The sequence below is a fragment of the Arthrobacter sp. zg.Y820 genome (genome assembly GCF_030125555.1).
Classification (GTDB): Bacteria; Actinomycetota; Actinomycetes; order Actinomycetales; family Micrococcaceae; genus Arthrobacter_B.
This window is the reverse complement of the sequence record NZ_JASKLX010000012.1, coordinates 1-57,671: the sequence shown is the minus strand read 5'-3', so window position 1 is coordinate 57,671 and position 57,671 is coordinate 1. Positions and strand designations below refer to the sequence as shown.

44 protein-coding genes and 1 tRNA gene (1 of these 45 running past the window's edge) are annotated in these 57,671 nt (G+C 68.2%); 19 read left to right on the top strand and 26 right to left on the bottom strand.

Translation table 11 applies throughout. From position 1 onward, the window contains the following. The 7 genes from QNN99_RS14145 to QNN99_RS14115 form a co-directional block, all read right to left on the bottom strand. Positions 1-653, bottom strand: the 5' portion of a protein-coding gene (locus QNN99_RS14145; RefSeq protein ID WP_229967203.1) for a LuxR C-terminal-related transcriptional regulator. It extends 2,044 nt beyond the left edge of the window; the window shows 653 of its 2,697 coding nt (coding positions 1-653); it begins with the start codon at positions 651-653; its stop codon lies beyond the left edge, outside the window. A gap of 32 nt (positions 654-685) precedes the next feature. Beyond that, positions 686-3,301 carry a helix-turn-helix transcriptional regulator gene (locus QNN99_RS14140; RefSeq protein WP_229967201.1) on the bottom strand — a complete coding sequence of 872 codons (2,616 nt, stop codon included), beginning with the start codon at positions 3,299-3,301 and terminating at the stop codon, positions 686-688. A gap of 523 nt (positions 3,302-3,824) precedes the next feature. Further along, positions 3,825-4,412 carry an aminoacyl-tRNA hydrolase gene (gene pth, locus QNN99_RS14135; protein WP_229967199.1) on the bottom strand — a complete coding sequence of 196 codons (588 nt, stop codon included), beginning with the start codon at positions 4,410-4,412 and terminating at the stop codon, positions 3,825-3,827. A 65-nt stretch (positions 4,413-4,477) separates the two neighbouring features. Continuing rightward, positions 4,478-5,086, bottom strand: coding sequence for a 50S ribosomal protein L25/general stress protein Ctc (locus QNN99_RS14130; RefSeq protein ID WP_229967197.1), 609 nt, complete (start codon positions 5,084-5,086; stop codon positions 4,478-4,480). Positions 5,087-5,366: 280 nt separating this feature from the next. Then, entirely contained in the window at positions 5,367-6,350 is a 984-nt protein-coding gene (locus QNN99_RS14125; RefSeq protein ID WP_210230341.1) for a ribose-phosphate diphosphokinase, read from the bottom strand. Then, positions 6,350-7,858: a bifunctional UDP-N-acetylglucosamine diphosphorylase/glucosamine-1-phosphate N-acetyltransferase GlmU gene (glmU, locus tag QNN99_RS14120; RefSeq protein WP_284016009.1), complete on the bottom strand. Its 1,509-nt coding sequence runs from the start codon at positions 7,856-7,858 to the stop codon at positions 6,350-6,352. The genes QNN99_RS14125 and glmU overlap by 1 nt, the downstream gene beginning before the upstream one ends. A 72-nt stretch (positions 7,859-7,930) precedes the next feature. Next, positions 7,931-8,002 (bottom strand) — tRNA-Gln (locus tag QNN99_RS14115). Positions 8,003-8,200: 198 nt separating this feature from the next. Here QNN99_RS14115 and QNN99_RS17425 point away from each other — a divergent pair. Continuing rightward, the gene (locus QNN99_RS17425; RefSeq protein ID WP_331461786.1) at positions 8,201-9,319 is read left to right on the top strand and encodes an NUDIX domain-containing protein; all 1,119 of its coding nucleotides are present in this window, start codon (positions 8,201-8,203) and stop codon (positions 9,317-9,319) included. Positions 9,320-10,140: 821 nt separating this feature from the next. Here the strand turns inward: QNN99_RS17425 and QNN99_RS14100 are convergent. From QNN99_RS14100 to rsmA, 3 genes are read right to left on the bottom strand one after another with little or no spacing between them, the layout of a single operon-like run. Continuing rightward, entirely contained in the window at positions 10,141-12,012 is a 1,872-nt protein-coding gene (locus tag QNN99_RS14100; protein WP_229967195.1) for an ABC-F family ATP-binding cassette domain-containing protein, read from the bottom strand. 58 nt (positions 12,013-12,070) lie between these two features. Beyond that, a complete protein-coding gene (locus tag QNN99_RS14095) occupies positions 12,071-13,051 on the bottom strand; it encodes a 4-(cytidine 5'-diphospho)-2-C-methyl-D-erythritol kinase (RefSeq protein ID WP_229967193.1) in 981 nt (326 codons plus the stop codon). A gap of 53 nt (positions 13,052-13,104) precedes the next feature. Beyond that, positions 13,105-14,058 (bottom strand): 16S rRNA (adenine(1518)-N(6)/adenine(1519)-N(6))-dimethyltransferase RsmA, encoded by a 954-nt coding sequence (gene rsmA / locus QNN99_RS14090; protein WP_229967191.1) that lies wholly within the window; start codon positions 14,056-14,058, stop codon positions 13,105-13,107. Positions 14,059-14,325: 267 nt separating this feature from the next. Here rsmA and QNN99_RS14085 point away from each other — a divergent pair, with 267 nt between their 5' ends. Continuing rightward, entirely contained in the window at positions 14,326-15,579 is a 1,254-nt protein-coding gene (locus QNN99_RS14085) for a helix-turn-helix domain-containing protein (protein ID WP_229967189.1), read from the top strand. Between the two features lie 96 nt (positions 15,580-15,675). On the opposite strand, the gene QNN99_RS14080 is transcribed toward QNN99_RS14085, so the two are convergent. Beyond that, positions 15,676-16,797: a resuscitation-promoting factor gene (locus tag QNN99_RS14080; protein ID WP_229967187.1), complete on the bottom strand. Its 1,122-nt coding sequence runs from the start codon at positions 16,795-16,797 to the stop codon at positions 15,676-15,678. A 411-nt stretch (positions 16,798-17,208) separates the two neighbouring features. Then, entirely contained in the window at positions 17,209-18,120 is a 912-nt protein-coding gene (locus QNN99_RS14075; protein WP_229967185.1) for a TatD family hydrolase, read from the bottom strand. Between the two features lie 135 nt (positions 18,121-18,255). Between QNN99_RS14075 and QNN99_RS14070 the strand changes: the two genes are divergently transcribed. The 3 genes from QNN99_RS14070 to QNN99_RS14060 all read left to right on the top strand — a co-directional run bounded on the left by QNN99_RS14070 (position 18,256) and on the right by QNN99_RS14060 (position 23,433). After that, on the top strand, positions 18,256-19,332 hold the full coding sequence (locus QNN99_RS14070) for an AAA family ATPase (RefSeq protein WP_229967183.1): 1,077 nt from the start codon (positions 18,256-18,258) through the stop codon (positions 19,330-19,332). 61 nt (positions 19,333-19,393) lie between these two features. Next, positions 19,394-20,845 carry a DUF58 domain-containing protein gene (locus tag QNN99_RS14065; RefSeq protein ID WP_229967181.1) on the top strand — a complete coding sequence of 484 codons (1,452 nt, stop codon included), beginning with the start codon at positions 19,394-19,396 and terminating at the stop codon, positions 20,843-20,845. Next, a complete protein-coding gene (locus QNN99_RS14060) occupies positions 20,842-23,433 on the top strand; it encodes a transglutaminase TgpA family protein (protein WP_229967179.1) in 2,592 nt (863 codons plus the stop codon). The genes QNN99_RS14065 and QNN99_RS14060 overlap by 4 nt, the downstream gene beginning before the upstream one ends. 212 nt (positions 23,434-23,645) lie before the next feature. On the opposite strand, the gene QNN99_RS14055 is transcribed toward QNN99_RS14060, so the two are convergent. Both QNN99_RS14055 and rsmI read right to left on the bottom strand, forming a co-directional pair. Continuing rightward, positions 23,646-25,127, bottom strand: a complete 1,482-nt coding sequence (locus QNN99_RS14055) for an NAD-dependent succinate-semialdehyde dehydrogenase (RefSeq protein ID WP_229967177.1) — start codon at positions 25,125-25,127, stop codon at positions 23,646-23,648. A gap of 191 nt (positions 25,128-25,318) precedes the next feature. Further along, positions 25,319-26,143, bottom strand: a complete 825-nt coding sequence (gene rsmI / locus QNN99_RS14050; protein WP_284016051.1) for a 16S rRNA (cytidine(1402)-2'-O)-methyltransferase — start codon at positions 26,141-26,143, stop codon at positions 25,319-25,321. A 172-nt stretch (positions 26,144-26,315) separates the two neighbouring features. Here rsmI and QNN99_RS14045 point away from each other — a divergent pair, with 172 nt between their 5' ends. Beyond that, entirely contained in the window at positions 26,316-27,962 is a 1,647-nt protein-coding gene (locus QNN99_RS14045) for a dolichyl-phosphate-mannose--protein mannosyltransferase (RefSeq protein ID WP_442860533.1), read from the top strand. Positions 27,963-28,004: 42 nt separating this feature from the next. After that, positions 28,005-29,828, top strand: a complete 1,824-nt coding sequence (locus QNN99_RS14040) for an AMP-dependent synthetase/ligase (protein WP_229967175.1) — start codon at positions 28,005-28,007, stop codon at positions 29,826-29,828. Positions 29,829-29,937: 109 nt separating this feature from the next. Here the strand turns inward: QNN99_RS14040 and QNN99_RS14035 are convergent, their stop codons facing one another. Next, positions 29,938-31,587: a TIGR01906 family membrane protein gene (locus QNN99_RS14035; RefSeq protein WP_229967173.1), complete on the bottom strand. Its 1,650-nt coding sequence runs from the start codon at positions 31,585-31,587 to the stop codon at positions 29,938-29,940. A gap of 210 nt (positions 31,588-31,797) precedes the next feature. Beyond that, a complete protein-coding gene (locus QNN99_RS14030) occupies positions 31,798-32,793 on the bottom strand; it encodes a stage II sporulation protein M (protein WP_229967171.1) in 996 nt (331 codons plus the stop codon). Between the two features lie 82 nt (positions 32,794-32,875). On the opposite strand from QNN99_RS14030, the gene QNN99_RS14025 reads away from it, so the two are divergent. Continuing rightward, positions 32,876-33,679, top strand: a complete 804-nt coding sequence (locus tag QNN99_RS14025; protein ID WP_229967169.1) for an RDD family protein — start codon at positions 32,876-32,878, stop codon at positions 33,677-33,679. Between the two features lie 31 nt (positions 33,680-33,710). On the opposite strand, the gene QNN99_RS14020 is transcribed toward QNN99_RS14025, so the two are convergent. The 4 genes from QNN99_RS14020 to QNN99_RS14005 all read right to left on the bottom strand — a co-directional run bounded on the left by QNN99_RS14020 (position 33,711) and on the right by QNN99_RS14005 (position 37,380). After that, complete coding sequence (locus QNN99_RS14020) at positions 33,711-34,964, bottom strand: L,D-transpeptidase (protein ID WP_229967167.1); 1,254 nt, start codon at positions 34,962-34,964, stop codon at positions 33,711-33,713. 188 nt (positions 34,965-35,152) lie between these two features. Next, positions 35,153-36,631, bottom strand: coding sequence for an adenosylhomocysteinase (ahcY, locus tag QNN99_RS14015; RefSeq protein WP_229967166.1), 1,479 nt, complete (start codon positions 36,629-36,631; stop codon positions 35,153-35,155). A 69-nt stretch (positions 36,632-36,700) separates the two neighbouring features. After that, positions 36,701-36,904, bottom strand: a complete 204-nt coding sequence (locus tag QNN99_RS14010; RefSeq protein WP_229967164.1) for a Trm112 family protein — start codon at positions 36,902-36,904, stop codon at positions 36,701-36,703. Positions 36,905-36,999: 95 nt separating this feature from the next. Next, positions 37,000-37,380 carry a DUF3499 domain-containing protein gene (locus tag QNN99_RS14005; protein WP_229967162.1) on the bottom strand — a complete coding sequence of 127 codons (381 nt, stop codon included), beginning with the start codon at positions 37,378-37,380 and terminating at the stop codon, positions 37,000-37,002. Between the two features lie 105 nt (positions 37,381-37,485). Between QNN99_RS14005 and QNN99_RS14000 the strand changes: the two genes are divergently transcribed. Further along, positions 37,486-38,055 carry a metallopeptidase family protein gene (locus QNN99_RS14000; protein WP_229967160.1) on the top strand — a complete coding sequence of 190 codons (570 nt, stop codon included), beginning with the start codon at positions 37,486-37,488 and terminating at the stop codon, positions 38,053-38,055. Between the two features lie 25 nt (positions 38,056-38,080). Here the strand turns inward: QNN99_RS14000 and QNN99_RS13995 are convergent, their stop codons facing one another. From QNN99_RS13995 to QNN99_RS13985, 3 genes are read right to left on the bottom strand one after another with little or no spacing between them, the layout of a single operon-like run. Further along, positions 38,081-39,790, bottom strand: coding sequence for a DUF5719 family protein (locus QNN99_RS13995; protein ID WP_229967158.1), 1,710 nt, complete (start codon positions 39,788-39,790; stop codon positions 38,081-38,083). Then, the gene (locus tag QNN99_RS13990) at positions 39,790-43,362 is read right to left on the bottom strand and encodes a glycosyltransferase family 2 protein (RefSeq protein WP_229967551.1); all 3,573 of its coding nucleotides are present in this window, start codon (positions 43,360-43,362) and stop codon (positions 39,790-39,792) included. The genes QNN99_RS13995 and QNN99_RS13990 overlap by 1 nt, the downstream gene beginning before the upstream one ends. Positions 43,363-43,379: 17 nt before the next feature. Continuing rightward, positions 43,380-43,913, bottom strand: coding sequence for a WhiB family transcriptional regulator (locus QNN99_RS13985; protein WP_229967156.1), 534 nt, complete (start codon positions 43,911-43,913; stop codon positions 43,380-43,382). Between the two features lie 332 nt (positions 43,914-44,245). Here QNN99_RS13985 and QNN99_RS13980 point away from each other — a divergent pair, with 332 nt between their 5' ends. Beyond that, complete coding sequence (locus tag QNN99_RS13980; protein WP_229967154.1) at positions 44,246-44,977, top strand: TIGR03089 family protein; 732 nt, start codon at positions 44,246-44,248, stop codon at positions 44,975-44,977. On the opposite strand, the gene QNN99_RS13975 is transcribed toward QNN99_RS13980, so the two are convergent. Further along, positions 44,955-45,551 carry a GtrA family protein gene (locus QNN99_RS13975; RefSeq protein WP_229967152.1) on the bottom strand — a complete coding sequence of 199 codons (597 nt, stop codon included), beginning with the start codon at positions 45,549-45,551 and terminating at the stop codon, positions 44,955-44,957. The genes QNN99_RS13980 and QNN99_RS13975 overlap by 23 nt on opposite strands. A 233-nt stretch (positions 45,552-45,784) precedes the next feature. On the opposite strand from QNN99_RS13975, the gene QNN99_RS13970 reads away from it, so the two are divergent. Genes QNN99_RS13970 through QNN99_RS13950 form a run of 5 tightly spaced genes read left to right on the top strand, consistent with a single transcriptional unit; the run spans position 45,785 to position 51,030 of the window. Beyond that, a complete protein-coding gene (locus QNN99_RS13970) occupies positions 45,785-46,909 on the top strand; it encodes a 5-(carboxyamino)imidazole ribonucleotide synthase (RefSeq protein ID WP_229967549.1) in 1,125 nt (374 codons plus the stop codon). Continuing rightward, positions 46,906-47,433, top strand: coding sequence for a 5-(carboxyamino)imidazole ribonucleotide mutase (gene purE, locus QNN99_RS13965; RefSeq protein ID WP_229967150.1), 528 nt, complete (start codon positions 46,906-46,908; stop codon positions 47,431-47,433). Before QNN99_RS13970 ends, purE begins: the two co-directional genes overlap by 4 nt. 7 nt (positions 47,434-47,440) lie before the next feature. After that, positions 47,441-49,087, top strand: a complete 1,647-nt coding sequence (locus tag QNN99_RS13960; RefSeq protein ID WP_229967148.1) for an LCP family protein — start codon at positions 47,441-47,443, stop codon at positions 49,085-49,087. Between the two features lie 43 nt (positions 49,088-49,130). Further along, positions 49,131-50,483: a mannose-6-phosphate isomerase, class I gene (gene manA / locus QNN99_RS13955; RefSeq protein WP_229967146.1), complete on the top strand. Its 1,353-nt coding sequence runs from the start codon at positions 49,131-49,133 to the stop codon at positions 50,481-50,483. Between the two features lie 10 nt (positions 50,484-50,493). Further along, positions 50,494-51,030, top strand: a complete 537-nt coding sequence (locus QNN99_RS13950; protein WP_442860536.1) for a GNAT family N-acetyltransferase — start codon at positions 50,494-50,496, stop codon at positions 51,028-51,030. A gap of 37 nt (positions 51,031-51,067) precedes the next feature. On the opposite strand, the gene QNN99_RS13945 is transcribed toward QNN99_RS13950, so the two are convergent. Continuing rightward, positions 51,068-52,096, bottom strand: coding sequence for a lipid II:glycine glycyltransferase FemX (locus QNN99_RS13945; RefSeq protein WP_229967142.1), 1,029 nt, complete (start codon positions 52,094-52,096; stop codon positions 51,068-51,070). A 77-nt stretch (positions 52,097-52,173) separates the two neighbouring features. On the opposite strand from QNN99_RS13945, the gene QNN99_RS13940 reads away from it, so the two are divergent. Beyond that, a complete protein-coding gene (locus QNN99_RS13940; protein ID WP_229967140.1) occupies positions 52,174-53,022 on the top strand; it encodes a TspO/MBR family protein in 849 nt (282 codons plus the stop codon). A 551-nt stretch (positions 53,023-53,573) separates the two neighbouring features. Here the strand turns inward: QNN99_RS13940 and glpX are convergent. Next, positions 53,574-54,614, bottom strand: a complete 1,041-nt coding sequence (gene glpX, locus QNN99_RS13935; RefSeq protein WP_227891445.1) for a class II fructose-bisphosphatase — start codon at positions 54,612-54,614, stop codon at positions 53,574-53,576. 164 nt (positions 54,615-54,778) lie between these two features. Here glpX and QNN99_RS13930 point away from each other — a divergent pair, with 164 nt between their 5' ends. From QNN99_RS13930 to QNN99_RS13920, 3 genes are all read left to right on the top strand, one after another. Next, on the top strand, positions 54,779-55,372 hold the full coding sequence (locus tag QNN99_RS13930) for a DUF4245 domain-containing protein (RefSeq protein ID WP_229967138.1): 594 nt from the start codon (positions 54,779-54,781) through the stop codon (positions 55,370-55,372). Between the two features lie 42 nt (positions 55,373-55,414). Continuing rightward, positions 55,415-56,071 carry a carbonic anhydrase gene (locus tag QNN99_RS13925; protein WP_229967137.1) on the top strand — a complete coding sequence of 219 codons (657 nt, stop codon included), beginning with the start codon at positions 55,415-55,417 and terminating at the stop codon, positions 56,069-56,071. Between the two features lie 125 nt (positions 56,072-56,196). Further along, positions 56,197-57,618: a class II fumarate hydratase gene (locus tag QNN99_RS13920; RefSeq protein WP_229967135.1), complete on the top strand. Its 1,422-nt coding sequence runs from the start codon at positions 56,197-56,199 to the stop codon at positions 57,616-57,618. Positions 57,619-57,671 lie beyond the last annotated feature (53 nt).

Here is a 57,671-nt window from a genome sequence, read left to right as displayed (position 1 = left end):
ACGGTTTCGGACAGCAACGCCAGGACCAGCATCGGATTTCCGCCGCTGACCCGTGCCAGATCAGTGCTGGTGCTGGTCAGCACCGGGCCCCCCAGGACCTGGACGCAAAGGTCCTTGACCTGGTCCTCGGTCAGCGGCAGCAGTTCATGCCGGGAAAGCGCGCCCTCCCACACCAGGCCGGCGAGGCCGGCGGGTATGTCGGCGATCCGCCGCGCCAGGAGGACAACACGGATCCGCGCCGACGCCACCAGCTGGGCGAGAAGGTCGGCGCCTGCCTCGTCAAGGGCGTCGGCATCGTCGATGATCAGCAGCGGCGCCGCTGCGGGATCGACGTCGTCGCCCGGAAACAGCCGCTGCAGCAGCGACCGCATCACGGCCAGCGGAGAATCGGTGTCCCGGGGGTCCAGGTCCGGGAGGAGCGGCGCCAGCGCACCGTAGGGGACGCGGGACAGCGAGGAGCTGGTGTGGATCCGGTGGACGCGGATCCGGCCTTCGGCTTCCGCCGCAACCGCGCCGGCCAGCGCGCTCTTGCCCAATCCGGCGTCGGCCACCACTACGGCACCTTGGCCGCCGGGTCGAAGGACGCTGGACAGCACGGCCTCCAGGACGGCCTCCCTGCCCACCAGCGGGCGCGCAGCAACCCCCTCTATCACGCAGTCCCCCCTGACTTCGGCATGATCACGGCTTACCCCAGAACCTCGGCGAGTTCCGAGCGGCCCGAAACGTGCAGCTTGTCGAAGATCTTACCCAGGTGCCAGTCGACGGTGCGCGGAGAGAGGTTCAGCGCTTCGCTTATTTCGGTCCGTGTCGCCGGGCTGGCTGCACGGCGGGCCAGATCCGCCTCAAACGGACTCAGTGCTGCCATCCGGGCGTGGACGGTATTGGCGTCGCGGAGTTTTCGGAAACTGGCGCGCTCATGACTCAGCGCGCTGCGGGCCAGCCCGCGTGACGTGGCGTCAGTCCTGCCGTCCAGCAGCACCAGTGCGGCGCGTGCGGCGTCGTTGCACAACAGTACGTTCCCCGTCCGGGACGCCAGCTCGGCGCTTTCCAGCAACAGCGCCGGATCGTTTCGATCGATACCCGCGCCGAAGCACCAGAGCGCCCTCGCCCAGCGGCCAGTGGCGGGGGCGGCGGCCTCCGCCAGTTCACGCGCAACGCTTTGATCGCCGTGCCGGGCGGCTGCAGCGAGGCAGAGCAGGGCAATCGCAACCATGCCCTGCTCGAGGCAGTGCCCGGCCAGGGAGCGCAGCTCGCCGCAGAGCCTGGGAATGTCCCCGGCCAGCAGGGCCTGGAGCCGAAGTGCATGCGTTAACAGCCGCACCGGTTGCTGCGGTTCAAACCTGTACTCTGCAGCAGCGGCGGCCTCCCGCCCGGCCTCCTCCGCGTTCCCCTGGAGAGCCAGGACATAGCCCACAGCAGCCTGCACGAGCGGAAGGACGTCATTGGAATCCTGCAGACGAATTTGACTGCTGACGGAGGTCACGGCGGAGAAGGCGCTGTCTTGCCTGCCCGCCAGCGCATGAGCCAATCCGATTGCGGCATCGCCGGCGCTGCCGCGAAAGGCCCGGCGGTTTCCGCCGTCCACCAGTTCGGTGACCAGCTCCTCGGCCAGCGAGTACTCACCACACGCGATCAGGGCCTGGAACATCCGGAGATGGGCGGAATCCATCGCACTTGCGGCAAGCGTGCTCCGGAACTCCTTCCGAAAAGCCGGCAGCAGCTGCAGCGCCTCTTCACCGTTGCCGGACATCGCGAGGAGCTGGGACTGCAGGGCGAGGCCCCGAAGTCGATGCGTCGGGCTAAGGGCAGCATCGGAGGCAACGGCGGAAAGCTGCCGATCCGGCACGTCAACGGTGCGTCCGGAATCAATGGCCAGGGAGCTGCGCCTCAGCAGCACCGCTGCCTCAGCCTGCCGATATGCGGCCTGGTCCTCGTAGGCGGTGAGGTCAGCGCCGATGCTGTCCAAGAGTTCAACCGGGTCACCGTGGTGAGGGAAGAGCCGCAGCAATCCCGCCTGATGCAGCCTCAGTTCCACCCAGGTTTCCAGCTGGCCCGGTTCCGGCACCCCGGCGATCCTGTCGAGTGCGCTCAGGGCCTCCGGATAATGCCCGGATTCTTCCAGTGCGTGGACTTCTTCCAGCAGCATTGCTTGGCTGCGCCGGGAAACCGGAACTGCCCGGATAAATTCCAGCGCGGATTCAGGATCGTCCGATGCAGTGGACAGCCGGGCCGCACGCGTGGCTGTCTCCGGGTCCAGGGTGCCTTGGCAGGTCAGCGACCAGCGGGCAAAACTGTCCAGCGCGGAAGGGCCCAGCAACGACGGATCCACCAGAGGCGAAACCTCTTCCCAGAGTTCCCGGCTGCGGCCCGGCCGCACGGCCCCGGCAACGGCGGCGGCAGTGCCGGCGCTGGCGAGCCGAATCACGCGGTCAGTGATGTCCACGACCCGGCCCTCTTCCAGGGAGTCCAGGGTTTCTGCGGGGAACAAGGTCTGCGCCACGGTCAACGGAATCTCATTGGACAAGGCCAGCAGCTCCACCAGGGAGCGCTCCGCCGGCGGGAGCCGTTTGAGCCGGGACGTGATCAATTCAGTGACTGTCCCAGAGAAGACGAGCGGCTTGGCGAGGCCCCAGACATCGCCCTGCAGGACGAGGCTTCCGCCATCAGCCTGATCCTGGGTCAGGAGCCTGATCATTTGCGGATTGCCGCCGGAGTGGCGGTGCATGGCCTGGGCCGCCACCGATGAGACCCGTCCCCCAAGGACTTTCTGCATCAGCTCCCGGGTCTGCTCCGCTGCGAGCGGAGGAACATCGATCCGGTGCAGCAGGCCTTCGGTCCACAGGGCCAGAAATTCCGGTGCCGACGCCGACAGCTTTTCAGCGGCCGCGAGGACGGTTACCGCGGAGCGGCGCACCAATTGGGAGAGGACCATGGCAGTTGAATCATCCAGGTGCTCGGCATTGTCGACCAGCAGCAGGATCCGCTTTCCCCCGGCCTGCCGCACGAAGCAGGATTCCAGTTCCTGCAGCAGCTTCAGGGGGCTGGAGGCCAGGCCTTCCGGCAGGTCGGAGATTAACCAGGCCAGGGCACCGAACGGAGTCCTGCCTGCGATCTGGCTTCCCCTGACCTTCACCACGTGAAAGGCCGAATTGGCGGCAGCGGCCCGCACCAGCGCGGTTTTTCCGATTCCGCCGGGGCCCACCACCACGGCACCGCCGCCCGCCTCGACGGCGCGCAAAACTTCGGCAAGGGAGTCGTCGCGGCCCACCAGCCAGCCGCGCTCCTCAGTGTCGGTCCCCATATGTATTTCCGCGCCCCCCGCGATTCAAATACGCCAGACGGCGGGCAACACACTGGCGCCCACAGCACGTTCGATGCTTGACGTCGGAGCTGAGAGTTCCTTTGTGGTGTTGCCGCCGCTCTCTGGTGAGCGTACGCCGGATGACGGCTTTCGTCTACTAGATACAAATGCATGAACAGGCCGGGTGGGAATGCCCAACCCGCGGCAGCAAAAAAACCGGGCGCCCGACGGGAGGAAAACAGTTCGGGGCCCGGTTGTTGTGCACCGGATAATTTGTCCGGTTATTGTGTAAAGGGACCGGCGCCGGGATGGGGGTGGCCCAGTCTCGGAGGCCTCCCGACGCCGGCCCCAGCTTTCAATGCCCGAAGGCATGGTTTAAGTCTAGGCCCGGGGAGGGAGTCCAACAATGGGGTTGGGTGCCTTTGCCGTGACGGGATCCGTACCCGTTTTTCTTCCCGGCACTACCTGTGACATGGGCGTTGGCTTCACGGCAGGCCGGCCGGAGATCGAAACAGGGGAAGTTTCAGGAGCCGACGGAATGGAATTTCTGCTGTGCGGCGGTCAGTCCGTCGGTCAGCAGCAGTTCCACGGCGTCCGCCGCGTCGCCGATCAGAAAGGGAAGTTCCTTGGCCTCGACGGAGGGAAAGTCCTTCAGTACGTAGTCGGCGGTGTCCATCCGGCCCGGGGGGCGGCCCACACCGACGCGGACCCGGAGATAGTCCTTGGTGCCCAGGGCCCGGCTCATGTCGCGGAGCCCGTTGTGGCCGCCTTCTCCGCCGCCGGATTTGAGCTTGACCGTGTTGAAGGGGATGTCGATTTCGTCGTGCACCGCCACCACGTGGTCGGCCGGAATGTCGAAGAATTTGCTCAGTGCCGACACGGGCCCGCCCGAGAGGTTCATGTAGGTCAGCGGCTTGGCCAGGATGACGCGCGGGCCGCCGATGCCGAGCCGGCCTTCCAGGATCTGTGCCCGGGACTTGTGGGTCTTGAAGTTCCCGCCCACCCGGGAGGCCAGGTCATCGAGGACCATCTGGCCGATATTGTGCCGGTTACGGCTGTAGCCGGGCCCGGGATTCCCGAGCCCGACTACAAGCCAGGTATTGCTGTTCACTGCAGGTACTGCTCCTTCAAAAGAACCGGACGGCTCCGTCACCGGGAGCAGACCCCGGAAGTGGATTAAGCTTCGGCGCCAACTTCAGCAGCTGCAATGGCAACCTGCTCGTCGGACGGAGCGCCGAGGTCCTGAACGGTGGACTCGGAGATGTTGATGACCATGGTTTCCGGATCGAGCAGGAGCTCGACACCGGCAGGCAGTTCCAGGTCGGAAGCGTAGATGTGCTCGCCGGCGACACGGCCTTCGATGCTGACCACGATGGTTTCCGGCAGGTTGGTGGCGTCTGCGGCAACCAGGACCGTGTTGGCTTCCTGGTTGTAGACGGAGGAGCCCGGTGCCAGTTCGCCTTCAACGTGGACGTTGACCTCAACCTCGACCTTTTCGCCCTTGCGGACGGTCAGCAGGTCGATGTGCTCGATGATCTGCTTGATCGGGTCGCGCTGGATGTCCTTGGCCAGGGCCAGGTGGGATTCGCCGTCCACGTCGATTTCCAGCAGGGCGTTGGCGGTGCGCACGGCCAGCGTGGTGGCCTTGGCGGGCAGCAGGATGTGCAGGACATCGGCGCCGTGGCCGTAAATGACTGCCGGGATCATGTTGTCGACGCGTGCCTTGCGGGCAGCACCCTTGCCGAATTCGGTGCGGACGGTTCCTGCGAGCTTCTGCTCAGACATTTCAAACTCCTGATATTGGATGTTCCGTGGTTGCCGGGACGAAGGCGCCGGTATGGGAACAGCGCCGCGCGCTTCGCTCCGATCCGAAGATCAGGCACGTGCGGTCAGAAGTTGCCAGCCACCGTCGATAACGGAGTAACGTCCGGAATTATCCGGACCTCTCCCTCGCCTAGGCATCGCAGACCATCCTACCAGCAGCACGCTGCCCGCTCGAACCGGAGTCCGAACGGGCAGCATCGCGGTGCGGTGGTGCAGGCCGCGGTGAGGCGGCCTTTGAAGGCTAGGCCTTGCCGTCGAAGAGGCTGGTGACGGAGCCGTCTTCGAAGACTTCCTTGATGGCCCGGGCAATCAGCGGGGCAATCGAGAGGACGGTCAGCTGGTCGAAGCGCTTGGCGGCGGGGATCGGCAGCGTGTTGGTGACCACTACCTCGCGGGCGCCGGACTCGGCAAGCGTGCGTGCGGCCGGGTCGGAGAAGACGGCGTGCGTGGCGGCGATGATGACGTCCTTGGCGCCGGCTTCCTTGAGTACGCGCACGGCGCCGGCGATGGTTCCGCCGGTATCGATCATGTCGTCAATCAGCACGCAGGTGCGGCCCGCGACCTGGCCCACGACCTGCTTGGACACGGCCTGGTTCGGCACGGTCAGGTCGCGGCTCTTGTGCACGAAGGCCAGCGGCGAGCCGCCCAGGCGCTCGGCCCACTGCTCGGCAACGCGGACGCGGCCGGTGTCCGGAGACACCACGGTGACGTTGGAAACGTCAACGCGGGTGCGGATGTAGTCGGCCAGCAGCGGAATGGCCATCAGGTGGTCAACGGGGCCGTCGAAGAAGCCCTGGATCTGCGAGGTGTGCAGGTCAACGCTCATGATGCGGTCCGCGCCGGCGGTCTTGTACAGGTCCGCGATCAGGCGGGCCGAGATGGGCTCGCGTCCGCGGCCCTTCTTGTCCTGCCGGGCGTACGGGTAGAACGGGGAGACCACGGTGATGCGCTTGGCGGAGGCCCGCTTCAGCGCGTCAACGGTGATCAGCTGTTCCATGAGCCAGTTGTTCATGGGTGCCGGGTGCGCCTGGATCACGAAGGCGTCGGTGCCGCGGACGCTCTCCCCGGGACGGACATAGATCTCGCCGTTGGCGAAGTCATAGGAAGCCAGCGGCAGCAGATCCGTGTCAAGACAGCGCGCGATCTCCTCGGCCAGTTCCGGGTGTGCCCGGCCAGTGGCAAGGACAAGCTTCTTTTCACCTTGTGCGGTGATCTCGCTGCTCATTAATGATCGCTTTCTCGCGTGGGGGAATCAGTTTCTGAGGAAGAGGTGCTGGTGGCGCCGGCCGCTGCTTCCGCGGCGGCGGTGCCGGGGCGGTTGGTCAGCACCCAGCCGTCGAGGTTGCGCTGCGGCGCTACGTTGATGGCCAGGGAGCCGGCCGGGACGTCCTTGCGGACCACCGTTCCAGCTCCACTGTACGCGCCGTCGCCCACTGTAACGGGGGCCACATACATGTTGTCGCTGCCCATCCGGACGTGCGATCCGATGGTCGTATGGTGCTTGTTCACGCCGTCGTAATTCACGAAAACCGACGCCGCACCAATGTTGGACTGCTCGCCGATGGTGGCGTCCCCCACATAGGAAAGGTGCGGAACCTTGGACCCGGCGCCGATGTTCGCGTTCTTGGTCTCCACGAACGTCCCGATCTTGCCCTTGGCACCCAGGACGGTGCCCGGGCGCAGGTAGGCGAAGGGGCCGACGTCGGCTCCGGCGCCGAGGCGGGCATCGGAACCGTGGGTGCGGACGACCTTTGCCCCCTCCCCCACGCTCACGTTGGTCAGCGTGGTGTCCGGGCCGACGACGGCGTCGCGCGCCACCGTGGTGGTGCCGTGCAGCTGGGTGCCGGGCAGGATGGTGACGTCCTCGTCGAGGGTCACCGAGCCGTCGATCCAGGTGGTGGCGGGATCCACGATGGTGACGCCGGCGCGCATCCAGCGCACCAGGTTCCGGCGGTTGTGCTCGGCGTTCAGGGCGGCCAGCTGGACGCGGTCGTTGGCGCCTTCCACCTGCCAGAAGTCGTCGGTGACCACGGCGGCGACCCGGCCGCCGTCGGCCCGGGCCAGGCCCAGCACGTCCGTGAGGTACATCTCGCCCTGCGAGTTGTCCGAGGTGACCTTTGCCAGCGCATCGCGCAGCACGGCGGCGTCGAAGGCGTAGATGCCGGAGTTGATTTCGGTGACGGCGCGCTGGGCGGCGTCGGCGTCCTTGTGTTCCACGATGGCGGTGACGGTGCCGTCGTCGGCCCGCAGTATCCGGCCGTAACCGGTGGGATCCGCCAGGTGGGCGGTGAGGACGGTGACCGCGTTGCCGTCGATGCGGTGGACGGTGACGAGCTCGCGCAGGGTGTCCGCTTCCAGCAGGGGAACATCGCCGTAGGTGACCACGACGGTGCCTTCCAGCGGAGTGAACCGATCCAGGGCCTCCAGGGCGACCTGGACGGCGCGGCCGGTGCCGGGGATGTCGTCCTGGTCCACGATCACTGCCTGCGGAGCGGCGGCGGCCACGTGTTCCGCCACCCGGTTCCGCTCGTGCCGCACGACGACGGCGAGGGCTCGGGGATTCAGGGCCTCGGCCGCGGCCAGCGCGTGGCCGACCATGGAGGTGCCGCCGACCGGGTGGAGGATCTTCGGCGTCCGGGACTTCATCCGGGTGCCGGCTCCGGCGGCCAAGACGATGACGGCGGCGGGACCGCCGCCGGCGCTTTCGATGGATTCGGCATCCTGAGTGGTCACGAAAAAGCGCTCCTGTTGTCGGACGGCCGCTGAAGGGGCGGCCGCCGGGGGTGTGGACCGGCACTGCTGCCGTTCCGCCCATAGGATTCGAACCTATACTCCACGGCTCCAAAGGCCGGGGTGCTGCCATTACACCAGGGCGGAAAATGTGCAGGTCGCCCCGCACACAAGAGTTTAGTTTGCCATGCCGGCGGACACCGGCGCGAGTTGGCGTCATTTGGGGCGCTCTGCGGGCGGTCCGGGGCGGGGCTCGTGCGGCTCCCGGTGGCCCGCCGGGGGCGTTCCCGGGAGTCCGCCGGGGGCGTTCCCGGGAGTCCCGGGGCCAGGCCTTAGACTGTGGAGGTGGTAAGAATTCCGGCGGGCGGAGCACGCCTGCGCATGACCGGCGTGCAACGGCGCGCACAGCTGCTCACCGTGGCGCGCAGCCTGTTTGCCCTGCGCGGGCTCGACGGCGCCACCATCGAGGACATTGCCGCGACCGCGGGTGTGTCCAAGCCCGTTGTCTACGAGCACTTCGGGTCCAAGGAAGCGCTCTACACCGAGGTGGTGGACGCCGAGTTCGACCGCCTCCTGACTGTCATCACCGAAGCGCTCGGCGCCGACGCCGGTCCCCGCGTCCTGATCGAGCGGGCGGCCTACGCCCTGCTGGACTACATCGAAAACCACACCGACGGGTTCCGCATCCTGGTGCGGGACGCACCGCCGTCGCAGCCCGAGGGCACCTTCGCCACGCTGCTCTCGCGGATCACCGGCGACGTGGAGCACATCCTGTCCAAGGAATTCGGCAACCGCGGCCTCAGCGCCGAAGTGGGCGGCATGTACGCCCAGATGCTGGTGGGCATGGTTGCCATGACCGGACAGTGGTGGCTCGACGCGCGCACCCCGGACAAGGCGACTGTCGCGGCACACCTGGTGAACCTGTCCTGGAACGGCCTGACCGGGCTGCAGAAGGATCCCGAGCTGCGCCACATGCAGCCGGCGGACCTGCCTTCCGGTTCCGGCGGCCTCCCCGTTGACGGCGGTCTCGCCGTCGAACCCCCGGTGGTGCTGACCCTTTCGGCCGTGCTGGTGCGCGATGACCGCGGCCGGGTGCTCCTGGTGCGCAAGCGCGGCACCTCGAAGTTCATGCAGCCCGGCGGCAAGCTGGAGCCCGGCGAGTCCTTCGCCGGGGCGGCTGTCCGCGAAGTCCGGGAGGAGCTGGGCCTGCAGCTGGCGGAGACGGACCTGTTGGATCTGGGCCGCTGGTACGGCCCGGCCGCGAATGAAGAGGACACCTTCATTGATGCCGGGCTCTTCGCGTGGACGATCTCCGCGGGAAGTGGCATCCACGCCGATCAGCTGGTGGCTGCTGCCGAAATCGAGGAGCTGCTCTGGGTGGATCCGGAGCAGGCCCTGGTCCGCGACGATCTCTCCCCGCTGCTGCGCGATCACATCCTGCCGCAGCTGCTCGCCGGCGCCTGATCCGTCCCAATTCCTCCCGAAAGGGACATCAGACTCACTCAAACCGCCCCGGGGCCGGATCTCTCGTGCAGATAATGCACTCAAACCACCCCGGGCCGGATCCTTCGTGCAGATAATGCACTCACATGGGCCGGTTTTGATGATTAGAAGCCCTCATCTGCACGAAGGAATTCTGCGGAGGCCCTGATCTGCACGAAAGATCTGCGCGGGGAACAAGAATCCCTGGCCCGCTCCGGTTTGGCAGGTAGAGAGTCCCCGAACGGCCGCCCCACATCCCGAGAGTGCAGGTATGGTGACTTCCGCCCCGGCCACCGCCCCGAGAGCGCAGGTATGGTGACTTCCGCTCCGTTTTGGTCGCCAGGCGTGCACACTCGAAACCCGCCGAGCCGCTGAAGTCGCCAGACGTGCACACTCGAGAGCCGCCGAGCCGCCAAAGTCAGCAGACCTGCACACTCGAAACCCGCCGAGCCGCCAAAGTTAGCAGACCTGCACACTCGGGAGCCGCCGAGCCCGAGACACCGACCCTGACCCCGGTTCTGCTGCCACTTTGGGATTCTGCTGCCAGTTTGGTAAATCCCTGCCAGTCCGCAGTGGCAGGGATTTACCAAACCGGTCGAATTTTCACAAAACGGAGGGAATCCGGAGCGGGCGGGCCCGGGAAGGGGCGGGCCCGGGAAGGGGCGGGCCCGGGAAGGGGCGGGCCCGGGAAGGGCCGGGACCCGGGAAGGGCGGGAAGGGCCGGTTCCGGACCAATACCGGACCCCCGCCCTCCCCTTTGAACCCAGAACCTGAACCCAGACCCGGAACCGGGCCGAGAACCCCTACTCCAGCTTTTCCGAGGCCTGCAGCCACTGCAGCTCCAGGTCCTCCTGCTCGGAGGCCAGGGTCTGCAGCTTCTTGTTCAGGTCCGCCAGCTGCTCGAAGTCTGCTCCGCCGGACTTCTCCGTGGCAGCGGTCATCTGGGTGTTGACCTTTTCGACCTGCGCCTTGAGCTTGGTCATCTGCCGGTCGATCCGGACCAGGTCCTTCTTGGCGATCCGCTTCTCGGCCTCGGAGGCACCCGAGGCGGTGGCCACCGCCGTCGCCACTCCGCCGCCGGAGCCCGGACGCGAGGAGCCGGCCGCAGCGGCACGGGCCGCCTGCGAGGAGCCGCGGGCGGCAGTCGACGCCGAGGAGTTCGCCGCCAGCGCCTGGCCGCGCAGCTCGAGGTACTGGTCGACGCCGTTGGGCAGTCCGCGCAGCTTGCCGTCGCCGAGCAGGGCCATCTGGTGGTCGGTGACGCGTTCGAGCAGGTACCGGTCGTGCGAGACCACCACGAGGGTGCCGGGCCAGCCGTCCAGGACGTCCTCGACGGCCGCCAGGGTGTCGGTGTCCAGGTCGTTGGTGGGCTCATCGAGCATCAACACGTTCGGCTCACCCACGAGCAGGCGCAGCAGCTGCAGCCGGCGGCGCTCACCGCCGGAGAGGTCCCGCACCGGGGTCCACTGGCGCTGCTGGGAGAAGCCCAGCTGCTCCACCAGCTGGCCGGCGGAAACGTCCTTGCCGCCGACGCTGAACACGCGCTTCTCGTTTTCGATGACCTCGATGACGCGCAGGTCGGCAACCTCGTCCAGTTCCTTGACCTCCTGCGTCAGCACGGCGGTCTGCACGGTCTTGCCGCGCTTCAGCCGGCCCGACGTGGGCTCGATTTCGCCGTTGAGCAGGCGCAGCAGGGTGGTCTTGCCGGCGCCGTTGACGCCCACCAGGCCCAGCCGCTCCCCCGGCGCCAGGCGCAGGGTGATGTTCTTGAACAGCTCGGTGTCGCCCAGGGTCAGGGACACTTCTTCGAGGTCCAGGACGTCCTTGCCGAGGCGGGCGGTGGCCATCTTGTTCAGCGACAGGGTGTCGCGCGGCTCCGGCACGTCGGCGATCAGGTTGTTCGCCGCCTCGATGCGGAACTTGGGCTTGGCGGTGCGGGCGGGGGCGCCGCGGCGCAGCCAGGCCAGTTCCTTCTTCACGAGCTGCTGGCGCTTGCCCTCCATGACGTTGGCCGTGCGGTCGCGCTCGGCGCGGGCCAGCACGTACGCTGCGTAGCCGCCGTCGAAGGGGTCGATCATCGCATCGTGGACTTCCCAGGTGCGCGTGCAGATTTCGTCCAGGAACCACCGGTCGTGGGTGACCACGAGCAGGCCGCCGGCGTCGGAGCGCCAGCGGTTCTTCAGGTGCTTCGCCAGCCAGGCCACGCCTTCCACGTCCAGGTGGTTGGTGGGCTCATCGAGCATGACGACGTCGTCGTCCCCGGTCAGCAGCTTGGCGAGGGCGACGCGGCGCTTCTGCCCGCCGGAAAGCGAGGAGACGGAGGCGTTCCAGTCCACTTCCTGGATCAGCCCGCTCATGACGTCGCGGATGCGCGCGTTCGAGGCCCACTCGTAGTCGGCGGCGTCGCCCACAATGGCCTGGCCGACGGTGAGGTCTCCGTCCAGCACGTCCGACTGGTCCAGATAGCCGACCGTGACGTCGCGGCGGCGGGTGACGCGGCCGTCGTCGGGCGTCTGCCGCTCGGCGAGCAGGCGCATCAGGGTGGACTTGCCGTCGCCGTTGCGGCCGACAACGCCAATGCGGTCCCCCTCTTCCAGGCCCAGGGAAACCCCGTCCAGGATCGTGCGGGTGCCAAAGGAAATGCTGAGGTTCTCAGCACCAAGCAGGTGTGCCAATCGGTACTACTTTCTTGTCGGGTCAGGGATTTACGGGTGTTGTGCAGGTTTGGAAAGGTCAGCCGACGACGGCGGGGGCCAGCCGGGCGCCGTGGACCGGCCCCTCGACGGCGAGGGCGCGGTGCCCTTCGGCACGCAGCGCCGCTTCAAGGTCCGTTGCCGCGTCCGCGTCTTCGGCCAGGAAGGCCACCGTGGGCCCGGAGCCGGACACCATGCCGGCCAGCGCGCCGAGCCGTTCGCCGGCGCGCAGGACGCCGTCCAGCTCGGGAGCCAGCCGGAGCGCCGCGGCCTGCAGGTCATTGGACACAACGGCTGCCAGCTCCCGGGCATTCCCGGAACGCATGGCTGCCAGGATCTGCGGATCGACGGCGTCCGGCTCTGCGGCGTGCACCTGCTGTTCGTCGCGGAGGGCGTCAAGGGCGCCGTAGACGGCCGGCGTGGAGAGGCCGGCGTCGGAGGCGACCAGCACCCAGTGCAGCGGCGTCTTCGAGATGGCCGGGGTGAGTTCGTCTCCCACTCCCAGGCCGACGGCGATGCCGCCGAGCAGCGAAAAGGGCACGTCAGCGCCCAGGCCGGCCGCGATGCCGGCCAGTTCCTGCCGCGACAGGTGAGTGTTCCAGAGGGCGTCGCAGGCCACCAGGGCCGCCGCGGCGTCGGCCGATCCGCCGCCCATCCCGCCGGCCACGGGAACCCGCTTGGTGATGTGCAGGTGCACGCCCGTGGGGTTGTCCGCGTACGCGGCCAGGGCCTGCGCGGCGCGTGCGGCAAGGTTGTCCGGGCCCAGCGGAATGTCACCGACGGGAACCTGCAGTGCGCCGTCGCTGTTCACCGTGACGGTGATGCCCGGGGTCTCGGTGACCGTGGCGGTGATCTCCTCGAACAGCGACACGGCCAGATAGACGCTGGCGACCCCGTGGTAGCCGCTGGGCCGGAGCGGGCCGACGCGCAGTGACACGTTGATCTTGCCCGGGGCGCGGACCCGCACGGAGGCAGGGGCCGCCGCCGGGGGTTGTGCGGATGAAAACTTCGCTGCGCTCATATCTTCCAACTTAGAGGAAGTGCCGCCCGCGCCGTTAATGCGGGGGCCTGCGCCTAGACCGATGCTGCGCCGTCCGCTTCGCTGCCGGATGCGCCGTCCGCGGCCGGCGATGCGGCAGGCGAGGCTGCAGGCTCGGCACCCTTGGCCTCGGCAATCCGCGCAAAGGCGTGGATGTCGATGACCTCGCCGCGGGCCTTCGGATCCACTCCGGCGGCCACCAGCGCATTCTCCGCCTGGGCGGGGCTGCCGGCCCAGCCGGACAGTGCTGCGCGCAGGGTCTTGCGGCGCTGGGCGAAGGCGGCGTCGATCACGGCGAAGACTTCTTCACGGGTTGCCGTTGTCTCCAGCGGTTCGTGGCGGGTGAACCCGACCAGCCCGGAGGCGATCTTGGGGGCCGGCCAGAAGACGTTCATCCCGATCACCCCGGCCTTGCGCATGGTGGTGTACCAGGCCGCCTTCACTGAGGGCACGCCGTAGACCTTGGAACCGGGCACCGCGGCCAGCCGGTCCGCGACTTCATCCTGGACCATGACCAGTCCGTGCTGCAGGGAGGGGAAACGCTCGAGCAGGTGCAGCACCACGGGCACTGCCACGTTGTACGGGAGGTTGGCCACCAGTGCGGTGGGCTCGACCGGCAGCTCGGTGATCCGCATCGCGTCGCCGAGGACCACATGGAGCTGGCCGGCTTTTTCCGGCCGCCAGGATTCGACGGTGGCCGGCAGCCGCCCGGCCAGGACGGGGTCGATTTCGACGGCGACGACGGACCGGGCCGCGTCCAGCAGCCCCAGCGTGAGCGAGCCTAGGCCGGGTCCGACTTCGAGCACCGTTTCCTCGGGGCCGATGCCTGCGGCGGCGACGATGCGGCGGATGGTGTTGCCGTCAATCACGAAGTTCTGCCCGAGGGTCTTGGTCGGGCGTACTCCCAGTTCATCGGCCAGGGCGCGGATATCGGTGGCACCCAGCAGCGGTTTGACCGGAGGACGGGAGGCGGAAGCGGATTCAGTCACTGAGTAATACTAGCCGAGCGCGCCATCCCGGCCCGGTCCGGTCGGGCCAGGTTCCCGCCGCCGCCGCGGGCCGCGCGCCGGGCGCAAACTCCTGTTCGTCGCGTTTCCTCCCGTCAACGGGCAAGCACCCTGCCATCCCCGTGACGTGGTCGGTAGCCTTTTGCACGGAGGCACAATTCACACAGAGGCACGATCCACACGGATGCACCGCTCAAATGTCCCGCGGCGTTCAGGTGTCCCGCGGCCCAAGATCGGCGGAAATGGCAAATGGGCGAAATGTTCGGAAAACGGCTTCAATTCGTGCGCACGGACCGCTGCCTGACCCAGTCGGAACTGGGCGGGAGCACCTTCCGGGCACGGGAGATATCACAGCTGGAAAAGGGCCGGCGGGAACCGCCCCGAGGCGCCGTCCGGATCCTGGCCGAACGGCTCACGGCGGTGCCGGGCTATCCGCGGCCGCAGAGCGGTGCCGACAGCCGAGCCTTTCTGGAGTTCTCCGCCGCGCAGGCCTGGGACGAACGGAATTACCGGGCTGCCCGGCGGTTTGCCCAGCTGGCGGCCGACGCCGCACTGGCCGAGGGCGACCCAATGGGCTGGTGGGAGCTCACTTTCCTGGCCGCCGTGTGCCTGCACCGGCTGCATCAGTACGCTGCGTGCGTGGAGGAGGCGCAGCTGCTGGCCCGGCATCCGCTGGCGGCCGAAGGGCAACCGCTGCGCCCGCAGGCCGAAACGCTGCTGGCGACGGCCTGCCAGGGTGCCGGGCGCCTGCCCGAAGCGGTGGACCACGCCCGGCGTGCGCTGGAGCTGGGGTGGTCGGTGCGGCTGGACGCCGGTCAGCACATAGAGGTGTACCAGGCGCTGATCGGAGCCCTTTCGGAGAGCGGCCTGCAGGACGAGGCCTGGGGGTACTGCCGAACACTGCTGATTCCCCTGCTGGAGGCCTCCGCGGACCGGCAGGCGGCCGGCAAGGGCTTCTGGGCCGTGGGCGACGTGGCCTTCCGCCGCGGTGACGCCGCCGCCGGCGTGCGCTATCACGGCCGGGCAGCGTCGCTCCTGACGCCGGCCGCGGACCTGGAGGTTTGGGCCGCGTTCACCCGCGGCTCGGCGGCCCTGCGGCTGGCGGAGGGGCTGCACGACGCCGCCACCCGGGAGTGCCTGATGCACGCCGAAACAGCACTGTCGGTGGTGGGCGGCACCGAGGAAGAGAAGCTGTCCAACCTGCACAGCCGCGGCCGCTGGCTGCAGCTGACCGGCAACCATGTGGGGGCAGTCCAGGTGCTGACCGACGTCTACGAGCACCGCGAGGCGCTCTCACCACAGGGGGCCGGCGAGGTGGCCCTGCACCTGGGCCTGAGCCTGGCGGCGCTGGGCAGCGACAGGGAGGCCGCGGAGTTTTTGGATCAGAGCGCGGCGGCGTTCTCGGCCGCCGGCGCGCTGGAACGCGCCGGTCACGCCGGACGGCTGGCAGTCAAGGCGCGAACCGGACTTCCGCTGGGCTTAACCGGCGGAACCGGGACCTGATTACAGGTCCCGGTTCCGGGTTGTGCAGCCGAACTGGATTCGGGCTGCGCGCTTTCCAGCGGCCTTGGCAGCCAGGCTCTGTCAGAGCAAGCTGCCTTAGAGCAAGCCAAGCTTCGCGGCGCAGGACGGCCAGTGGCCCCATCCGCCGTTGGCCCGAAGCTTCTCGGCCACGGCAATCTGCTGTGCGGGGGTAGCTCCGGCAGCAATCGGCGCGTACTGGCCGCCGCCGGCGCCGAGCCAGCTGGAGGCGCTGAACTGCAGCCCGCCGGAGTAACCGTTGCCCGTGTTGATGTGCCAGTCTCCGCCGGATTCGCACTGCGCCAGCGCGGCCCAGTTTCCACCGGCTGGTGCAGCGCCGCCCGGTGAAGCCGGTGCCGATGCCGACGCCGGGGCCGGTGCCGGTGCCGGCTTTGCAGGCTTCGCAGGCTTCTTCTTGGTGCCCACGGCGATCTTCTCGTCGGTCGGCGGGACCGCAACTGTTTCGCTGACCAGGGTGCGGCTGGCCTCGCGGCCGTCAACCAGGACCGTGTCGAAAACCCGGACAATCTCGCCGGGAGTTCCCTTCACCGTCACCTTTTTCTCACCCTCAAGGAGGTTGGGGTCAGGCACTTCGGTGGTTTTGTAGGGCACGGGCTCGGCGACCGTGTCCTTTTCGCCGGGCTGCACGCGGGTGACCTTCAGAGCCATGCCGTCCGCCAGGGCAGCGGTGGACGGGGCGGACAGCCGGTCGGTTGCGGCAAGGGTTATGCCCGCTTCGTCCAGCAGTTCGGCGACGGTACCCGCCGTCGTCGGGCGGTTGTAGGACTTGCCGTCGAGCACCATGGTGACGGTCTTGGGGGTGGAGATCGAAATCGGATCGTCCAGCCCGGTCAGTTCGGTGTCCAGCGACGCCGATACGGCCGAGTTGGAGGCGACGCGCAGCTCCGAGACCAGGTCGGCCACGGTCTGGCCGGTGGTGCTGACGGTATGGCCTTCGCCGTCGAGCGTGACGTCCACGGTCTTGGCCTTGAAGACCTCGATGCTGGCGCCGTCGGTGACCTCGGTGGCCAGATCGGGGCTCACCCGGTCGGCGGCGGTGACCTGGACATCGGCCTTCTGCAGGACTTCAGCGACGGTGCCGCCGAAGGTCTTGACGTCGCTGCTCTGACCGTCGACGGTCAGCGAAACGGATTTGTTGGTGCCGACAAAGGCCACCAGCCCCAGGATGAGAGCGACCATTACTACGGCCTGCCCGGTCAGTTTTACCCCACGCCTCAGGAGTGCATGTGCCACGAAATTCCAAACGTTATGAGCGTCCGGGCACGGGGATGAGGGCGCGTGGCAGCCGTTGTCCCCGGATCTCACGGGGCGGCACTGTGCGCAGGCGAGGAACCGCTGCCGCAACCAGGCACAGAGGCATCGCCGCATCTCAAGCGAAATGAGCGCGCCACTGTTCACAGGACGGTGTGTGGTTCGATATTAGTTCCGGCGCCTTCCCCGACCCCGGCTAATAGCTCCTTACCGTAATCGAACCGTGATGTGAGAGCAACCCGAGGTTTTTGAGCTCCCAAGTGGTCCATGGTGCTGATGTGACATGGGTCACGGTGGCGGAGCACGGAGCCCCTGGCTGGGGCGGCAGCAGTAAAACCGCTAGGAGGCGGCGTCCCAGGAGCCGTAGACCCGCACCGTGTTCGCCACCAGGTCCGCGCCCAGTTCGGCCAGATCCTCGCCCAGCTGGGCGGCCATGAACCGCACCGTGTAGGGCACCATGTAACTGGCGTTCGGCCGGCCCCGGAACGGATGCGGGGTCAGGAACGGGGAGTCGGTTTCCACCAGCAGCAACCGCCGGTCGGCCACGGCGAGGCCTTCGCGGAGATTTCCCGCGTTCTTGAAGGTGAGCGTGCCGGCGAAGGACATGTTCCAGCCGTGCTCGTTGCAGGTCCGCGCCAGGTCCGCGTCACCGGAGAAGCAGTGGAACACCACGTTCTCCGGCGCCCCCTCCTCGAGCAGCACGCGCACGACGTCGTCGTGCGCGTCCCGGTCGTGGATCTGCAGGGCCAAGCCCAGCCGCTTGGCGATGTCGATGTGCCGGCGGAAGGAATACTGCTGGCGCTCGACGCCGTCGGCGCCGGTGCGGAAATAGTCCAGTCCGGTTTCGCCGATGCCGCGCACCCGCGGATGCCCGGCGAGTGCTTCGATCTCTTCCAGCGCCGCGTCCAGGGCTCCCTCGGCGGCCAGCACCGGCGCATCGTTGGGATGGATCGCCACCGCACCGAGCAGCCGCGGTTCCTCGTCCAGGACCCGGACGGTGAAGCGGGAAGACTCCAGGTCGGTGCCCACCTGCACGGCTCCGCGGACGCCCGCCGCCTCGGCCGCGTCCATGGCCGCCCTGACGCCCGCGGTGCCCGCCTCGCCGGGCGCAAAATCAAGGTGCGTGTGGTTGTCGATCACCGGCACCGGAAGCGGTTCCGGTGCGGGAGGATAAGGTTTCCCCGAACCGGACGCGAAGTCCAGGTAGGCTGCAGGTATTTCGCCCGGAACAAAGCCGCTGTCATTGCACATGTCTTTAACCCTAATTGAGCTTGTAACCTGTACTGACATAAGCCCGCTGCCGTACCGGCTGGGGACTGTTAGCGTCGCCGGCGGTTCCCGGTCCCGGGGGTCCGCCCGCGATCCGCCGATGCTCGGAAGGTATCCATGGACGCTCGAAATCCAGCTGCAGGCACCGCACCGTTTTCCGGGGAGCCTCCCGCAGCGGCGGCCTCCGGACAACCGGCAGCCTGGAACCGGCGGGCGGCGCCGGCGCCGGATGCCGAGGCTTTCCACCAAGCAGCCTCGGACATCCTCTCCGCCATCAACACCGTGATTGACGGCAAGGAGGAGGCGGCCTCCCTGGTGCTGACCGTGCTGCTCGCCCAGGGGCATGTGCTGCTGGAGGACGTGCCCGGCGTGGGCAAAACACTCCTCGCCAAAACACTGGCCCGGACCATTGACTGTTCCGTCACCCGGATCCAGTTCACTCCGGATCTGCTGCCTTCGGACGTGACCGGCGTGTCGATCTACAACCAGGACTCCCACCGGTTCGAGTTCCGCCAGGGCCCGATCTTCGCGAACATCGTGATCGGGGACGAAATTAACCGAGCTTCCGCCAAGACCCAGTCGGCGCTGCTGGAATGCATGGAAGAGCGACAGGTGACCGTGGACGGGGGCACCTACCGGCTGGCCGAGCCGTTCATGGTGGTGGCCACGCAGAACCCGATCGAGATGGAGGGCACCTATCCGCTGCCCGAAGCCCAGCGCGACCGGTTCATGGCCCGCATCTCCATGGGATATCCCGACACGCAATCCGAAATCGAGATGCTGGAATCCCACCAGTCGACGTCGCCGCTGGACAAGGTTGCCGCCGTCGTCGACGTCGCTGAGGTGGCCGCCATGACGGCCCGGGTCCGGGACATCTTCGTCTCCGGCGCCGTGAAGGAATACACGGTGGCGATTGGCCAGGCGACCCGCGAACACACGCACCTGAGGCTCGGCGCCAGCCCCCGGGCCCTGCTGCAGCTGCTGCGCGCCGCCAAGGCCCACGCCGCGCTGGCGGGACGGGACTTCGTTCTGCCCGATGACATCTCGCTCCTGGCCGACCCCGTCCTGGCCCACCGCATCATCCTGGACCGCAAGGCGGCCAGCTCCGGCGAAACGCCCACCGGCCTGCTGGCGCACCTGCTCTCCCGCGTTCCCGTTCCCCGCAGTCCCGCCGGCGAGCGCATGCGGCGTTAGGCCGGGCACCTTCCGGCAGTACCACCGGCATAATTCGTCCGACTCCTCGTGGGAAGGCTCCATGGAATTAGCGACTACCGCCCGGCTGCTGACGCCGCGCGGCTGGGGTTTGCTCCTGACCGGACTGGCCGCGCTGCTGACCGCCCAGGTCATGGGCCGCCGGGACGTGCTTGTCCTCGGGGTGTTCCTGCTTGTGCTGCCGCTGCTGTCGGCGCTGGCGCTGCGGCTGCTGAAGCCGGTTTTCGACGTCGAGCGCACCTTCAGCCCCTCTTCCGCGGAGACGGGGGTTCCCGTGACGGTGGTCCTGTCCCTGCGCCCGGCGCAGCCGCTCCGGGAGAGCGCCACCATGCGTGAGGGGCTGCCGCTGCGCTTCGGGGAAAGCCCCGTGTTCCGGTTTCCGGCGCGCTTTCCCGGACCCGACGGCGCCAGCACCTACGAGTACCAGCTGCGCTCCGCCCGTCGCGGCCTTTTCTCCATCGGGCCCGTGACCGCGGACTTCCAGGACCTGTTTGGCCTCTCCCGGCGGCTGCACACCCTCGGCGGCGTGGATTCCCTGGTGGTGTCCCCGGCACCGCAGCCCCTGCCCCGCACGGTGCTCGGCAGTCCGCGGGGCACCGAAGGGTCGGTGGCCAGCCCGCGCCGCGGCAGTCCCAGCGAGGACGACGTGTCCACGCGCGAGTACCGCGCCGGCGATCCGATGCGGCGGGTCCACTGGGCAGCAACCGCACGGCACGGCGAATTGATGGTCCGGCAGGAAGAACCCGTCACCTCCCCGGGTGCCACGCTGCTGCTCGACGCGCGGGAGGGCTGCTATGCAGGAGGCGCCGGCTCCAGCCTCTGGATGGATCCGGCCGGCGGCAACGGACTGTCCACCTCGGAGTCCTTCGAGTGGGCGGTGACGGCCGCGGTCTCCACGGCCGCGCACCTGGTGGAGAACGGTTACTCCCTCCACCTGCTGGACGCCTGCGCCCGCCCGGCACTGGCGCGCTCCCCCTCGGCGCCCGATCCCCGGCAGCGGGAGTTCAGCGGTCCGGGCGGCCTGCTGGACATCGCTGACGGGCTGGCGGCGCTGGAACTTGATTCCCGCTCCTCGGAGCGGCCGCTCAACGCCGCAAACGACGACGGCGCCGGCAGCGTGCCGGGCCACCGGGCCGGACGACGGAGGGCGGGGTCCGAGCAACCGGCCGGGAACGGAGCAGCGTTCGGCGATGCCCTGCTCGATTTCCTGGCCCAGCGCCGGCGCGGCCCGCTGGTGGCCGTGCTGGGACGGCTGTCCGTCGAGGATGCGCACCGGCTGGCCCCGGTGGCCGACTACGCGTCCCGGGCCTGCGCCATCCTGGTGGCCGACCGGGTCCAGGACGTCGGCCCGGCAGTGGCCGTCCTGCGCGCCGGCGGCTGGGACGCAGCCGCAGCCACCCCCGAATCCGATGTGGCCCGCATCTGGGCCACCTTCGGAACCTCCGCCGCCCCGCCCGTTCCTGCTGCATCGATTCCCCACGAGGACCGCCCATGACCGCCACACTGAGCCGGCCCTCAACGGATGGTCCGGCTCCTCCCCCGCCGGCGTCCACCCGTTCGCGTTTCCGGCCCCCGTGGGACTGGGCGTCAGCCGGAGCCAGCGCTGCCGCGGTCCTGCTGTGCAGCATCAGCTTGTACGGAGTCTTCGACGGCTGGGCCTGGTTTCCTCCGCTGGTCCTCACCACGGCAGCAGTGGTCTCCGCCATGGCTGCCGCCCGCCGGTTCCGGTTTCCCACCGCTCTGGTTCCCGCCGTCGGCCTCGCTGCCCTCGTCGTCGTCCTGACCTGGCTGTTCGCCGCGTCAACGGCCGTGCTGGGCCTGCTGCCCACGGCCGCCACGCTGGAGCGCAGCGCTGGACTGGTCGCCGAGGCGCAGTCGACCATCATGAACCAGGTGCCTCCGGTGCTGGCCGATCCCGGGATTGTGTTCATCGCGTGCCTCGGCACAGGCCTGATCACGCTGCTGGTCGATACGCTCGCCACCACGCTGCGGATGCCGGCGGCGAGCGGGCTGGGACTGCTGGCCCTGCTGACCGTTCCGGCGGTCCTGAAACCGGACAGCATCGGAGTGTTCCCCTTTGTCCTGGCCTGCGCCGGGTACCTGCTGGTTCTGGCCACCGGCTCCTGGCAGGAGCGTCCCCGCAGCGCAGCCGCAGCCCGGCGGCCCCCCGGCCGGCAGATGGGCATTGCCGCCGGGATTGGTGCCGCCGCCCTCGTGGTCGCGTTGGGCCTGAATGCGGCTCTTCCCGGATTCACCCAGGGCACCTTTCCGCAGGGATCGCGGCTGAACATTTGGACCGGGCAGTCCGGTTTGAACCCGGTGGTGGCGCTCGGCAATGACCTGCGGCAGCCCTCGGCGTCGGGCCGGATCCGCTACGCCACCAATTCTGCGCAGCCCGTCTATCTGCGCTCGACCACGCTGGAGGACTTTTCCGGCCAGCGGTGGGCGCCCGATCTCCGCTCGGAGACCCGGCTCGCCGGCCTGCAGGACATGGTTCCGGCCGAAGCGGACGAGCCGGCAGCAGGCAGTACGACGGTCACCACGCGGGTGCGGTCGGAAACCTACGCCAGTCCGTGGCTTCTGACTCCGTATGCTCCGCTGCAGGTCAATGGAGCCAGCGGCCGGTTCAGCTGGGATCCGAAAACCATGACAGTCATCGCGGAAGGAAACCGGAAAGCGTCACGGCTGGATTACATGGTCCAAAGCGCTTCCCTGAACATCTCCCCTGATGATCTGGAGGCGCTGGAACCTGCCGCGGAAAACGCGGTGGACCCGATCTTCACCGCCATCCCGGAGGACCTGCCCGCAAGTATCCGGGAGGCGGCGCTCACCGCAACCGCCGGAGCCAAGGGACCGTATGAGCAGGCCGTGGCGATTCAGGCCTACCTCCGCGGAACTGACTTCACGTATTCACTGGAGGCACCGGTCGAAGGCGGTTACGACGGCAACGGCATGGATATCCTGGACCGGTTCCTGGAAGAAAAGTCCGGTTACTGCATCCACTACGCCGCGGCGATGGCGGTGATGGCCCGTGATATGGGCATCCCCAGCCGCATGGCCCTGGGCTTCGCGCCGGGCCGCTCCACTGGAGAAACCGTCACTGATGCCCGCGGCGAGGAACTGCGGGAATTTGAAGTGGACGCCCGCGATGCCCATGCCTGGCCGGAACTCTACTTCGAAGGCACGGGCTGGGTCCGCTTCGAGCCCACCCCGTCGCGGGGCTCCGTTCCGGCGTATAGCGTGCAGCCTCGGACCGCTCCCGGGGAAAGTACCGAAAGCGGAGCAGCGGAGCTGGACCGGCCCGTGCCGGAGACGGAGCCGGCCCCGCAACCTCGGGCGACGCCCTCGACACCGCCCGTCGCGGCGCCGGTGACTCCGGCGGAAAGCGGTGCCGGAAAAGTCCTGGGGGCGGCGTTGGCGCTCCTCACTGTTGCCGCCGCGCTGCTGAGCCCGTGGGCGCTGCGGCGACGCCGGCGCAGCATCCGCAGACGCGGGCTTACCGGTCCGGTGCGGACGGGCAGGACAGGCCGGGAGGGCAGGACGGGCAACGCGGGCGGGCCGGGCAACGCGGACGGGCCGGACGGCGCGGACGGGCCGCATCCGGGGCCGGCCTCCCTGGCCTGGGACGAAGCCGCCGACACGGGTCTGGACTACGGCCACCTGCCCCGGAAGGCTGAGTCTCCGCGCGCCTACGCTTTGCGCCTGACGCACGACGCCGGCCTGCCGGATGGCCCCGCGCTCGCCCTTCAGCGGCTCCGCGGTGCCTACGAAGAGGAGGTCTATGCGGCGCCCCGTCCCCGGATACCTGGTGGCGAAGTTCCTGATGTTGGAGCATCGCCTGTTGGGGCAGGGTCTGTTGGGGCAGAATCTGTGGGGACAGCGCCTGTTACCGAAACAGGAACTCTTTCCTCGACGGGTGTTTCGGCCGGAGCCGATGCCGACGAGTCCGGAGCAGCATGGGCGGAACGGCTCTGGGATGACGTCACCACGGTGCGGGAGAGTCTGGCCTCAACGGCCCCTCTGGGTTCCCGCCTCCGGGCTCGGTTTTTCCCGGCGTCATTGGCCTCGCGGTTTCGCCGCTGATTCGAAGCGAGCCGGGACCAACACAGGGCGACCGCGGAAAATCGACCGGTTCAGGATTATTCGACCGTTTTGGGCATTTACTGCCGGTCCGCGGCGGCAGCAAATGCCCAAAACGGCAGCACAATCCCGGAATGGCAGCAGATTGGAGGGCTGGCCCGGCCGGACAGCCCGGCCCGGCCCCACTCGGGACCTGGACCGGGCCTTCCCCAGACTTAGCCGTCGGACGGGTCAGCGATGCCGATGTACTGCGTGTAGAGGTACTCCTCGATGCCTTCGGCTCCGCCTTCCCGGCCCAGTCCCGACTGCTTGACCCCGCCGAACGGCGCGGCAGCGTTGGAGATGACGCCGGCGTTCAGGCCCAGCATGCCGGTCTCCAGCTTCTCGCCGATGCGCAGGCCGCGGTTCAGGTCTTCGGTGAAGACGTAGGCCACGAGACCGTATTCGGTGTTGTTGGCCAGCGCCACTGCTTCATCCTCGGTGGAGAACGTGACGATCGGAGCCACGGGGCCGAAGATTTCCTCCTGCAGGATCCGTGCGTCCGGCGCCACGTTCTTGAGGACCGTCGGCTGGTAGAAGTAGCCGGGTCCGTCCACCGGTGCCCCGCCCACTAGGGCCGAGGCACCGCCGTCGACCGCGTCCGAAACCAGCGCATGAACCTTGTCGCGGCTCTTTGCGTCGATCAGCGGACCGATCTTGGACTCGTCCTCGGTGCCGCGCGCAGTGGTCATGGCACCGACCTTCGCGGCGAATTTCTCTGCGAATTCATCGGCCACCGATTCATGCACGATGAAGCGGTTTGCGGCGGTGCAGGCCTCGCCCATGTTCCGCAGCTTGGCGAGCATCGCGCCGGTTACTGCCTTGTCGACGTCGGCGTCCTCGAAGACCACGAACGGAGCGTTGCCGCCCAGCTCCATCGAGGTGCGCAGCACCCGGTCCGCGGCGTCGCGGATCAGGCCCTGTCCCACGGGGGTGGAGCCGGTGAAGGAGACCTTGCGCAGGCGCTCGTCCTTCATGATGGGTCCGGTGACGTCGCCGGCGGCGGTGGTGGACACAATGTTCAGGACCCCGGCGGGCAGGCCGGCCTCAATCAGGACGGCGGCGAAAAGCTGCGAGGTCAGCGGGGTGAGCTTGGCCGGCTTGAGGACCATGGTGCAACCTGCGGCGACGGCGGGGGCGATCTTGCGCGTGGCCATGGCGAGCGGGAAGTTCCACGGCGTGATCAGCAGGCACGGGCCGACCGGCTTTTTGTTGACCATCAGGCGGGACTTGCCGTCCGGGGACATGCCGTAGCGCCCGGAGATGCGGACCGCTTCCTCGGAGAACCAGCGCAGGAATTCGGCACCGTAAGTGACCTCGCCGCGGGCTTCGGCCAGCGGCTTGCCCATTTCCAGGGTCATCAGCAGTGCGAAGTCCTCTGCCCGCTCGGTCACCAGGTCAAAGGCACGGCGCAGGATTTCCCCGCGCTCCCGCGGTGCGGTCTTCGCCCAGGATTCCTGCGCCGCAGCGGCTGCGTCCATGGCCAGGGTGCCGTCTTCGGCGCTGGCATCGGCGATGCTCAGCAGCACCTTGCCGGTGGCGGGGTCTTCGACGTCGAAGGTCTTGCCGCCGGCGGCATCCCGCCACTCGCCGTTAATCAACAGTCCGGTGGGGACCTGGGCCAGCAGGGCGGCTTCGCGGTCAGCAGTAATACCCATGGGGGATGCCTCCAAATTTCGACGGTGGTTGCCCGGGCACGTCGCCCGTCATCTGAGATCACCGTAGGCGCGTGCCGCTCGGACTGTAAAGAAAGAAGTGCACCACGCCAGGCGCTCCGGACTGTGCAGATGGCCAACGAAGGTGTGATGCGGGGCCCGACGTCAGCGCCGGCGGTCTCCCGCCAGTCAGGTCAGCCGCGGGCAGCCAGGACGGCCGAGTACAGTTCCCGCTTGCTGATCCGGGCGTCCTCCGCCACGGTGGCAACGGCGTCCTTGAGCCGCGCGCCCTGGCTGATCAGCCCGTTCACGGCCGCCACATGATCCTCGGGCAGCTCAGGCGCCGCTTCGCCCGCCCCGGACACGACGACGGCGATCTCGCCGCGGATCTCGGACGTCTCGGCCCATTCGAGCAGTTCGCGCAGCGGACCCCGCAGCACCTGCTCGTGCAGCTTGGTCAGTTCGCGGGCGACGGCGGCACGGCGGTCGCCGCCGAAGGCCGCGTCCAACGCGCGGAGCATCGGTTCCAGCCGGTGCGGGGCTTCAAAGAACACCATGGTGCGCTGCTCTCCGGCCAGATCCGCCAGGCGGGCGCTGCGCTCACCGGCCTTCCGGGGCAGGAAACCCTCAAAGCAGAACCGGTCGGTGGGCAGCCCGGACAGCGCCAGGGCGGTCAGGACAGCGGACGGGCCGGGAGCCGCGGTGACGGTCAGGCCTTCCTTCGCGGCGGCCTCCACGAGACGGAAGCCCGGATCGGACACGGCGGGCATGCCGGCGTCGGTCACCATCAGCAGGGTGGCACCGCCGCGTACCATTTCCAGCAGGTCGGCGGTGCGGGTTGCTTCGTTGTGCTCGTGGTAGCTGATGATCCGCCCGGTGGTGGTGATCTTCAGGGCGGACACGAGCCGGTGGAGCCGGCGGGTATCTTCGGCGGCGATCACGTCGGCCGTCTCCAGCAGTCCGATCAACCGGGTGGTGGCGTCCCCCATATTGCCGATGGGAGTCGCGGCCAGCACAATCTGTCCGGCGGCGGCACCCGCGGGGCTCCCCGCCGCGCTGCCGGCAGCGGCGCTCTTCCCGCCGTCGTTCTGCGTGTTCTTGGTGGTGCCTGGCCCGGTGGTCTGCTTGCTGGAATTCACCATCTAACCCTACGCGAGTTGGCGGCGGGGAACGCCCGGCGGCCGCTATAGAGTGGAGCGCGTGAGCCTGACCGTGAGTGAGACCCCCGTACCTCGAGCAGCACCGCTCGTTTCCGATCCGGGGGCCGCCTTCAGCTTCAGTGCGCTGCGGAACCGCCTGCTGGGCTGGGCGCCGGGCACCACGTTCAGCCTGGGGCTCTGGGGCTGGCTCCTGCCGCTGGCAGCCGCCGTCATTGGCGGCGTGCTGCGCTTCGTCCGGCTGGGACAACCGCCGTCGCTGGTCTTCGACGAGACCTACTACGTCAAGGACGCCTACTCCTATCTCGTCTCCGGCTATGAGCGTGAGTGGCCTCAGGACGCCAACACCTTGTTCAACGCCGGCACCCCCGACATCCTGCTCTCCACTCCCGAATACGTGGTGCATCCGCCGGTCGGGAAGTGGATGATCGCGGCCGGCATGGCGCTCTTCGGCAGCGACAACAGCTTCGGCTGGCGTTTCGGCGCCGCGGTTGCCGGCACCCTGACCGTCCTGATGGTGGGCCTCATCGCCGTTCGGCTGTTCCGCTCGCCGCTTCTGGGCGGCGTTGCCGCCCTGCTGTTGGCCGTCGACGGTCATCACCTGGTGCATTCACGCACCTCGCTGCTGGACGTGTTCCTGACCTTCTGGGTTGTTGCCGCGTTCGGCGCCCTGCTGCTGGACCGCGACGACGGACGACGGCGGCTGGCCCGCAAGCTCTCCGGTTCAGCCCGCGGCGGGTCGCCGCCGGCAGATGTGCTGAGATACGGCCCGTGGCTGCTCTGGCGTCCCTGGCGTCTGGCGGCGGGCATCTGCCTGGGCCTGGCGGTGGGAACGAAGTGGTCGGCGCTGGCGTTTGTCGCGGTTTTCGGCCTGATGACCGTGCTGTGGGATGTCGGTGCCCGCCGGGTGGCCGGGATCCGTGCCTGGCCTGCCGCCGGTCTGCTCAAGGACGGAGTGCCGGCGTTCTTCACGATCATTCCCGTCGCGGCGCTCACCTATCTGGCGTCGTGGACAGGCTGGCTGCGGTCCGCCGACGCGTACGGCCGGAACTGGGCGCAGGACAATCCGTCGCAGGCCTGGGGCTGGCTGCCGGATTCGCTGCGTTCCCTGGCGGAATACCACCGCAGCGCGTATGCCTTCCACAACGGGCTCAGCTCCGAACACACCTATGAGTCCAGCGCCTGGACCTGGCTCTTCATGGGCCGCCCGACGTCGTTCTTTTATGAATCCTCGACCCTCGGCGTCGACGGGTGCCCCGTTGATGCCTGCTCCTCCGCGGTCTCCGTGGTGGGCAATCCGCTGATCTGGTGGGCGGCCGCCTTTTCCCTGCTGGTTCTCCTGTTCGCCTGGATCGGCCGCCGCGACTGGCGCGCCGGAGCCATCCTCGCCGGCGTCGCCGCAGGCTATCTTCCGTGGTTCGCCTATCCGGAACGCACCACGTTCTTCTTCTACGCCGTGTCTTTCGAGCCGTTCCTGATCCTCGCCCTGACCTGGGTGCTGGGCCTGGTCCTGGGCCGGGCAACCGACCCGATCACCCGCCGGCGCCTGGGTGCGGCCGCCGTCGCACTCTTCCTTTTGGCCGCCGTCCTGATGACCGCGTTTTTCCTTCCGGTCTGGACGGCCGAAACTATCCCGTATTCTGACTGGCGGCGGCGCATGTGGATGCCCAGCTGGATTTAGTCTCACCACCCATGTGCGCAGGCACCAAAAGAAAGGCCCCCAGTGCGCGAATCTGCCACTGATCTGCTGGTCCATCTTGCTCCGGAGTCAAACATCACCGACATCCTGGTGGGGCTGCACGCCCGGACTCCCGACCATCCCCTGTTCTCGCTGAAGAGCGACGGCGGATGGAAGGACGTGACGGCCAATGACTTCCTGACCTCCGTCAGCGAGCTGGCCAAGGGCCTGATCGGCCTCGGTGTCCGCCCCGGCGACAGCGTGGCCGTCATGTCCAAGACCTGTTACGAGTGGACCCTGGTGGATCTGGCCGTGTGGTTCGCCGGCGCGGTCACGGTCCCCATTTATGAAACCTCCTCCCCCTCGCAGGTGGAGTGGATCCTCCAGGATTCCGGCGCATCCCACGTGTTTGTCGAAGACGCCCGCAAAGCCGCGGTTGTCTCGGCTGCCGCCGCGGCCGGTGAGGTCGGTGAGGTTGAGGTTCAGATCTGGCTGATGAACGACGACGCCGCCGCGGGTGCGTTCCGCGAGCTGATCGCTGCGGGTTCCGGCGTTGACGACGACCGGCTGGAAGCGGCCCGGACCGCGGCCGGGCTGGAATCGGTGGCGTCCATGGTCTACACCTCCGGCACCACCGGCCGCCCCAAGGGCTGCGAAATCACGCACGGCAACTTTGCCCTGTTCGGAGTGAACATCGTGGAGTTCCTGCCGGAAATGCTCAAGGAAAAGGGAGTCAGCACGCTCATGTTCCTGCCGCTGGCGCATGTGTTGGCCCGCGCCGTGCAGGTGGGGTGCCTGGCTGCAGGGGTCCGGGTTGGCCATTCCAGCAGCGCCGCTGACCTGATGGCCGACCTGAAGTCGTTCCAGCCCACCTTCCTGCTGGCCGTTCCCCGGATCTTCGAAAAGATCTACGCCGGGGCGCAGGCCTCCGCCGAGGCGGCCGGCAAGGGCAAGCTGTTCACCGCCGCCGCGGAGACCGCCGTCGCGTATTCCACCGCCGTCGACGCCGCTGCCCGCGGGAACAAGGGTCCGTCCGCGGCGCTGAAACTGCGGCACGCACTCTTCGACAAGATGCTGTACCCCAAAGTCCGCAACGCCTTCGGCGGCAAGCTGACCTACGCCATCAGCGGCGCCTCCGCGCTGAGCCCGCAGCTCACGCACTTCTTCCGCGGAGCGGGCGTGATGGTCCTGGAGGGCTACGGCTTGACCGAGACCACGGCCCCGGCCACCGTGAACACCGTCCCCCTGGCCCGGGTGGGTTCGGTGGGCATGCCGCTGCCCGGATCGGCCGTTCGGATTGCCGACGACGGCGAGGTGCTGATCAGCGGCGCCGGCGTCTTCAAGGGCTACCACAACAACCCCGCGGCGAACGCTGCCGCCTTCACCGGTGAGTGGTTCCACTCCGGGGACATGGGCGCCCTGGACGACGACGGATTCCTGACCATCACCGGCCGCAAAAAGGACATCCTGGTGACGGCCGGCGGCAAGAACATTGCCCCCGGGCCGCTGGAGGAGAAGATCCGGGAGCACCGGCTGGTGTCGCAGGCGATTGTCGTCGGCGAGGGACGTCCGTTTGTGACCGCGCTGCTGACCCTGGACGACGAAACCCTCGCGGGGTGGGCGCGGGAGAACGGCTCGTCGGTGACCTCCAAGACGGCGGCTGATGATCCGCGGGTCCGCGCGTCGCTGCAGGAGGCCGTGGACGCGGCGAACGCCACGGTGTCCCAGGCCGAGCAGATCCGCAAGTTCACCGTGCTGCCGCAGGACTTCTCGCTGGAGTCCGGGCACCTGACGGCAACACTGAAGCTGCGCCGCAACGCCGTGATCGCCGACTACTCCGCCGAGGTGGAAAAGCTCTACACGAAGTAGCGCTCCGCGGAGCTCCCCAGCAAACAAAAAACTGCACGTCTCCGGCGGCCGGAGACGTGCAGTTTTCTGTTGGGTCAACGGTGGTGGACCGCTGGATCAGACCGCTAAGTTAGACCGCTTCCAGCGAGTCGAGGTAGCGGCGGCGGGCCGCTTCCTGCTTGCTGCGCGCGCGTTCCCGCCGGGCCTTGGTGGGCCAGGCGGAGACCAGCACGACAATGCAGGTCAGAAGCACCAGACCGGCAATGCCGATGCCGGCATCCATCCAGAACTGGGCCGGGAAGAGCCGGATCAGGGTGTCATCCATCCGGAACGTCCAATTGCCGTTGGCGAAGAAGATGGAGTGCACCTGGGTGAAGAAGTTCTCCCACCCCAGAACCGCCGTGACGATCAACGCGCCAACGAGAACCAGGGTCAAGACCGCCCCGGAGAAGAGCGCCCGCCGGATTCCGCCGGGCCGGCGCTTGGCCAGATACACACAGGCAAGCACGCTCAGCACGGCCATCACCAGTGCTGAGACAAACGCGACGGTCAGGACCGTCTTCACATCCGCCATGTGGCTGACTTCGCTGTCCAGGTACAGCGGCTCGCCGCCGGCCGTGACCAGGTCGCCGAGGTAGCGGGCACCGGAGAAGTTCAGCAGGTAATCCACGGCGTATGAGCCGTAGGTCATCCGGTCATCGGTGGAGAAGCCGTAGCCGTCCGCCGGGAACCCCGGCCGGTGGTATTCGATCCAGAGGAACAGGGGTGTCGCAACCGCCCGGATGGCCGCGGCAAGCAGCATCACCGGGAAGAACACCGCGATCATTACCTGCAGGATGCGGGCCAGGACGGGCTTGGGTGAGCCCGCCCGCTCACGCTCCTCGGCCCGGCGTCGGGCTTCCTCGGCCGAGATCTCGTAGTCGTCGGTCAGTTCTGCCTCCGGTTCGACAACCTCGGACTCTTCCGCTCCGGAGTCGTTGGCCGCGGATCCTTCCGGAGCCGACGCGGTGGCCGTGCTGATCTGCATGGTCCGGGGAGCGGCATCCGTGGAAACGGCGCCCAACCCTGCGGCACCGGCACCGGCACCCGCGGCAGCCGCCGGAGTTTCTGCGGGCGTCTTCCCGGCAGCAGTCGCAGCTTCTTCGGTGCCGGAGCCATGGGCAGCATGGCTGCCGGACGGAATCACGGCGTTGATGTCCCCGGCCTCCCGCTGTTCTTCCTCCGAGAGGTCAGCGTATCCGTTGAGGTTGGGCATCGTGCTGGCATGGCGCATCGGCAAGCTGCTGCGCTGGGCAAGGGAGGGATGACCTCCCGGCACGACGTCGGCATCGTCACCTGCCGTGCCGTTGCGCGGCCCGGTTACGGCCACCGCTCCGGCAGCTTCAGGCGGTGTTCCTGCGGCGTCGGCAAAGGCCGCGTCCCAGTCGTCGTGGTCGAGGCCGTCGTCGTCGGCGACGTCAGTTGCGGTCGTCGTGCCGTCGTCGTCGACGTCAGTTGCGGTCGTCGTGCCGTCGTCGTCGACGTCAGTTGCGGTCGTCGTCGCGTCGGCGGCTGCGCCGTTGCCGGCGTTCGATCCGTCGGCGGGCGATCCGGTGTTCGGTGCCGCTGATTCTGCTCCCGCAGCCTCGGTTCCCACCGCGTGCTCACCGCTGACGATGGTTTCGCTGGCGTCGCTGAGGCCGTCGTCGCTCTGGGCGCCCTGTTCGGGCCGGTCCTGCTCAGTATCGGCGGAGCCTCCGGGCGTCGGTTTTTGCTGGGGGGTATCGTCCTGGCTTGCCACTACTTCCTCTTTCACTTCCCTGGCCTGTGCGTCATGGCCTGTTTTTGCGGATTCCGGTGGGCTTTCGGGCTCCATCCTCCTTCGACCCTACCGGGAGAGCGCATCAGGTATCGTGCCGCCACCCCGCATCACCGCAGAGTGCATCGGACCGTTACCCTTTCGTCTCCGGAGGTCGACCGGACGCCGGTCCGCGCACCGCCCCCGGAAACGTCAAGCGGTCCGCAACACTTCCCCGCTGTCCCGCCGCGACAGGTCCCCGCGGTGCCCGGCGCGGTAGGCCCGGCCGCCCAGGATCAGGGTGTAGGCCCAGTACGCCCCGAAGAGGGCAACCCCAATGGCCATCCGCAGCCAGACGGGCAGCGGGGAGGCGGTCACGAACCCTTCCACCAGCCCCGACAGGAACAGCACGATCACCAGTCCCAGGGCCACGGTGAACAGCGAACGTCCCTCAGCGGCGACGGACGCGGCACGGGTCCGCCGGCCAGGCGACACCCAGGCCCAAAAAATCCTCAATCCGGCCGCCACGGCAATGAACACCGCGGTCAGCTCCATGAGGCCGTGCGGCAGGATGTAGGTGAAAAAGGTGTCCAACTCTCCGTAGGCAGCCATGGTGCCGCCGGCCATTCCCACGCCCATGGCGTTTTGGTACAGGACAAACGGCCCCCAGATTCCGGTAATGCCGAAGGCGACGGCCTGCAGCGCGATCCAGGCGTTGTTGGTCCACACCATTCCCGCGAAGGAAGCGGCCGGGTTTTCCGAGTAGTAGGAGACGAAGTCCTGTTCCACGTACTGCCGGATCTGGCTGTCCGAGCCCAGCGAGGCGGAGATGACTGCGGGGTTGGACGCCGTCCACGCACCGAAAAGCCAGGCCGTGAGGATGAACGCCGCCCCCACGGCGAGCGTGAGCCAGCGGACCCGGTAAAAGCCGGCCGGGAGCGCAAAGACGAAGAACGACACCAAATCCTCGAGGAAGTTCGAGCGGGCACCGGTGAACCGGGTCCGCGCCCGGGACAGCCGCATGGACAGGGCCGCGGACAGCGCGCCCTCCGGCGCCACCGACCGAACCATCGACAAATGGGCCGAGGTGCGCTGGTACAGGCGCAGCAGTTCATCGGCTTCCTCGCCGCTGAGCCGGCGGCGCGCCGCAAGGTCGTCCAGACGGCGCCAGTCCGGAGCGTGCACCGCGCTAAAGGCATCCATATCCACGGTTACACCCTAATCCACGGTTCCGCCCCAACGCTGGGTACAGTGGAGTTCCAATCACGAACTGCCGCCGGGAGGACAACGCGTGAGTTCCATCGTCACCGGCGAGGCAGTTGTCCTGGAGCTGCGCCCGGCGTCCTTCGCGGCGCGGGCCCTCAGCTCGATCATCGACGTTTTTGCCCAGCTCATCGTGCTCTTCGGAGTGCTGCTGCTGTTCGGGCAGACACTGGGCGAGTCCGTCGATCCCGCTCTCGGACGGACCCTCATCTTGACCATCGTGGTGCTGGTCATGGTGGGGGCTCCGGTTGCCGTCGAGACGCTGACCCGCGGCAAGTCGCTGGGGCGCCTCGCCATGGGGCTGCGGATAGTGCGCGACGACGGCGGAGCCGTTCGCTTCCGCCACTGCCTCATCCGGGGCATGACTGCGGTCCTCGAAATTTACCTGACCGCCGGCTCCCTGGCCTTCATCGTGGCTCTGTTCAATGAAAAGTCCAAGCGCGTCGGCGACATCATGGCCGGAACCTATGCCCTGCGGGAACGGGTCTCCGCTCCCCCGCCCGCGCAGGTCCTGATGCCGCCGTCGCTCCGCGCCTGGGCCGGACTTGCCGACATCGGACGGCTTCCGGATGCGCTGTCCCGACGGGTGTCACGCTTCCTGACGCAGAGCAGCCGGCTCTCGCCGCAGTCGCGCGCCACTCTTGCCGCCGATCTGGCAGCGGAGGTCTCGGCCTTCGTGTCGCCGCAGCCCCCGCCGGGGACGTTCGCCGAAGACTATCTCAGCGCCGTCATGGCCGAGCGCCGGAACCGCAGCTATGTGTCGATGACCCGGCAGCGCGAGCGCACTGAGCACATCGGCCAACGACTGCACCGGCTCCCGTTCGACCGGTAGCTCCATCCAGCTGCAGCGGAGCTCGATCCTGCTACTGCTTGGGCTGGCTGATCCACTCCGCCCACGGCAGGTTCCAGTCCCCGAAGCCGTCATAGACGTACATCGGCCCGTAGCCGGTGTTCAGCACCTGGACGACGTCGCCGGCGTCGAAGTTGTCGTACATGTATTTGGCGCCCTCGGGGCTCATCCCGATGCACCCGTGGGACACGTTGGACTTGCCCAGCACCGGCTGCGCGGACGGCAGCGCTTCGTGGATGAACGCGCCGCCGTTGGAGATCCGGGACGCGTTCTTGGCGGTTACCGGTTCGTAGTAGGCCTCGTCTCCCGGCTTCAGTCCCAGGGATTCCGCCTTGAACGGGATGGTTTCATGCTGGTCCATGATCACGTGGTAACCGATCGTGGAGGGCCAGTCCTCGGTGCCCAGCGTGACGGGGAAGGTGCGGGTCAGCACCCCGTCGATGTACACCCGCATCATTTTGTCCGCATTGTCGACCACGGCCAGCCGCGTGTTGTGGGTGGTGAAGCTCGCGGTTTCGTTGAAGTTGCCGATCATGCCGTTGCCGAAGTCCACGCCGAAAAGCTGCATGTCCACGGTGACGCTGCTGTTCGGCGCCCAGAAGGTCTCGGGCCGGTAGCGGACCTTGGTGTCGCTGATCCAGTAGAAGGCGCCCACCTGGCCTGATGTGGACGTGACGGTGATGGCTGCTTCGACGGCGGGCTTGTTCAGCACCGGCTCGCTGAAGCTCAGTTCGATCGGCTGTCCGGTGCCCACCGTGGACCCGGACGCCGGATACATGACGGCGTTGGCCTCGTTGGCGGTGGCCACGGTGGTGAACTGCCGGGTTTTGGTGCTGGTCTCGCCGTTGGCGTCAGCCAGCGTGTAGGTCAGCTTGTACGGCGTGTTGAACGCCAGCTTGCCGGTGGCCGTCCACACGGTGCCGCCCGCGCTGAGCTCGCCGGGAACCGGTTCGCCGCCGGCGCTCGGCGCCAGCTTGGCGGATTCAATGGTTCCCTTCTGCACGGTGATAACAGGAGCGGCCGCGGGGTTCACCTCGACGGCGTCCGCCTCCGGGGTGACAACGGCAACGGGCTCGGGTGCCGGAGGCCGGCTGGGAGTGGCCGACGGCGACGATGACGGTGACGACGCAGTGAATGACGGGAGTCCAAAGTCCTCACCGGCCCAGGAGGAGGCGGTGACCACAGCAGCGCCGCCGCCCAACACAACGACTCCGGCCACGACGGACCCAACAATCCAGCCCTTGCGCCTCTTTGTACCCTTTGCCATAACTGGTAACCAATACTTCCCGGTGCTCTCGACAGATGCGGAGCAACCATGCTCCCCCTGCGACATTTTACGTCATGCCCGGACAGCGGTGACCCCTGATGCGGCCGCGCTGCGGCCGATTCGCCGTCACGGGCAAGGACCCGGGACGGTGCGCCGCTCAGCGCACCGTCCCGGAGTTTTCTCCCGGACTAGTAGCGGTAGTGCTCGGGTTTAAAGGGACCGGCCACGTCCACGCCCAGGTACTCGGCCTGGCTCTTGGTCAGTTCGGTGAGTTCGACGCCGAGAGCATCCAGGTGCAGGCGGGCCACCTTTTCGTCCAGGACCTTGGGCAGCACGTACACCTGGTTGGCGTATCCGCCCTCATCCACTGATTTGCCGTGCTTGGTGAACAGCTCAATCTGCGCGATGGTCTGGTTCGCAAAGGAGTTGGACATGACAAACGAGGGGTGCCCTGTGGCGTTGCCCAGGTTCAGCAGGCGGCCTTCGGAGAGCACGATGATGCTGCGCTGGCTGTCAGTGCCCTCATCGAAGATCCACTCGTGCACCTGCGGTTTGATCTCGACCTTCCGGATGCCGGGGATCTTCGCGAGGCCTGCCATGTCAATCTCGTTGTCGAAGTGGCCCACATTGCCCACGATCGCCTGGTGCTTCATCCGGGCCATGTGTTCGGCCATGATGATGTCCTTGTTGCCGGTGGTGGTGATGAACATGTCGCCGGCGGCGAGCACCGATTCCAGCTTGGCCACCTGGTAGCCGTCCATGGCTGCCTGCAGTGCGCAGATGGGATCGATTTCAGTGACGATCACGCGGGCGCCCTGGCCGCGCAGCGCTTCGGCCGCACCCTTGCCGACGTCGCCGTAGCCGCAGACCACCGCCACTTTTCCGCCGATCAGCGTGTCCGTGGCGCGGTTCAGGCCGTCCGGCAGGGAATGCCGGATGCCGTACTTGTTGTCGAACTTGGACTTGGTCACCGAGTCATTGACGTTGATCGCCGGGAAGAGCAGCTGACCGTCGGCCGCGAGCTGGTAGAGCCGCAGCACCCCGGTGGTGGTCTCTTCGGTGACGCCGCGGATGCCCTTGGCGATTTCGGTCCATTTCCCCGGGTTCTCGGCCAGGGAACGGCGCAGGACGTCCAGGACAATTGTGTATTCATGGGAGTAGCCCGGGTCGCCCTCCGCGGGGCTCTCCGGCACGGCGCCTGCGGCCTCGAACTTCACTCCGTCATGCAGCAGCATGGTGGCGTCGCCGCCGTCGTCCAGGATCATGTTCGGTCCGCCGGAGCCCTCGGGCCAGGTGAGGATCTGCTGGGCGGTCCACCAGTATTCCTCGAGCGTCTCGTTCTTCCACGCAAACACCGGCACGCCCGCCGGCGCCTCGGGGGTTCCGTTGCCGACGACGACGGCGGCCGCCGCCTCGTCCTGGGTGGAGAAGATGTTGCAGGAGGCCCAGCGGACCTCGGCACCCAGCGCGGTGAGGGTCTCGATCAGCACGGCGGTCTGCACCGTCATGTGCAGGGATCCGGCGATCCGGGCGCCCTGCAGCGGCTGGCTGGGGCCGTACTCCCGGCGCAGGGCCATCAGACCGGGCATCTCGTGTTCGGCCAGGCGGATCTGGTGGCGTCCGGCTTCGGCCAGGGAGAGGTCGGCTACTTTGAAATCAAAACTCACGCGGATCCTTAGTTAGAGGTCGGAAGAATCAGTTCGAGGTGTCGGAAGAATCAGTTCGGGTCGGAAGAATCAGTCCGAGGTGGCGGGCGAATCGGACGCCGTGGCAACCGAGGGCGCCAGCAAAACCGGAATGCCCTCCTCCAAGACGTAGCGGACGCGGTGGCCGGCGGCGTCGGGGGCGGTCGAGACCAGTCCGCCGTTGTCTTCTTCGAGCGGGGAACCGGTCACGGGGCAGCGCAGGACCGCCATCAGGTCGGCAGTGAGTTTAGCCATGGATTACAGCACTTCCTTGGAGACGTCGATGCCGTGCTCGATATACGCGGCGCAGGCCCTCAGACTATCCCTTTCGGTTACCGACTTCGCGGTGTTCAGACCTCGTCGCGGAGCAAGCGCAGATGGGAACGCCGGGCACCGGGGTTCTCCGCCGGGGGTTCCAGTGCGTTCTTGCCGGCGCGTTTGGGTGCCTCGGCGTCAGGCGCCTCGGCCGCTTCCCGCACGGCATCCACGAGTGCTGAGAGATCATCGCGGCCCGGAGTGCGGGGCTGGCCGGAAAGATTCAGGCGGACCACTTCCCACCCCAGCGGAGCAGTCAGCCGGGCGGCGTGTTCTTTGCACAAATCGTAACAATGGGGTTCGGCGTACGTGGCCAGCGGTCCCAGCACCGCAGTGGAATCCGCATAAACGTACGTCAGGGTGGCTACAGCCGCCTGTCGGCACGCTGATCTTGAGCACTGTCTTAAGGAATCCACGGAGGACCACTTTACCCGCCGCAGGCCCAGGCGGCGGCAGGCTCGCCGAACGTCCGGCAGCAAAAACAGTGCCCGCGGAGCCGCTTCTGCGGCTACAGTTCTTATATGTCCACCGGACCAACTCTTAGGGTGCATCTTGGCCCCGGCGACGAGCCGGCGCCGGCCACGCCGGAGACCGACCCCGCCAAGGGCCCTGCCGAGGCCGAACCGGTCGAGGCCGAACCGGCCTGGCCCGGGCCGCCGAGGCCGTTTCGCAGCCGCCGCCGCAACCGGCACGGCCGCGGCCTGCGCGGGGAACTCATACCGGCCCATTTGGCCGGGTCGCGCACCCGATCGGAACGCTTTGATGCCTGGGTCCTGGAATCCGCGCAGCGCCTGGAACGGCTGTGGGGCGAAAGCATCCAGACCTACCAGTTCGTCGTCCAGGACATACCTCCCGGGCTCGAGGAACTGGCCGCATCGGGCGGGCATCTTCCCTTCGGCACCGGCACTCCCGCGTCGGGTCCCCGGCCCGCGGTGATTACTGTGTACCGCCATCCGGTGGAGTCCGCGGCGCGCGGCCTGGTGCCCGTCAGCGAACTGATTCACGACGTCGTAGTGGAACAGCTGGCCACCCTGATGGGGATGGATCCCGAGACCGTCGATCCCACCTACGGACGGTTCCGCCCGCTGTGATCAGGCCGCCGGCAGGCAGCCCCGGTCAGTAGCCCAGTCCGACCGGAACGCTCAGCCCGCCGATGTTTCCCTTCGGCAGCGGCAGCACGGAGACGCCGGGTCCCTCAGCTGTGGTGAGGACCTGGGCGCCGTAGACCGCGTCCCCGGTGGTGCTGATCAGCACGGCGGCGAGGTTGGACCCCACCTCGGCCGCCGGCAGGCTGACCGTGGTTCCCCCGGCGACGGTGACGACCCGGTCCTCCTTGAGGCCGCCGTCGGCTCCGACTCCGGTCAGGCGCACTTCAGCGGCACCGGCCGGAGCGGCAAAGGTGAGCACAGAACTGCTGTGAGGCGGCATGACCGCAAGGTGCTCGCTGCCCAGCCGCTCCCCGGACGGTGCGACGGCGATGTCGACAGGCGCGTTGGGCTCTCCCCCGCGGCTGGAGGACACGCCGGCCACCACGGCCACATCGGCGGTGACCTCCACCGTGTAGGTTCCTTCGGCCAGGGCGTCCAGGGGCAGCTGGCCGACGCTGCCGGCGGCAACGGTGAACACGCCGCCGCCGGGGATTGGCAGCTCGCCGCGGGGGCCGAGCACCTTCACCGAGACCACGGCGTTCGTGCTGCCGGGAACGGCCACCTGCACGGCGGGCGTCACGAAGTCGTAGCCGCGCTGAGCGGCCACTTTCTTGGTGGCAGCCGGCTTCTGGACCCGGACACCGGTGATCACCTGCTGCGGCGAGGCAGCCGCGGCCGGCTGAATCAGCTCCACGCCGCCCGGCGTCAGGCCGCGCAGGATGCTCTGCTGCACCAGGGCGGTGACCGGCCCGCCGGAACTGCGCACCCGCACGGCCACAGCCGGTTCGTTTGCCGCCAGACCCGCCAGGACGATGGATTTCGTGGCGCCCGGCGGAATCAGGATTCCCCGAGTGCCTGTCCCCTCGGCGCGTCCCTTCGCGCCGTAAACGTCCAGGTCAACGGTGGCGGCGCTCTCCGAAGGATTCGTCAGCCGCAGCACGGCAGTCGCCCCCACCGTGGTGCGCGCGCCGGTGATCCACATGTCGTTGCCCGGCGCCTGGCAGTTTGCCGCGGCGAGACCGGCGAGGTCTCCGTCCGCAGCGGTGAAGCTGACCACGGCATTGGCCGTGGCCTGCAGGGTGCCCGTCGGCTCGGCGCTCAGCACCGACACCTCGGAGACATCGAGGCTGCTGACGATGCCGGCGCTGCGCACCCCGGCCAGGGGCGCGGCGGCATCCGGAGCGTCGTCGGCGATGGTCTTCAGGTCGGTGCCGTCAGCGCGCAGCAGGGAGGACACGGGCACCGGGTTGCCCGGTCCGCTGAGCACCGCGGCGCTGAGCGAGGTCCGGGCGGACGCCGACACGGGGCTGAACTCCGGATCGGTTCCGGCCACGTCGCCGGACAGTAGCCGCAGGGGCTCCGGGCAGACGGCGGTCAGCGGTCCGGCCGGCACTTCGGCCGCGGCAACATCAACGCTCCGGCCGGCCTTTCCGGAGTCCGCGACCACTGAACCGGCCACCACGGCAGAGGCTGCGGCAAGGACCAGAAGGCCGGCAGCCGCCGACGCGGCCCGCTGCCGCCGCCGCTGGCGTCGGGACCGGGTTTCCGCCCGGCCGGCCTCCGGCTCGCTCTGCTGCGCAGCCGTTGCGTCGTGCGCAGCCGTTTCACCGTCCGTGGCCGCGGCGCCGGCAGGGGCCTGCTGCCCGCTGGCCTTTTTGCCGGAGTTCTTACGGCTCATCAGCGCATTCCTTCCGTCGCGCCGGATACTCCGGAGGCGCTGACTCTGTCGTTCTGCTTTGGCCGGGTGCGTCCCGGGGCCGGTCCGTCGTCGGAGGCCGGCGATGCCGCACCCGTGCCGCCGGCCGCCGTCGCCGGCTCCCGGGCGGCAGCTGAACTGCCGGCGGTTTCCCCGTCGGGGAGGGCGTTGTCCGGCTCGCTGCGGCGCGGACCCTGCCGGCCCGGCAGCCGGACCGGGCCGGTGCGGGACCGTGTCGGCAGTGCCAGCAGCACGGTCAGGGCGATGATGAGCACCTGCAGGGCGCCGGTCCAGGGTTCCCAGACGGTGGTGTAGCCGAGTTCCAGCTCTCCGCCCTCGGCGGGCAGTTCGAAGGCCTGAGCCCAACCGTCGGTTGTCGCGGGCAGCTCTGCACCGTTCAGCCTCGCCTGCCATCCGGGGTTGGCGCGTTCGGCGAGCACCAGTTGCCGGCCTTCGCCGCCGGCCGGGATGGAGGTCCGGACGCTGGTGCGCTCGGACGGAACGACTGTTTCCACGGCGCCGTCGGCGGCCAGGATGCGGACCCTTCCGGTCTGCTCCGAGAGGACTTCGGTGCCCTGCTCGTCGAGCTGCCCGACAACCCGCCACAGCCAGCCGGAGCCGGTCTGCCCCACGGGGGCCAACCCGGGAACCGAGTCCATCCTGCCGGCCAGGAGTTCCGCCGAGGTGTCGGACTGCTGCAGGACAACGTAGCCGACCCCGAGACGGGACAGTTCCCCGCGCGGATCCACGCCGGTTCCGGCTGTGATGACGGCGACGGCGCGGCGCAGGTCGGCGGCGGCGTCGTCGTCGTCGGCAAGCTGCTCGGCGTTGACCGGTCCGGTAATCGACCGGGCGGCGTAAATGGCCGACAGTCCGTCCAGGGTGGTGCCGCCGTTGCCCATCAAGGCAGCCGTGACGTCGTCGTTGGCGTCGGTGCGCAGCAGCAGGGTCCGGGTGCGCTCTGCGCTGCTGCCCTTGTCCGCAGCGGTGGCGGGCAGCGTGCGTTCCGCCGCCGGTGCCACCAGGGAGGCGGCGCCGTGCACGCCGTTCGTTCCGTCGCCAGCGGCAGTGCCGGTGGCCAGCGGAACACTCCACAGGGCCAGGCTCGCCGCCGGGCCCAGCGCCAGCAGGACCCCCAGCAGCACGGCGATCGGGCGACCGGACCGGCGGGTGCGTCCCGGGCTGCCGGTGCGTCCGGGCCGTGCCGGCGTTCGAGGCCGCGTCAACAGGGCATCGCAGGCCAGCAGTGCGGCGCACAGCTGCAGGAACACCGCTGCCGACACCAACGGTGCCGGGAAGGGCGTCACGAGGGCGTCAGGAGCGGCTCCGGTCGCGACGAAGGCCGAGAACCAGCTCACAAGAAGTGCCAGAATGCTCAGGATCCAGGCCAGCCGGGCAGGCGCGGCTCGGGCGCCAAGGAACAGGGCGGCAGCGGAAAGCGCCACGACGGGAGCGCCGATGATGAGCGCCAGCACCAGGGGCCAGGGCCCGGCGGGCAGGAATCCTGCCAGCGGCAGGCTTCCGGTGACGTCGAAGGCCGTGGGAAAGCCCAGAAGCTGCTGCCACAGCGCAGCGGGATCGAAGGCCAGGGGCACCCCGGGGTCCGCGGCCAGGGCACGCGGCCGGTTCAGCGTGGAGAGCACCACCGGGAGCAGCATCGCTGCGGCCGGCAGCAGTGACCACCACAGCGTCCGCGCCCGGCGGCGCAACCGCAGGGACAGCAGCAGGACGGCCGCTGCGGCCAGCACAAACAGCGTGGGCGCAGCGGCCGTGAGAACTGCCAGCAGCAAGCCCGCGGCGGCAGCCGCAGCCCAGCTGGGCGCACCGTCGGTGCGCGGTGCCAGGCCGCGGGGTGCACCCGCACGGCTTCGTTCGGTCTCCGCCGGCAGCTCTGCCGGCCGCCCGCCGCCCACGGCGCGCAGCATGGCCAGGACGAACAGCGGCAGCAGGATGTGCGCGATCAGGGCGCCGAGCCGGCCCTCGCCCAGCGCGGCCTGCAGTGCCGGTGCGGCACCCCAGAACACGGCGGCCCAGAAACGCAGCCCGCGGTGCCGGGTCAGTGCGCCGGCGGCAAACCAGGCGCTGAGCCCGGCCAGCGGCATGGCCGTCAGCATCAGGGCGACAACGGCAGCGTTGGTATGACCGAGTCCGGCGGTACCGAGCAGCCACAGCACGTAATCGAACGGATCTCCGTGGCCGGGATAGCCGGAGCCCAGCTCGATCCACCAGCCCGAGGCGTTGGACCAGATCTCCCCCAGGCTGCCGGACACGGGCAGCAGCGCCCCGCCGGCCAGCGCCGGCGCACCGATAAAGCGGTGCAGGGCGATCAGCGACGCGGCGAGCAGCAGCAGCACGGCGGCGACGGCGCCGGCCCCCACCCAGGCCCGGGAGGGGGCGGCCAGGGAGGAAAAATCGTTGTTGGAATCGCCGCTGGGCTCGGAGGCGCCGGCATCCAGGCTGGCGCCCAGGAGCCCCGCACTGTCGGCGGCCGCGGCCGGCGTCGCAAGGCCGGATGCGTCGGCCGAAGCAGCTGCCGGTTCGGCTTCAAAAAGCGACCGGCGGTGTTCGCGGACTTCGCGCATGCCGGTGATCAGGGCATTGACCGCGCTGCGCGGACGGGTCCGGGTGGCAGCAGCGGCGCGGCGGGAACGGAAGAGGTCCACCGGCCGCAGCACGCCGCCGATGCTCGCGGTCAGCGACGCCAGCGCGTAGCCGGGATCCTTGGCGAGCATCCCCAGGAACAGCCGGCCAAAACCGCCCAGCACGGCGCCAACCATCAGGAACGGCAGCTGCCACAGCGGAGCATGCTTGAGGCGGAGGAAAATTTCGGCCCGGCGGAAGGCACGGGCGCTGGCGGCAGTGTTCGGCCTGCTGCCGGCATGGCGCACCTTCGCCGCCGGCACGACGACGACGCGGTGTCCGGCGAGCCGGTTGCGCCAGCACAGGTCCACGTCGTCGCCGGTGCCGGGCAGGGCGGGGTCAAAACCGCCCAGGGCTTCCCAGGCGTCCCGGCGCACGAGCATGCCGGCGGAGTTCACGGCGAAAATGTCGCTGCGGGCGTCGTACTGGCCCTGGTCCAGCTCGTCGGCGTCAATCAGGGTGACGCGTTCAGCCCACCGGCTGATCGACACGCCAACGTCCACGAGCAGCCGCTCGTTTTCCCACTCAACCTGCTTGGCGCCGGCAATGGTCACCGAGGGTGCCCGCTCGACGGCGAGGAGCAGCTCGTGCAGCGCCTGCGGGGCGGGGGCTGAGTCGTCGTGAAGCAGCCAGAGCCAGTCAACGATTCCGTCTGAGGGCTCGGTTGCGGGTTCAGCCAGCGCGTCCAGCTCGGCCAGACCTGCCCGGACGGCGGCGCCGAATCCGGTTTTCGGCGGTGCCGTGACGACGGGGCTCCCGGCGGGGAGGCCCTGCTGCAGCAGCGCGGCGGAGTTGTCGGTGGAGCCGGCGTCGACGCCGACGCAAAGGTCAGGGGGCCGGGTTTGTCCGGCCAGCGCGGTGAGTGTTTCCGGAAGGTACTGTGCGCCGTTGTGGGCAACGACAACGGCGCAAATGCGAACGTGCGAAGGAATTAGACTGCCTGCTTCCGGAGCCGGCGGCGTTCCCGCTCCGACAGCCCGCCCCAGATGCCGAACCGCTCATCATTGGCGAGGGCGTACTCCAGGCACTGTGAGCGCACGTTGCAGGCGGCGCAGACCTTCTTGGCATCGCGGGTGGAGCCGCCCTTTTCCGGAAAGAAGGCCTCGGGGTCGGTCTGGGCGCACAGGGCGTCGGCCTGCCAGCCGAGCTCGCCGTCGTCGTAGTCGTCGCTGAGCCCGGGCAGTCCGATCCACACGGGCCGGCTGTCCTTCTCGGCGGGAGCCGGGAACAGGGCGACGGGCGGATCGAGGAGCTCTTCTTCCACGGTGTCCGGGGCGAGGGCTTCGTGGGCGGCCAGGAAGGCAGTGGCCTGGTCTTCCAGTCCGGCGGCGTCCCGGCGGTAGCGCTCAGCGGCACCCGGGTCCGCGGGGTCCACGTACCAGTCCACGGGCACGCCCCGGGAGCCGTAGCTGGCGGATGCCTGCGCGGCAATGGACCGATCGTGCGTGTATTCTGCCTGCCCCATGGAAGACCTCCCGGTGTTATTGTCCCTGCAGCGGATCTTTGAGCCCTGCCAGGCACAATCAGCCTGCTTGGAATTCATCTTGGTGGTGGATTGCTGGAACAAATCCGATACCTAATTACACGCGTGTAATACGATGCCGTCAAGCTGTTTCGGCATCCTATAGAGTCGAGACCTCAGAAGCCGGGCACGCCACGCCCGGATTTCAGCCCGCTTCACCGGCGCGTCGCAGTTGCATCACCGGATTTATTTCTTCGGCCGGCGGCTGCCCGCCGGGCCGTCCGCGCTCTCGCCACCGACGGCCGCCTCCCGCTTTCACAGGAAAGAGACCCCGCATGTCCGCAAGGATCACCGTTCCCACCCTACTGTCCACCCTGCGCACCAAGCAGGCGACCTCCCCCGCGCTCATTTGGTACGGACCCGGATCGGAACGGATTGAGCTCTCCGGAAAGGTGCTGGACAACTGGGTCGCCAAGACATCGAACCTTTTGGTTGACGAGCTCGACGCCGAACCGGGGATCCGGATCCGTCTCGACCTTCCGGCGCACTGGAAAACCCTGGTCTGGGCGCTGGCTGCCTGGCAGACCGGCTGCACGGTCCTGGTCGGCGATGCTCCGGCAGACGGCATCTCGGCGCCGGACGTTACGGTGACCGCCTCACAGGCCGCCCTGGACACGGTTGAGGGAACCGTGGTGGCGGTGGCCCAGGGGGCGCTGGAACTTCGCTGGACGGGAGGGCTTCCCGCTGCCGCCGTCGACTACGCCGCCGAGGTCCGCAGCTATGCTGACACCTACGTGCCGGGCGACGAGGCGGAGGAGAGCTACACCGCGCTGCACAGCACGCTGGGGCAGGGCCTGACCCTCACCTACGCCCAGCTGGCGGAAGCGGCCGACGGCGGGCAGCAGCAGACGCTGCTGGTTCCGACCGCAGCGGAGCTGCCGGCCGTGCTGACGGCGGCGCTGCGCACCTGGGCCGCGGGCGGCACCGTGGTGCTCGCGTCAGATGAAGTGCAGGTCACGGAGCGGCTGCTGGCCGCCGAGAAAATTACTGCCCGGCTGGAGGCGTAGGCTCCGCTTCGAAACTGGACCGGCCGGCACCGGGGTTCGGCAGGCCGGCCTTCGGTTCCCGGGCGCGGCCCGGCTTGCGGGTGGTCTTTTCGTCCAGGAGATCGTAGTCGCCCTGGAAACCCGGCTCCTCGTCGAGCTCGGCGTTGAAGACCCAGAACCGGTAGGCAAAGAAGCGCAGGATGGTGGCCACGCCGATTCCCAGGATGCCGGCGAACCCGAGCATCTTGGCGTCGGTGATGCCCAGCGGATACTGGGCGACCCAGGTGAAACCGCTCGAGATGACGATGCCCACGCCGTTAATGATGAGGAACAGGATCAGTTCCCGCGTGACGTTGTTCTGGCGGCGGCGGCGGAAGGTCCAGAAGCGGTTGGCCACCCAGGAGAAGAGCGTGGCCGTCAGTGCGCTGATGATGCGGGCCTTGGTGGCGCTGCCTTCCAGGGGTCCGTGGAAGAGGATCCACCACAGTCCGTTGTCCACGATGAAGGCGAAAGCTCCAACGGTGCCGAACTTTGCGAGTTCCCGCCAGAACAGCGAGGCCAGCCCTCTAATGCGCGCAGACAGTGATGAAAACATGATCCTCCGAGGCCGTTGGTGCGCCGCCGGCCGGAATTGCCGAAGCTGGACACAGTACCCGCCGCTAGGAAACGCGGACGGTAAGGGCACAATATTACCCCCGGATCGTGGGAGTTACCTGAGCGCACAGCCCGGAGGCGTCTGCACAAAAGGGGTTTACGGTCTCTTTTCGGTAACCTGATCTTGTGAGCTTTCCTATAATTGGCGTCGTCGGCGGTGGCCAGCTGGCCCGAATGATGGCCCCGGCTGCAGTAGCCCTCGGTTTTGAACTTCGAGTCCTGGCCGAGGGACCCGACGTTTCCGCGGTGCCCGCCGTGGCCTCCGCAACGGTCGGTGACTACACCGACCTGGCAACCCTCTCCGCCTTCGCCCGCGGCGTCGACGTGCTGACCTTTGACCACGAACACGTTCCGGGCGAACATCTGCGGTCCCTCACCGGCGCCGGGGTCAACGTGCAGCCGACGCCCGACGCGCTGGTCCATGCCCAGGACAAACTCGTGATGCGTGCGGCAGTTGACCGCCTGGGCCTTCCCAATCCGCGCTGGGCCGCGGTCTCGGGGATCGACGACCTGGTGGACTTCGGCAAATCCGCGGGCTGGCCGGTGGTCCTCAAGACGCCGCGCGGAGGCTACGACGGCAAGGGCGTGCGGATCATCAACGACGCCGCGGAAGCCGCCGGCGCGGCGGACTGGTTTACCGGAGAACCGCTCCTGGCCGAAGAGAAGGTTCCCTTTTCCCGGGAACTCTCGGCATTGGTCGCCCGGACACCGGACGGCAGCGCGCTCCCCTGGCCCGTGGTCCACTCGATCCAGGTGGACGGCGTCTGCGACGAGGTCATTGCCCCGGCCCAGGAGCTGGACCCGGCCGTGGCATCGGCCGCGCAGGACGCCGCCCTGCGCATTGCAGCGGAACTGGGCGTCACCGGCGTCATGGCCGTGGAGCTCTTCGAAACGCCGGGACGCGGCGCCGGGTTCCTGATCAACGAACTGGCCATGCGGCCGCACAACTCCGGGCACTGGACCATGGACGGGTCGGTGACCGGCCAGTTTGAACAGCACCTGCGGGCCGTCCTGGGCCTTCCGCTGGGTGCCACCGATGTCCTGGGCGGCGTCGTCGTCATGAAGAACTATCTGGGCGGTGCCAACACTGATCTGTTCAGCGGCTATGCTCAGGCACTGGCCGCCGAGCCGGCGGCCAAAATCCACAGCTACGGCAAGTCGGTCCGGCCGGGCCGCAAGATCGGGCACGTCAATGTGGTGGGCCGCAGCGCTGCGGACCTGCCGCGGGTGCGGCGAAGCGCCGAACACGCCGCTGCCATCCTCCGCGACGGCCGCGATTCCCAGAAGGAGAACTCATGAGAACCCGTGACACCCCCCTGGTCGGACTCGTCATGGGTTCGGACTCCGACTGGCCCGTCATGGACGCGGCTGCCGCGGCCCTGGCCGAGTTCAACATTCCCTACGAGGCCGACGTCGTGTCCGCCCACCGGATGCCGACCGAAATGATCGAGTACGGCCAGCAGGCCCACCGCCGCGGGCTGCGGGTGATCATCGCCGGGGCCGGCGGCGCCGCGCACCTGCCCGGCATGCTGGCAGCGGTGACTCCGCTGCCGGTCATCGGCGTGCCGGTGCCGCTGAAGTACCTCGACGGCATCGATTCTCTGCTGTCGATCGTGCAGATGCCCGCCGGCGTGCCGGTGGCGACCGTTTCCATCGGCGGCGCCCGGAACGCGGGCCTGCTGGCCGTGCGGATGCTGGCCGCCGGCACCGATCCGCTGGCCGCCCAGCTGCAGCAGCAGCTGCTCGAGTTTTCCTCCGGGCTGCGCCAGAGCGCCCTGGCCAAGGGTGCCAAGCTGCGCACCTCCGTCACGGTCACCGACTAGGACCGCCATGGACCAGGGGAACGGAAACAACGACGCCGGGATGCTCACCGATCCGGTGCGCAATCCGCAGTCAGCGCCGTCCGGAGCGCGCACCAAACGAGCCTTCATCCTGCTGCTGCTCACGCTGGTGCTGCCCGGCTCGGCCCAGGTGGTCGCCGGAAGCCGCAAGCTGGGCCGCCGCGCCCTGCAGGTGACGTTCACGGTCTGGGCCTTCGTCCTGGCCGGCCTCGTTCTCGCGCTGACCAACCGGGCGCTGCTGGTGAACATTGTCACCAACGGCTGGGCCTCCTTCGTCCTCATGGTTGTCCTGGTGCTGCTGGCCGTGGGCTGGGCCCTGCTGTTCCTCAATACGCTGCGCATCATCCGGCCGCCGCTGCTGGAGCGCCGCATGCGCCCGCTTGTCGCCGGCCTGCTGGCTGTCCTGATGATCGGCACCAGCGGCGGCCTGGCCTACGGCGCGTACATGCTCAACGTCGGCCGCGGCGCCGTCGGCAGCATCTTCGCGTCAGGACCGTCACTCGATCCCGTGGACGGGCGGTACAACTTCATGCTGATGGGCGGAGATGCCGGCGAGGACCGCACCGGCCTGCGCCCGGACAGCATGTCGGTGATCAGCGTTGACGCCAAGACCGGCGAGTCCATTACCTTCAGCCTTCCCCGCAATTTCCAGAACGCCCCCTTCCCCGCTGATTCCCCGCTGGCCGAGGTGTACCCCGACGGCTACAACTGCGGCGACGAGTGCATCCTGAACAGCCTCTACCAGACGGTCATGGAGAACCATCCGGACCTGTACCCGGAGTCCACCGACCCCGGAGCCGAAGCCATGATGGATGCCGCATCCGGCATCCTCGGGCTGGAGGTCCAGTCCTACGTGATCGTGGACATGGAGGGGTTCTCCAAGCTGATTGACGCCATGGGCGGCATCACCATCAACGCCGGCGGCTGGGTGCCCATCACCGCCGGTGAAATTCCCGGCACCAACCGGCACTACCCGCCGGACGGCTGGATCGCCCCGGGCACCCAGAAGATGGACGGATACACCGCCCTCTGGTACGCCAGGTCCCGTGAGTTCGCGACCGACTATCACCGGATCGCCCGCCAGCAGTGCGTCCAGCAGGCCATGGTGGCCCAGCTGGATCCCGCCACCCTCCTGACCCGGTTCCAGGCCATCGCCTCGGCCGGCGAGCAGATCGTCAAGACCGACATTCCGCAGGACCAGCTCGGCAGCTTCCTTGATCTGGCGCTGAAGGCCAAGGACGAGCCGATGGAGCGGCTGACCATCGGTCCGCCGGACTTCGGCACCGCGGCCGACAACTTCGTGACCTACCCGGACTTCGACCAAATCCATGCCCGGGTCGCGGAGAGAATCGCCGCGCAGGGAGAAGAAGCCGCCGAACCGCCCGCCGAGGCACCTGCCGCGGATCCCGGGGCGGACCCGGGGGCGGACCCGGCACCCGAGGCGGCCCCGGAGGCCGCGCCGGAGGCCGGCAGCAGCACTGGCATTGGCACCGAAACCGGGCCGGTGGAGCAGGCCCCGGCCGCTCCCGAGCAGCCGGAAGTCACCGAGGAATACCTGCAGTACCTTGCCGAAATCCAGGACGACGCGACGCTGGGTGAGCTGCTGAACAACAACGGCGACTGCAGCCCGGGGTAACCTCCATCGGAGAACCGCAACCAACACCTTTGAAAAGAGAGCCATGTACCTGCTGAACAACACGCTTCGGCCCTACGCCTGGGGCTCGTTCACGGCCATGGCGGAACTTTTCGGCAGGGAGCCCTCGGGCCAGCCCGAAGCCGAGCTGTGGATCGGCGCCCACCCGGGGGCGCCGTCGGCCTTGGTGCCGCCGGTGCCGGAAGCTGACACGCTGGACCAGCTGATCGCGGCCGATCCCCACCAGATGCTCGGCCGCGAAACCACCGAGGCCTACGGGAACGTGCTGCCGTTCCTCGCCAAGGTCCTGGCCGCGGGCACGCCGCTGTCCCTGCAGGTGCATCCCACCCAGGAGCAGGCGCGGGCCGGGTTCGCCGCCGAGGAGGCCGCCGGCCTGGACCGGGGCGCACCGGACCGCAATTACAGGGACCGGAACCACAAGCCGGAAATGATTTTCGCGCTGACCCCGTTCGAGGTGCTCTGCGGTTTCCGTGAGCCGGACGACGCGGCGCAGATCTTCCGGACCGCCGCGCGGGCTGTGCAGGCACAAGGCGCAGAGGTTCCGGACCTGCTGTCCTGGGCGGTGAACGAGCTGTCCAGCGGGCATGATGCCGCGGCCCGGCTGCAGAGTGTCTTCCGCACGCTGATCAACGACGGCGAGGAGGTTCGGGACGCCGTCCGGCGCACCGCTGCGGCGCTGGCCGAGACCGGTGCCGAAGACCTGGCGCCGTACGCCAAGGAACTCGCCACCGCCGTGGACCTGAACGCGTATTACCCGGAGGACCCGGGCGTGCTGCTGTCCCTGCTGCTCAACCGGGCGTCGCTGCAGCCCGGCGAGGCGCTGTACCTGCCGGCGGGCAACGTTCACGCGTACCTTAGCGGCCTCGGCATCGAGGTCATGGCGTCCTCGGACAACGTCCTGCGCGGCGGGCTGACCCCCAAGCACGTTGACGTGGCAGAGCTGCTGAAGACCGTCGATTTCCGGCCGCTGGGCGTTCCGCTGCTGGCGGCCGAACACACGCAGATGGGACAGGAGCTCTATCGTCCGCCGTTCGCCGAATTTCAGCTGCAGCGGATCGAGCTGGAGCAGCGGGCGCAGGACTTCGGGGAGGGATACTCCCCCGCCGCGTCGATGTCAGGTTCCGACGTTTCGGTCCTGCAGAACGGTCCCACCGTCGTGATCGTGGTGCGCGGGACCGTGGTCCTGGATTCGCCCAAGGGCGACCTGGTGCTCGAGACCGGGCAGAGCGCGTTCATCCCGGCCGCCGAGGCGCCGGTCATTGCCAAGCTCTCCGCGCATTCCGCACAGCACGACGACGGCGCCCTCGCCTTCGCGGTGACTGTCGGCTCTGCCGATGCCCAGGGAACGGACCCCGCCGAGCCCCGGCTGGCCATCTGAGCCGGTGGCCATCACGACCGAAACCCTGGCCGGAAACATCCGGGTCCGGCTGCTCCGGCGATCCGACGCCGAACTTCTGGCGGCAGCCTATGAACTCAACAGGGAGCATCTGGCGCCGTGGGAGCCGGAGCGGGCCGCGGAGTTCTTTACCGCGGCCGGGCAGCACGCCGTCATCGAAGCCAAGCTGGCTCTGCACGAGGCCGGTTCCGAGGTTCCGTGGGTTCTGCTCAGCGGCGGCAGCATCATTGGCTGCGTCACGCTGACGGGCATTGTCCGCGGCCCCTTTTTGAGCTGCCACCTCGGCTACTGGATCGGCCGCTCGTTCAACGGCCGGGGTTTGGCGTCGGCTGCGGCGGCCTTTGCGGTGGAAGCCGCCGGCCGGGATCTGCGGCTGCACCGGGTGCAGGCCGCCACCCTGAAGCACAATGCTGCGTCGCAGAAGGTGCTGGCGCGGTCCGGCTTCGAGGAGATCGGCCTGGCGCCCCGCTACCTGAAGATCGCGGGATCCTGGCAGGACCATGCCCTCTACCAGCGGGTGCTGTACTGATCGGCAGCACCCGCCGGCCGACGGCGGCCCGGTACGGCTAGCGGCGGATCTTGGCCTGTGCTGCAGCCGCCAGCCCGCGCAGCTTCCGCAGTCCGTTCTTCGCCAGCGGCAGCGCCGTCGTGAAGACCGGATAAAGGGGTGAGAGCGGTTTGTCCCAGGTTCCGGCGAGCTGGTTCTCGTGCTTCGCCCACCCCATCTTGAACTTGGAAACGCCGTCGTTCAGGAGGCCGTTGAAGTCGTAGCGGACAATGCCGCGCTCCTTCATCTCCCGGATCGCCAGCCACTTCAGCGCGTAGTTCGCCCGCAGGTGCTCGCCCTCCTCGGTCATGCCGCCGTAGAGCTCAAACGAGGTGTACCCGCTGGTGGAGAGCCACAGGAAGGCCACGACATCGTCGCCGCTGAAGGCCGCGTAGACCGGCGAGTCCTCGCCCAGGTTGTCGAAGATATCCAGGTAGTAGCCGTCTTCGTGGATGCCGAACCCGGCCCGCTCCGCCGTCTGCTTGTACACGGCCAGGCACTTCGGCAGTTCCGCGCGCGTGACCCGCCGGTAGTCCAGCTCCTCGCGGCCGGACTTGCGGATGTACTGCCGGTGCTTCTTGGACATCTCGGCGAGCAGCTCATCTTCGGTCCGGGACAGGTCCAGGATCAGTGTGCGGCCGATCAGGATGGTGTTTTCCGAGGGCCGGAACCCGGCAGCGGGCAGGCCGGCGGCGATGTCGCCGTCGGCGTCCCAATCCGGCTCGATGCTCAGGGCCACGGGCGAGTGGGCGCCCTTGACGTACTCGCTGACGGCATCGAGGATTTCGAGTTCACGGCCGGGAACCGACTGCGGCCCGCGCGGAATGTAGGCGAGCGCCTTGAACGGGAACGGCAGCCGGCGCAGCAGCACCTGGGCGGCGCCGACCACCTTGCCGCCGTCGTCCTGCACCAGCAGGCGCTCAACGCTCCAGTTGTGCTCGGCCTTGGTCTTGCCCCAGCCCCACAACTGCTGAGGATGTCCGTTGAAACCGTTGACGGTTTCGTTCCAGCGGGCGGAATCGGAACAGGGTGTAACGCGCAATGTCATGCCTTCCAGCCTACCGGGGGTTGCCGGACGCACCCGCGCGCCCCTGCAGTGGTCCCGCCCACTTGCTACGCTCAGCTATGACCACTTCATCCCCCGGCACCCGCCCCGCGGTTCCCGGCGCCCGAGGATCGGACCTGCCCCGGCAGCTGACAGTCACCGTCTGCTTCATCGTCTGCCTGGTGGGATCCATGATCGGTGTGGGGGTGTTCGGCGGCACTCCCATCGCCCAGGCCGCGGGCGGCGCACTGAACGCCGACGCCACCTACCTCGCCCCGGCCAGCGGTGCGTTCTCCATCTGGTCCGTCATCTACACCGGTCTCGGCGCCTACACCCTCTGGCAGTGGCTGCCTTCGGAGCGCACCTCGGAACGCCAGCGGTCCCTGGGCTGGCTGGTCGCCGCGTCGCTGCTCCTCAACGCCGGCTGGATCCTGAGCGTCCAGGCCGGCTGGGTCGGGTTCAGTGTCCTGGTCATCGTGGCCCTGCTCGCGGTTCTCGCCGTCTGCTTTGCCCGCTACTCGCGGACGCCGGCCCGCAACTGGATCGAGGCGGTCGTGGTCGACGGAACCCTGGGCCTGTACCTGGGCTGGGTTTCCGTTGCCACCTGCGCCAACATTGCCGCCGCACTGAGCGACGCCGGGTGGAACGGCTTCGGGCTTGCCCCGGAGGTTTGGTCCATCACGGTCCTGGCCGTGGTCGCGGCGCTGGGCGTGGCCCTTGCCGCCTACGGCCGCGGACGGCTGGCTCCGGCAGCAGCGCTGGCCTGGGGCCTGTCCTGGATCGCCGTGTCACGGCTTAACGGCGAGCTGCCCTCCAGCGGCACGGCATTCGCAGCCGTTGCAGCCGCCGTCGTCGTCGCCCTCGCCGCCGTCGTCTACCGGTTCATCGGGCGCAACCGGATCCCGGCCGCAGCCACCGCCCGCCGGTAAACCGGGCGCACGCAACGCGCCCGCCCTTCCCCGCCGCCCCGCACCCGCCGCATATCCAGCCACTCCTCCGGGAGACCACCATGCCGTCCATCCCGGAATCTCTCGTGCAGATAACGCACTCCGCACGGCTCCGCCCGAATCTCTCGTGCAGATAACGCACTCCGCACGGTCGTTCTCACCAGTTAGAGGACCTGATCTGCACGAGAGATTTCTCCGTGCTGCATTATCTGCACGAAGGATCCGGTGTCCGGCCGGCCGCTTACGTTCGTCGCTGCCCTCGCACTACTTCCAAGCGGCACCGAGAGTGCAGGTCTGCCGGGTTTCAGCCAACAACCCGCACCGAAAGTGCAGCTGTGGCGGGCACCACGCACGTTTTCCCGCCATAGCTGCACACTCGAACTGCCGCTTCATCCGCAACCCGCCATAGCTGCACACTCGAGGAGACATCCCCGCGAGGCAGCAAAAAACCCCGGACCCGACAACGTCGGTTCCGGGGTTTTCGCCTACCTCAAGGCGGGCCCCAAGGCGGGCTACGAGGCGGGCTACAGGCTTTACTTCAGGCGGGCGTAGGACTCCCACTTGTGCGACTGGTGCTCGCCGTCGACCACGCGGATGGTTCCGGACTTGGAACGCATCACGATGGACTGCGTCAGCACGCGGTCCTTGGAGTAGCGCACGCCGCGGACCAGGTCGCCGTCGGTGATGCCGGTGGCGGCGAAGTAGCAGTTGTCGCTGGTGACCAGGTCGTTGGTGGACATCACGCGGTCCAGGTCGTGGCCGGCGTCGATCGCCTTCTGCTTTTCCTCGTCCGAGGTCGGCCACAGGCGGCCCTGGATGACGCCGCCGAGGGTCTTGATGGCGCAGGCGGTGATGATGCCTTCCGGCGTGCCGCCGATGCCCATCAGGGCGTCGACGTCGGTTCCCTCGCGGGCGGCAGCGATGCCGCCGGCAACGTCGCCGTCCATCAGCATGCGGGTGCGGGCACCGGCGTCGCGGATTTCCTGCACCAGCGGCTTGTGGCGGTCCCGGTCCAGGATCATCACGTTGAGCTGGTTGATCTTCTTGCCCTTGGCCTTGGCGATCAGGTGCAGGTTCTGCTTGACCGGCAGGCGCAGGTCCACCATGTCGGCGGCCTCGGGGCCGGTGATCAGCTTCTCCATGTAGAACACGGCGGAGGGATCGAACATGGTGCCGCGTTCGGCCACGGCCAGCACGGCCACGGCGTTGTTGAGGCCCAGCGCGGTCAGCCGGGTGCCGTCAATCGGGTCCACGGCGACGTCGCACAGGGCGCCGGTGCCGTCACCGACGTACTCGCCGTTGTAAAGCATGGGGGCTTCGTCTTTTTCGCCCTCGCCGATGACCACGACACCGTTGAAGTGGACGGTGGAAATCAGTGAACGCATGGCGTCGACGGCGGCACCGTCTGCCGCGTTCTTGTCGCCGAAACCGACCCAGTGGCCTCCGGCAATGGCTGCCGCCTCCGTCACCCGGACGAGTTCAAGCGCCAGGTTCCGGTCCGGCTCGTCGTCGCCGACTGCCAGGGCGGGGGAAAGTGTTGAGTACTGAGCGCCTTTGGACACGTCTAACCTCATCTTCGAAATTTCGCTGTGAACCGCTTGTCGAAAACCCACAAACGGCTGATCCTTGTTCCGATCATAGTCTCCGTGGCCTGCGCCACCACCAACGAAACCCTATTCGCCTGCACGAACAATGGTCCAAGTAGGAGTTGGGCGGGCGGATGGGCGATCATTGAAGGGTGAGTGAGCAGCAGCAGGACCCAGAGACGCCCGTAACCCCAGTACTGACCGGCAAGCAGGCCAAACGTGCCAACGCAACAGTGATCGGGATGCTGCTGGCCACCGGCGCTACGCTGCTGCTGGTCCTGGTTCCGGTACTGCTGAACCCGACTCCCAAAGCCACCACCCGCAATGTGGATGTGCAGCAGATTTCCGTCCAGGCCGCGGCCGACGCCGGGTACGCACCGCTGGCGCCTGAGCTGCCGGAGGGCTGGAGCTCCAATTACGCCCGCTGGGAAGCGACCAGCAGCAGCGGAGTCCCCGTGTGGGAAGTGGGCTATGTCACTCCGAATTCCGACTTTATTCGTCTTTCCGAGACCAATGCCGGCAATCCGACGTGGATAGCCCAGGCCTCCGGGGATTCGATGGTTGCCGGTGAACGCGTCGCCGGCGGCCAGACCTGGGAGCTGCGCGACTCCACCGACGGCGAAGCCAGCATGGTCTTGGAACATGAGGGGCTCACCGTCGTCCTCACCGGCGAAGCGGACCTCGCCGAATTCGACGTCCTCGCCGAAGCAGTGGTTCTCGACCTGGACAAAACACCGGCGCCGTAGCGAATAGCCGCCGGCGGCGGCCCGGGGTTTAGGCTAAGAGGCGTGAATGAACTTCCCGCTCCAGCAATCACTCCGGCCCAGGCTTGGCAGACCCTGCGCGAAGGCAATGCCCGCTTTGTCGCCGGAGAGTCCTCGCATCCCAACCAGGACGCCAACAGGCGCAGCTCCCTGGTCCATGAGCAGAATCCGTTCGCAGTGATCTTCGGCTGTTCCGACTCGCGTCTGGCCGCCGAGATCATCTTCGACCTCGGGCTCGGCGACGCCTTCGTGATCCGGACCGCAGGGCAGGTGATTGACGACGCCGTCCTCGGCTCCCTGGAGTACAGCATCGCCAAGCTCGGCGTGCCCCTGATCGTGGTCCTGGGCCATGACAGCTGCGGCGCCGTGACCGAGGCCAAGCGCACGGTCGAGACCGGAGAGATGCCCGGCGGGCACCTGCGCAACCTCGTTGAGCGCATCACGCCGTCGGTCCTCGCCGCCCAGCGCAACGGGCTGACCGAGGTCAACGACATGGTGGTGGAACACACCAAGCAGACCGCCGAACGCCTCGTGGAAAGCTCCCAGGTCATTTCCACGGCCGTGGAGGAAGGGCGCACCGCCGTCGTCGGCGTTTCCTACCGGCTGGCCGAAGGCGCAGCGGACCTGGTGTCCGGCTTCGGCGCCGTGGTCCACCCCGCCGTGCTGCGTTCGCACCGCTAGCCGCACGTTCCGGCGGTTCCTCCGTGCTTTCCGGAGGGACCGCCGGCCCTCAGGCCGGGTGCGCACCCGACCTCCCGTGACGGCGCGGTTTCTGCCCCGGCGCTGCGGATACTAGGCTTGGGACCATGACTTCTGACACTCCTGAATTCCGCATCGAACATGACACCATGGGCGAGGTCCGCGTTCCGGTCAACGCCCTGTACCGTGCCCAGACCCAGCGCGCCGTGGAGAACTTCCCAATCTCCGGCAAGCCGCTGGACAGCGCGCACATCGAGGCGCTGGCCCGGATCAAGAAGGCAGCTGCCACCGCGAACGCCGAGTTGGGAGTGCTCGACGCCGAGCGCGCCCGGGCGATCGAAAAGGCCGCCGACATGGTGGCCGGCGGTTCCCTCGACGACCAGTTCCCGATTGACGTGTTCCAGACCGGCTCCGGCACCTCCTCGAACATGAACACCAACGAGGTTCTGGCCGAGCTGGCCACCCGCGCGTTGAAGGACACCGGCAGCGACACCACCGTTCACCCGAACGACCACGTCAACGCCTCGCAGTCTTCCAACGACGTGTTCCCGACCTCGGTTCACGTGGCAGCCACGTCTGCCCTGATCAACAACCTGATCCCCGCCCTGGACCACCTGGCGCTTTCGCTCGAGCGCAAGGCTGTGGAATTCAAGGACGTCGTGAAGTCCGGCCGCACCCACCTGATGGACGCCACTCCGGTAACCATGGGCCAGGAATTCGGCGGCTACGCAGCCCAGGTCCGCTACGGCATCGAGCGCGTGCAGGCTTCCCTGCCGCGCGTGGCCGAAGTTCCCCTCGGCGGCACCGCCGTCGGCACTGGCATCAACACCCCCGCCGGCTTCCCGCAGCGCGTGATCGAACTGCTGGCTGCCGACACCGGCCTGCCGCTGACCGAAGCGCGCGACCACTTCGAGGCACAGGCCAACCGCGATGCCCTCGTTGAGGTCTCCGGCATGCTGCGCACGATCGCCGTCTCCTTCTCCAAAATCGCCAACGACCTGCGCTGGATGGGTTCAGGCCCCAACACCGGCCTGGGCGAAATCGCCATCCCCGACCTGCAGCCGGGCTCCTCGATCATGCCGGGCAAGGTCAACCCCGTCATCTCCGAGGCCGTGATGCAGGTTGCCGCACAGGTGGTGGGCAACGACGCCGCCATCGCCTGGGCGGGCACCTTCGGCTACTTCGAACTCAACGTGGGCATCCCCGTCATCGCCTCGAACCTGCTCGAATCCATCCGCCTGCTCTCCAACTCCTCACGGATCATGGCGGACAAGATGATCGACGGCATCGAAGCCAACGTGGAGCGCACGCGCTACCTGGCCGAGGCGTCGCCGTCCATCGTGACCCCGCTGAACAAGTTCATCGGTTACGAGAACGCCGCCAAGATCGCCAAGTACGCGGTCAAGGAAGGCAAGACCATCCGCCAGGCCGTCGAGGAACTCGGCTACGTCGAGCGCGGCGAACTGACCGTGGAGCAGCTGGACACGGCCCTCGATGTGCTGTCCATGACGAAGCCTCCGCAGGCCTAGCTTTCAACACCCCCGGAAGGGGGGGGGGGGGGGGGGGGGGGGGGGGGGCGCGG

Excerpts from the sequence above, each read along its gene's own strand:
- QNN99_RS14140 (WP_229967201.1), bottom strand. The coding sequence starts at position 3,301 with ATGGGGACCGACACTGAGGAGCGCGGCTGGCTGGTGGGCCGCGACGAC.
- QNN99_RS14130 (WP_229967197.1), bottom strand. The coding sequence starts at position 5,086 with ATGTCTGAGCAGAAGCTCGCAGGAACCGTCCGCACCGAATTCGGCAAG.
- QNN99_RS14125 (WP_210230341.1), bottom strand. The coding sequence starts at position 6,350 with ATGAGCAGCGAGATCACCGCACAAGGTGAAAAGAAGCTTGTCCTTGCC.
- QNN99_RS14095 (WP_229967193.1), bottom strand. The coding sequence starts at position 13,051 with ATGAGCGCAGCGAAGTTTTCATCCGCACAACCCCCGGCGGCGGCCCCT.
- QNN99_RS14085 (WP_229967189.1), top strand. The coding sequence starts at position 14,326 with ATGGGCGAAATGTTCGGAAAACGGCTTCAATTCGTGCGCACGGACCGC.
- QNN99_RS14080 (WP_229967187.1), bottom strand. The coding sequence starts at position 16,797 with ATGGTCGCTCTCATCCTGGGGCTGGTGGCCTTTGTCGGCACCAACAAA.
- QNN99_RS14075 (WP_229967185.1), bottom strand. The coding sequence starts at position 18,120 with ATGTGCAATGACAGCGGCTTTGTTCCGGGCGAAATACCTGCAGCCTAC.
- QNN99_RS14070 (WP_229967183.1), top strand. The coding sequence starts at position 18,256 with ATGGACGCTCGAAATCCAGCTGCAGGCACCGCACCGTTTTCCGGGGAG.
- QNN99_RS14065 (WP_229967181.1), top strand. The coding sequence starts at position 19,394 with ATGGAATTAGCGACTACCGCCCGGCTGCTGACGCCGCGCGGCTGGGGT.
- QNN99_RS14060 (WP_229967179.1), top strand. The coding sequence starts at position 20,842 with ATGACCGCCACACTGAGCCGGCCCTCAACGGATGGTCCGGCTCCTCCC.
- QNN99_RS14055 (WP_229967177.1), bottom strand. The coding sequence starts at position 25,127 with ATGGGTATTACTGCTGACCGCGAAGCCGCCCTGCTGGCCCAGGTCCCC.
- QNN99_RS14020 (WP_229967167.1), bottom strand. The coding sequence starts at position 34,964 with ATGGCAAAGGGTACAAAGAGGCGCAAGGGCTGGATTGTTGGGTCCGTC.
- QNN99_RS14010 (WP_229967164.1), bottom strand. The coding sequence starts at position 36,904 with ATGGCTAAACTCACTGCCGACCTGATGGCGGTCCTGCGCTGCCCCGTG.
- QNN99_RS14000 (WP_229967160.1), top strand. The coding sequence starts at position 37,486 with ATGTCCACCGGACCAACTCTTAGGGTGCATCTTGGCCCCGGCGACGAG.
- QNN99_RS13995 (WP_229967158.1), bottom strand. The coding sequence starts at position 39,790 with ATGAGCCGTAAGAACTCCGGCAAAAAGGCCAGCGGGCAGCAGGCCCCT.
- QNN99_RS13985 (WP_229967156.1), bottom strand. The coding sequence starts at position 43,913 with ATGGGGCAGGCAGAATACACGCACGATCGGTCCATTGCCGCGCAGGCA.
- QNN99_RS13980 (WP_229967154.1), top strand. The coding sequence starts at position 44,246 with ATGTCCGCAAGGATCACCGTTCCCACCCTACTGTCCACCCTGCGCACC.
- QNN99_RS13975 (WP_229967152.1), bottom strand. The coding sequence starts at position 45,551 with ATGTTTTCATCACTGTCTGCGCGCATTAGAGGGCTGGCCTCGCTGTTC.
- QNN99_RS13970 (WP_229967549.1), top strand. The coding sequence starts at position 45,785 with ATGATGGCCCCGGCTGCAGTAGCCCTCGGTTTTGAACTTCGAGTCCTG.
- purE (WP_229967150.1), top strand. The coding sequence starts at position 46,906 with ATGAGAACCCGTGACACCCCCCTGGTCGGACTCGTCATGGGTTCGGAC.
- QNN99_RS13960 (WP_229967148.1), top strand. The coding sequence starts at position 47,441 with ATGGACCAGGGGAACGGAAACAACGACGCCGGGATGCTCACCGATCCG.
- manA (WP_229967146.1), top strand. The coding sequence starts at position 49,131 with ATGTACCTGCTGAACAACACGCTTCGGCCCTACGCCTGGGGCTCGTTC.
- QNN99_RS13945 (WP_229967142.1), bottom strand. The coding sequence starts at position 52,096 with ATGACATTGCGCGTTACACCCTGTTCCGATTCCGCCCGCTGGAACGAA.
- QNN99_RS13940 (WP_229967140.1), top strand. The coding sequence starts at position 52,174 with ATGACCACTTCATCCCCCGGCACCCGCCCCGCGGTTCCCGGCGCCCGA.
- glpX (WP_227891445.1), bottom strand. The coding sequence starts at position 54,614 with ATGAGGTTAGACGTGTCCAAAGGCGCTCAGTACTCAACACTTTCCCCC.
- QNN99_RS13920 (WP_229967135.1), top strand. The coding sequence starts at position 56,197 with ATGACTTCTGACACTCCTGAATTCCGCATCGAACATGACACCATGGGC.